The sequence below is a fragment of the Halalkalibaculum roseum genome (assembly GCF_011059145.1).
GTDB lineage: Bacteria > Bacteroidota > Rhodothermia > Balneolales > Balneolaceae > Halalkalibaculum > Halalkalibaculum roseum.
The window spans coordinates 57,672-115,342 of sequence record NZ_JAALLT010000002.1 but is presented as its reverse complement, the minus strand read 5'-3'; the positions used below and the strand labels follow the sequence as shown (position 1 = coordinate 115,342).

General features: G+C 44.2%; 50 protein-coding genes (2 of these 50 cut by a window edge). 35 read left to right on the top strand and 15 right to left on the bottom strand.

The window, feature by feature from the left end; all coding sequences use genetic code 11:
• On the bottom strand, positions 1-324 hold the beginning of the coding sequence (locus G3570_RS04650) for a helix-hairpin-helix domain-containing protein (protein ID WP_165139791.1). The gene continues 1,731 nt to the left of window position 1, outside the view; only the first 324 of its 2,055 coding nucleotides appear in the window; its start codon is at positions 322-324; its stop codon lies beyond the left edge, outside the window.
• The gene (locus G3570_RS04645) at positions 318-1,043 is read right to left on the bottom strand and encodes a hypothetical protein (protein WP_165139789.1); all 726 of its coding nucleotides are present in this window, start codon (positions 1,041-1,043) and stop codon (positions 318-320) included. Before G3570_RS04645 ends, G3570_RS04650 begins: the two co-directional genes overlap by 7 nt.
• Before the next feature lie 258 nt (positions 1,044-1,301).
• On the opposite strand from G3570_RS04645, the gene porD reads away from it, so the two are divergent.
• From porD to G3570_RS04600, 9 genes are all read left to right on the top strand, one after another.
• Positions 1,302-2,165: a type IX secretion system protein PorD gene (porD, locus tag G3570_RS04640; protein WP_165139787.1), complete on the top strand. Its 864-nt coding sequence runs from the start codon at positions 1,302-1,304 to the stop codon at positions 2,163-2,165.
• A gap of 189 nt (positions 2,166-2,354) precedes the next feature.
• The gene (locus tag G3570_RS04635) at positions 2,355-3,125 is read left to right on the top strand and encodes an electron transfer flavoprotein subunit beta/FixA family protein (RefSeq protein WP_165139785.1); all 771 of its coding nucleotides are present in this window, start codon (positions 2,355-2,357) and stop codon (positions 3,123-3,125) included.
• Positions 3,126-3,240: 115 nt separating this feature from the next.
• Positions 3,241-4,215, top strand: a complete 975-nt coding sequence (locus G3570_RS04630; protein WP_165139783.1) for an electron transfer flavoprotein subunit alpha/FixB family protein — start codon at positions 3,241-3,243, stop codon at positions 4,213-4,215.
• A gap of 86 nt (positions 4,216-4,301) precedes the next feature.
• The gene (locus tag G3570_RS04625) at positions 4,302-5,627 is read left to right on the top strand and encodes an FAD-dependent oxidoreductase (RefSeq protein WP_165139781.1); all 1,326 of its coding nucleotides are present in this window, start codon (positions 4,302-4,304) and stop codon (positions 5,625-5,627) included.
• On the top strand, positions 5,624-5,926 hold the full coding sequence (locus G3570_RS04620) for a ferredoxin family protein (protein ID WP_249066712.1): 303 nt from the start codon (positions 5,624-5,626) through the stop codon (positions 5,924-5,926). Before G3570_RS04625 ends, G3570_RS04620 begins: the two co-directional genes overlap by 4 nt.
• 143 nt (positions 5,927-6,069) lie before the next feature.
• Positions 6,070-7,254 carry an acyl-CoA dehydrogenase family protein gene (locus G3570_RS04615; protein ID WP_165139779.1) on the top strand — a complete coding sequence of 395 codons (1,185 nt, stop codon included), beginning with the start codon at positions 6,070-6,072 and terminating at the stop codon, positions 7,252-7,254.
• Between the two features lie 67 nt (positions 7,255-7,321).
• Positions 7,322-8,530 (top strand): acyl-CoA dehydrogenase, encoded by a 1,209-nt coding sequence (locus tag G3570_RS04610; RefSeq protein WP_165139776.1) that lies wholly within the window; start codon positions 7,322-7,324, stop codon positions 8,528-8,530.
• Positions 8,531-8,666: 136 nt separating this feature from the next.
• Positions 8,667-9,176 carry a SixA phosphatase family protein gene (locus tag G3570_RS04605; RefSeq protein ID WP_165139773.1) on the top strand — a complete coding sequence of 170 codons (510 nt, stop codon included), beginning with the start codon at positions 8,667-8,669 and terminating at the stop codon, positions 9,174-9,176.
• A gap of 243 nt (positions 9,177-9,419) precedes the next feature.
• Positions 9,420-12,350 carry a TonB-dependent receptor gene (locus tag G3570_RS04600; protein ID WP_165139770.1) on the top strand — a complete coding sequence of 977 codons (2,931 nt, stop codon included), beginning with the start codon at positions 9,420-9,422 and terminating at the stop codon, positions 12,348-12,350.
• A 40-nt stretch (positions 12,351-12,390) separates the two neighbouring features.
• Here the strand turns inward: G3570_RS04600 and G3570_RS16355 are convergent, their stop codons facing one another.
• Both G3570_RS16355 and G3570_RS04590 read right to left on the bottom strand, forming a co-directional pair.
• The gene (locus G3570_RS16355) at positions 12,391-14,457 is read right to left on the bottom strand and encodes a peptidylprolyl isomerase (protein WP_249066710.1); all 2,067 of its coding nucleotides are present in this window, start codon (positions 14,455-14,457) and stop codon (positions 12,391-12,393) included.
• Between the two features lie 69 nt (positions 14,458-14,526).
• On the bottom strand, positions 14,527-14,733 hold the full coding sequence (locus G3570_RS04590; RefSeq protein WP_165139767.1) for a hypothetical protein: 207 nt from the start codon (positions 14,731-14,733) through the stop codon (positions 14,527-14,529).
• 157 nt (positions 14,734-14,890) lie between these two features.
• Here G3570_RS04590 and rplU point away from each other — a divergent pair, with 157 nt between their 5' ends.
• From rplU to G3570_RS04570, 4 genes are all read left to right on the top strand, one after another.
• Positions 14,891-15,448 carry a 50S ribosomal protein L21 gene (rplU, locus tag G3570_RS04585; RefSeq protein ID WP_165139763.1) on the top strand — a complete coding sequence of 186 codons (558 nt, stop codon included), beginning with the start codon at positions 14,891-14,893 and terminating at the stop codon, positions 15,446-15,448.
• A gap of 17 nt (positions 15,449-15,465) precedes the next feature.
• On the top strand, positions 15,466-15,720 hold the full coding sequence (gene rpmA / locus G3570_RS04580; protein WP_165139760.1) for a 50S ribosomal protein L27: 255 nt from the start codon (positions 15,466-15,468) through the stop codon (positions 15,718-15,720).
• A gap of 198 nt (positions 15,721-15,918) precedes the next feature.
• Positions 15,919-16,581, top strand: a complete 663-nt coding sequence (locus tag G3570_RS04575; RefSeq protein ID WP_165139757.1) for a fumarylacetoacetate hydrolase family protein — start codon at positions 15,919-15,921, stop codon at positions 16,579-16,581.
• A gap of 1 nt (position 16,582) precedes the next feature.
• Positions 16,583-18,550 (top strand): M23 family metallopeptidase, encoded by a 1,968-nt coding sequence (locus G3570_RS04570; RefSeq protein ID WP_165139754.1) that lies wholly within the window; start codon positions 16,583-16,585, stop codon positions 18,548-18,550.
• A gap of 64 nt (positions 18,551-18,614) precedes the next feature.
• On the opposite strand, the gene G3570_RS04565 is transcribed toward G3570_RS04570, so the two are convergent.
• Entirely contained in the window at positions 18,615-18,992 is a 378-nt protein-coding gene (locus G3570_RS04565; RefSeq protein WP_165139751.1) for a RidA family protein, read from the bottom strand.
• On the bottom strand, positions 18,967-19,800 hold the full coding sequence (locus tag G3570_RS04560; RefSeq protein WP_165139748.1) for an alpha/beta fold hydrolase: 834 nt from the start codon (positions 19,798-19,800) through the stop codon (positions 18,967-18,969). The genes G3570_RS04565 and G3570_RS04560 overlap by 26 nt, the downstream gene beginning before the upstream one ends.
• A gap of 145 nt (positions 19,801-19,945) precedes the next feature.
• Between G3570_RS04560 and G3570_RS04555 the strand changes: the two genes are divergently transcribed.
• The 13 genes from G3570_RS04555 to G3570_RS04495 all read left to right on the top strand — a co-directional run bounded on the left by G3570_RS04555 (position 19,946) and on the right by G3570_RS04495 (position 38,355).
• Entirely contained in the window at positions 19,946-21,262 is a 1,317-nt protein-coding gene (locus G3570_RS04555) for a tetratricopeptide repeat protein (RefSeq protein ID WP_165139745.1), read from the top strand.
• A 47-nt stretch (positions 21,263-21,309) separates the two neighbouring features.
• Positions 21,310-22,551 carry a tetratricopeptide repeat protein gene (locus G3570_RS04550; protein ID WP_165139742.1) on the top strand — a complete coding sequence of 414 codons (1,242 nt, stop codon included), beginning with the start codon at positions 21,310-21,312 and terminating at the stop codon, positions 22,549-22,551.
• A 7-nt stretch (positions 22,552-22,558) separates the two neighbouring features.
• Entirely contained in the window at positions 22,559-23,695 is a 1,137-nt protein-coding gene (locus tag G3570_RS04545) for a cystathionine gamma-synthase (RefSeq protein ID WP_165139739.1), read from the top strand.
• 32 nt (positions 23,696-23,727) lie between these two features.
• Entirely contained in the window at positions 23,728-24,909 is a 1,182-nt protein-coding gene (locus tag G3570_RS04540) for an acetyl-CoA C-acyltransferase (protein WP_165139736.1), read from the top strand.
• Positions 24,910-25,363: 454 nt separating this feature from the next.
• Positions 25,364-26,470 carry a type IX secretion system outer membrane channel protein PorV gene (gene porV, locus G3570_RS04535; protein WP_165139733.1) on the top strand — a complete coding sequence of 369 codons (1,107 nt, stop codon included), beginning with the start codon at positions 25,364-25,366 and terminating at the stop codon, positions 26,468-26,470.
• Positions 26,471-26,487: 17 nt separating this feature from the next.
• A complete protein-coding gene (locus G3570_RS04530) occupies positions 26,488-29,682 on the top strand; it encodes a T9SS-dependent M6-like inactivated metalloprotease (RefSeq protein ID WP_165139730.1) in 3,195 nt (1,064 codons plus the stop codon).
• Positions 29,679-33,065: a hypothetical protein gene (locus tag G3570_RS04525; RefSeq protein WP_249066709.1), complete on the top strand. Its 3,387-nt coding sequence runs from the start codon at positions 29,679-29,681 to the stop codon at positions 33,063-33,065. Before G3570_RS04530 ends, G3570_RS04525 begins: the two co-directional genes overlap by 4 nt.
• Before the next feature lie 106 nt (positions 33,066-33,171).
• Positions 33,172-33,999 carry a hypothetical protein gene (locus G3570_RS04520; RefSeq protein ID WP_165139728.1) on the top strand — a complete coding sequence of 276 codons (828 nt, stop codon included), beginning with the start codon at positions 33,172-33,174 and terminating at the stop codon, positions 33,997-33,999.
• A gap of 31 nt (positions 34,000-34,030) precedes the next feature.
• On the top strand, positions 34,031-34,858 hold the full coding sequence (locus G3570_RS04515; protein WP_165139726.1) for a PASTA domain-containing protein: 828 nt from the start codon (positions 34,031-34,033) through the stop codon (positions 34,856-34,858).
• A gap of 8 nt (positions 34,859-34,866) precedes the next feature.
• A complete protein-coding gene (rpe, locus tag G3570_RS04510) occupies positions 34,867-35,553 on the top strand; it encodes a ribulose-phosphate 3-epimerase (protein WP_165139724.1) in 687 nt (228 codons plus the stop codon).
• Positions 35,554-35,889: 336 nt separating this feature from the next.
• Complete coding sequence (locus G3570_RS04505; RefSeq protein WP_249066707.1) at positions 35,890-36,675, top strand: PhoH family protein; 786 nt, start codon at positions 35,890-35,892, stop codon at positions 36,673-36,675.
• Positions 36,676-36,767: 92 nt separating this feature from the next.
• Positions 36,768-37,577: an MBL fold metallo-hydrolase gene (locus tag G3570_RS04500; protein WP_165139722.1), complete on the top strand. Its 810-nt coding sequence runs from the start codon at positions 36,768-36,770 to the stop codon at positions 37,575-37,577.
• Positions 37,564-38,355 (top strand): purine-nucleoside phosphorylase, encoded by a 792-nt coding sequence (locus G3570_RS04495; RefSeq protein WP_165139720.1) that lies wholly within the window; start codon positions 37,564-37,566, stop codon positions 38,353-38,355. Before G3570_RS04500 ends, G3570_RS04495 begins: the two co-directional genes overlap by 14 nt.
• 130 nt (positions 38,356-38,485) lie before the next feature.
• Here G3570_RS04495 and G3570_RS04490 read toward each other — a convergent pair whose 3' ends face one another.
• The 3 genes from G3570_RS04490 to G3570_RS04480 form a co-directional block, all read right to left on the bottom strand.
• Positions 38,486-39,967, bottom strand: a complete 1,482-nt coding sequence (locus G3570_RS04490; RefSeq protein WP_165139718.1) for a cryptochrome/DNA photolyase family protein — start codon at positions 39,965-39,967, stop codon at positions 38,486-38,488.
• A 228-nt stretch (positions 39,968-40,195) separates the two neighbouring features.
• Positions 40,196-41,179: an aldo/keto reductase gene (locus G3570_RS04485; RefSeq protein ID WP_165139716.1), complete on the bottom strand. Its 984-nt coding sequence runs from the start codon at positions 41,177-41,179 to the stop codon at positions 40,196-40,198.
• Positions 41,180-41,202: 23 nt separating this feature from the next.
• On the bottom strand, positions 41,203-42,783 hold the full coding sequence (locus tag G3570_RS04480; RefSeq protein WP_165139714.1) for a cryptochrome/photolyase family protein: 1,581 nt from the start codon (positions 42,781-42,783) through the stop codon (positions 41,203-41,205).
• 80 nt (positions 42,784-42,863) lie between these two features.
• Between G3570_RS04480 and G3570_RS04475 the strand changes: the two genes are divergently transcribed.
• From G3570_RS04475 to G3570_RS04445, 7 genes are all read left to right on the top strand, one after another.
• Complete coding sequence (locus G3570_RS04475; RefSeq protein WP_165139712.1) at positions 42,864-43,349, top strand: TIGR00725 family protein; 486 nt, start codon at positions 42,864-42,866, stop codon at positions 43,347-43,349.
• Positions 43,350-43,770: 421 nt separating this feature from the next.
• Positions 43,771-44,151: a BlaI/MecI/CopY family transcriptional regulator gene (locus G3570_RS04470; protein ID WP_165139710.1), complete on the top strand. Its 381-nt coding sequence runs from the start codon at positions 43,771-43,773 to the stop codon at positions 44,149-44,151.
• A 1-nt stretch (position 44,152) separates the two neighbouring features.
• A complete protein-coding gene (locus G3570_RS04465; RefSeq protein ID WP_165139707.1) occupies positions 44,153-45,802 on the top strand; it encodes a M56 family metallopeptidase in 1,650 nt (549 codons plus the stop codon).
• Between the two features lie 108 nt (positions 45,803-45,910).
• Complete coding sequence (locus G3570_RS04460; protein WP_165139704.1) at positions 45,911-46,588, top strand: CDP-alcohol phosphatidyltransferase family protein; 678 nt, start codon at positions 45,911-45,913, stop codon at positions 46,586-46,588.
• A 55-nt stretch (positions 46,589-46,643) separates the two neighbouring features.
• Positions 46,644-46,826, top strand: coding sequence for a PspC domain-containing protein (locus G3570_RS04455; protein WP_165139701.1), 183 nt, complete (start codon positions 46,644-46,646; stop codon positions 46,824-46,826).
• Between the two features lie 133 nt (positions 46,827-46,959).
• Positions 46,960-47,805: a Gfo/Idh/MocA family oxidoreductase gene (locus G3570_RS04450; protein ID WP_165139698.1), complete on the top strand. Its 846-nt coding sequence runs from the start codon at positions 46,960-46,962 to the stop codon at positions 47,803-47,805.
• A 263-nt stretch (positions 47,806-48,068) separates the two neighbouring features.
• Positions 48,069-48,224, top strand: a complete 156-nt coding sequence (locus G3570_RS04445) for a hypothetical protein (protein ID WP_165139695.1) — start codon at positions 48,069-48,071, stop codon at positions 48,222-48,224.
• 37 nt (positions 48,225-48,261) lie between these two features.
• Here the strand turns inward: G3570_RS04445 and G3570_RS04440 are convergent, their stop codons facing one another.
• From G3570_RS04440 to G3570_RS04425, 4 genes are all read right to left on the bottom strand, one after another.
• On the bottom strand, positions 48,262-49,125 hold the full coding sequence (locus tag G3570_RS04440) for an SDR family oxidoreductase (RefSeq protein ID WP_165139692.1): 864 nt from the start codon (positions 49,123-49,125) through the stop codon (positions 48,262-48,264).
• A 70-nt stretch (positions 49,126-49,195) separates the two neighbouring features.
• Complete coding sequence (locus G3570_RS04435) at positions 49,196-50,377, bottom strand: thiolase family protein (protein ID WP_165139689.1); 1,182 nt, start codon at positions 50,375-50,377, stop codon at positions 49,196-49,198.
• Between the two features lie 119 nt (positions 50,378-50,496).
• On the bottom strand, positions 50,497-52,869 hold the full coding sequence (locus tag G3570_RS04430; RefSeq protein WP_165139686.1) for a 3-hydroxyacyl-CoA dehydrogenase/enoyl-CoA hydratase family protein: 2,373 nt from the start codon (positions 52,867-52,869) through the stop codon (positions 50,497-50,499).
• A gap of 148 nt (positions 52,870-53,017) precedes the next feature.
• Positions 53,018-54,802, bottom strand: a complete 1,785-nt coding sequence (locus tag G3570_RS04425; protein WP_165139684.1) for an AMP-dependent synthetase/ligase — start codon at positions 54,800-54,802, stop codon at positions 53,018-53,020.
• A gap of 127 nt (positions 54,803-54,929) precedes the next feature.
• Here G3570_RS04425 and G3570_RS04420 point away from each other — a divergent pair, with 127 nt between their 5' ends.
• A complete protein-coding gene (locus G3570_RS04420) occupies positions 54,930-55,361 on the top strand; it encodes a PaaI family thioesterase (RefSeq protein ID WP_165139681.1) in 432 nt (143 codons plus the stop codon).
• Between the two features lie 108 nt (positions 55,362-55,469).
• Positions 55,470-55,820 carry a four helix bundle protein gene (locus G3570_RS04415; RefSeq protein WP_165139678.1) on the top strand — a complete coding sequence of 117 codons (351 nt, stop codon included), beginning with the start codon at positions 55,470-55,472 and terminating at the stop codon, positions 55,818-55,820.
• Between the two features lie 36 nt (positions 55,821-55,856).
• Here G3570_RS04415 and G3570_RS04410 read toward each other — a convergent pair whose 3' ends face one another.
• Both G3570_RS04410 and G3570_RS04405 read right to left on the bottom strand, forming a co-directional pair.
• Complete coding sequence (locus G3570_RS04410) at positions 55,857-56,576, bottom strand: hypothetical protein (RefSeq protein WP_165139675.1); 720 nt, start codon at positions 56,574-56,576, stop codon at positions 55,857-55,859.
• A gap of 287 nt (positions 56,577-56,863) precedes the next feature.
• On the bottom strand, positions 56,864-57,671 hold the 3' portion of the coding sequence (locus G3570_RS04405) for a class I adenylate-forming enzyme family protein (protein ID WP_165139671.1). 860 nt of this gene lie beyond the right edge of the window; only the last 808 of its 1,668 coding nucleotides appear in the window; its start codon lies off the right edge, out of view; it ends in the stop codon at positions 56,864-56,866.

Below are 57,671 nucleotides of genomic sequence, written 5' to 3'. Positions count from 1 at the left end.
AACTGCCAGTAATTCTTCCATGCTTTGAAAACCATCATGCTTTTCCCTATAACTGATAATAGCATCTGCAATTTTGAGATTGACTCCCGGTATGAGTAGTAAATCATCTTTGTTTGCGTTGTTCACGTTAACAGGGTTAAGCTGTAGATCCTGCAGCAATTGAATGAGCTGTTCCGCATTCGTTTCTGTCTCAGGCATGTCGATCTCTTCCAAAACACTTTCGATCTCTACTTGTATATCAGAATGGGTACTATCTTGCTGAAAGGCGAACGACTGGCCGAATATCAACCAGAACAATATTCCTATCACTAACTGCTTTACCACGACAATCGGAAATCCATGGCAGGACTCATTCCAAGAATAGGATTTTCATGTTGCTGCACGCCAATATTCACAGCCCAGGACTTGCTCGAGATTCCAAACCCACCGGCCAGTGTAACCGGTTCCGTTGTTACTCCCGCCCTGCCCCTGAAACTGCCCAGAATTTTTGCATCAATTCCCGCACGGTAGGATATCGGGAATCGGATATCTTTTACAGCCTCTATACTAAAGAGCAATAGGTCTGCTATCTGGTATGACAACCCTATACTTAAGTCACGAGCTAGTTCTTCACTGAGGCCCTTATATTTACCATAAGTTGGCTGATTGATATTCACCGCTTTAGCAGCCACCCAAAGACCGTTTAGGATCATGGCGGCTATACCAACATCCAGTCCAATAGCACCGGCCGATCCATACCCTCCTCCTATAGCTAAGTGATTATAATTCGCAACTAGTCCGAAATGAAAGCCCTGGTATTCATTCTTATAACCAATTCGCAGTCTGCTTTCATTATAGAATTCATCCCCAAATCGGTGGGCTCCAAAAGCCAGCGATCCAATTGCGGAAGGCAGAACTACGGCTACCGCAAGATCCGTCAATTCATCCAATCCGTAATAACGAACTCCAAAAAAGGATATTCCGGTATATGAAGTGGATATCATTGCCGGATTTGCAAATAATGACCAGTCACTTTCCGTTATTGCAGTTGTCGCACGGCCCATGCTCAACTCCCTTGCACCCAGTGTAGCTTGTGAGTAAGCAGTAAAAGGTACAGTCGCTAATACTATAAAGGCAATTATTAAGACTGGTAGTTTCAGACGGCTGGTCATTATTTTTATATCAAAACAAATAAATTATTTATTATTTAAGAGAAGCCTGTTTAGGTATGACCGACTCAGGATGCAATCCTTACAATCTATTTGATGAATAATCTATCAACACATAAAGTACTGTTAATTTTTACGTTAGCACCCCTAATAATGGCATGGCCCGATGTTACCGCTGAGGCCCAAGAACTAAATGTTACGGTACAGGTTGACCGGAGCCGCATCAACAGTGCCTCGCTGACCTATATGAATGACTTCGCAGATAATATTGAGGCATACATGAATGAGTTTAACTGGGTAGAACCGAACTTCGGTGAGGATGAAAAAATCGATGCTACTATTCAGATCACCCTGCTGGGTGTGGATGATAACTTCAACTTTGAAGCTTCCATTGTTATCAGATCCGAGCGACCCATATACAATTCGCTGCAACAATCTCCCCTTTTCTTTTACAATGATGAAAACTGGGTTTTCCAATACACCCCAAACCGTGCACTCGTTCACGATATGCTTCAGTTCGACCCCATCACCACCCTTCTTGATTACTATGCTTATATAATTTTGGGGTACGATTTTGACAGCTTTTCCGAAATGGGCGGGACTCCTTATTACAGTGAAGCACAGAATCTGGTTTCACTTGCCCAGGCTATTTCATCAACAGGATGGTCACGAACCAGCAGCGTTCGAAGAAACCGGGCGCAATTGGTTTCCGATTTGCTCAATCCCAACTACCAGGTATTCAGGGAGGCCAGCTATGTTTATCACCGCCTCGGTTTAGACCGTTTTCTGGATAGTCCCAAAGAAGCCCGCCAGGAAGTTTTACGCGCATTGGAAATGATTCGGGATGTCACCCGGAATACGACCAACAACCTGCTGTTTAATACCTTCTTTAATGCGAAATACCGCGAAATAGTACGAATATTCGAAGATGCCCCCACAGATGTTCGCCTGAAAGCATACAATATCCTCTCCAGAATAGATCAAAGCCACCTCTCAGAATACAATAAATTGCAATAGGTATAGAACCCGGATAACACAGATATTACAGATTATTTGTTGTAATGTATCAGTAAATAAAAATCCGCCTATTCCGCATCATCCTTGTTCCATTTTTCAGTGCAGGAATTCTATCTTTTTATCTCAGGTTTTGTATATTCACATCCCTGAAAAGAGCAGGAAAATCCAATCTAACAGATTATTCAAAACATGAAATTTTACGTTTGTATCAAACAAGTACCGGATGTAAATGCTCCAATACAAATCAAAGAAGGAGAGCTGATCCAGGACACCAGTCGAATGATCCTAAATGCCTATGACGCATCAGCCGTAGAAGAGGCGCTTGTGCTGGCAGAACAACACGGAGGAGAAGTCGAGGTCGTTTCGGTAGGACCTTCTAAAGTATCTGAAACCATCCGTAAAGCGCTGGCCATGGGCGCCGATAAAGCCGTGCATATTCAAACCTCATCCGATGATGAGTATGATTCAGCAACCTATGCTGATATTCTGGCTGCGTATTTCAAAGATAAAGAATATGATGTCATCTCTTGCGGCAAGCAATCACAGGATACCGATGCCGGACTTGCCGGTAGCATGCTTGCTGAAAAACTGGATTTGCCTTATGCAACCAATGCGGTAGGATTAGATATTGAAGACCAAAAACTGGTAGTAAAACGACAGGGAGACGCCGGACAGGAAATCATTGGTTTGCCTACTCCCTGCCTTGTCACTTGCTCTAATGATATGAATGACCCTCGGATTCCCAGCCTCAAGGGCATCATGCAGTCGAAGAAAAAGCCTCTTGAAACGGTTGAGTTATCTGAGCTCGGTATTGATGAAAGTAACTTATCATCTAAAACCCACGTGACCGGATACCAGGAAAAACCCGAACGGGAAGCCGGAAAGAAATACGAAGGCGAACCGGAAGAGATAGCGAAGCAGGTAGCTAAACTGCTTGATGAAGAAGAGAATGTTATTTGATAGCAATGAGTAAGAAGTAACGAGTAAGAAGTGAAGCATAATGACTGTAACTTACTTATTACTCATCACTCGTTGTGCCTTAATTGTTGAATAAAGAATAAAATATCAATAGATAATGAGCACCCTACTTACACATATTGCCATTAGTGACGGAAAAATTAAACGATCTTCTCTGGAAGTGTTATCTCGATGTCAGGAACTTGCCAATCAAAACGGACATACCTCAGAAGCTGTAATTATAGACAGTAATGCTTCTGATTATATGGATGAAGTCCAAAAATATGGCGCTTCTAAAATATATTTGGTGGAAGACCCCATATTCAAAAATCATATCAATAGCCCTCTTCTTAAGGCACTTGCAAAGGTAATGGAAGCTTCTAATCCACACGTCTTTGCTTTTGCTTCTACGGAGGGTACCAAAGATATTTTGGGAGCACTCGCTGCTAACCAGGATGCCGCTGTTTTATCGGATGTATCCGAATTTGATCTGATTGACGGCGGAATCTCTGCCAAGCGTCCCGTTATGGCTGCTAAGATTCTTTCATCCAATGAGGCGAAAGCTGAGAAAATTCTGGTTTCGGTACGTTCCGGCTCCTATGACCTGCAGGAAAATCCGACTGATGCAGAAGTTGAAACCATCGACTTCTCTTTCGATGAAAGTGATCTTAAACTCACACTCCGTGAAATAATCGGGTCATCCGGCGATAAAATTGATCTCTCTGAAGCGGACACCATTGTTGCTTCCGGACGGGGAGCCAAAGATGAAGAAGGTCAGAAACTGGTCAATGAACTGGCTGATTTACTCAATGCAGGCGTTGGGGCTTCCCGTGCTCTTACGGAAGCAGGAATTGTTGATCCCAGTTTGCAAATTGGACAAACCGGTAAGGTGGTATCTCCACAGCTTTATTTCGCGATCGGGATATCCGGTGCCATTCAGCATGTAGCGGGTATGGCAAACTCTAAAGTTATTGTAGCTATCAATAAGGACCCCGATGCCCCCATTTTTGAAATAGCAGACTATGGTTTGGTTGGCGACCTTTATAAAATACTGCCACCGTTTATTGAAGAGCTGAAAAAGATTAAATCTTAAATATCGTCTGAGCGGACGCTTGGACATATAATAACACGAGCGAGACACTCGAGTTATTTTTCCATTAAATTTAAATACTATCTGCAGTGGACGAAAAATTTGACTGTATCATCGTTGGTGCCGGGGTTGCCGGATTGGCAGCTGCCATGACTCTTGCCCGAAATAACATGAAATTCCTGCTCATTGAGAAGGGTGAGTTTGCCGGCTCCAAAAATGTCTCTGGTGGTGTTCTTTGGGGAAGCGATCTGGCCAAATTGGTTCCAGAATACTGGGAAGAAAAAGACGGGGGCTGGGAACGTTTCATCAATCACCGCAGACTTACTTTTCTGGATGATCAATCATCATTTTCTATTGATTTTAAATCCTCGCATTTCAATGAAACACCATACACCGGTGTCGTAGTCCTGCGCTCCAAGTTTGATCGCTGGCTGGCCGACAAAGTAGAAAATGCCATTGCTGAGAGTGATTACGCAATGGATTCCTTCATCGCTACCAATATCAAAGTAGATGAAGTGTTAATGGAGGATGGCAAGGCAGTCGGTATTCGTACCGGTGAAGAAGAGTTTCATGCCAACAGCGTGATAATAGCCGAGGGTGTTAACAACCTGCTCACGCGTCAGGTAGGCTTGCAGGACGATTATGTTCCTGCTGACCATGTGCTTACAGGTATTAAAGAAGTCATCCGCTACGATCAGGAACAGCTGGAAGATCGTTTTCAGCTGAATGGATTGAGTGGCATGTCCAATGAATACATTGGCTATGCTACTGACGGAGTAGAAGGCGGAGGATTCTTATACACCAACAGGGATACCATTTCCATTGGACTGGTTCTCGGCCTGAAGGATTTACGAGAGAAGCGCAAAAGTCCGCATGATATACTTAACCATTTTAAAGATCATCCTGCCGTTCGGGATACGATTCGCGGAGGCGAAGTCGTTGAATATTCGGCACACGTTGTCTCATCGGGCGACAAGCGAATCATGCCTAAAGAGCTTTATAAAGATGGCGTGCTGATTTGCGGGGAAGCTGCAAACCTGTTGATGAATGCCGGGAAAGCGATACAAGGAATGGATTATGCCATGCGATCAGGTATTCTTGCAGCTGAGACTATTGTAGATGCAAAAGAAAAAGATGACTTTACTTCCAATACGCTTAAGAACTACCGTAAAGCACTGGATGAGAGTTATGTAATGAAGGATATGAACGGTTTCCAGGATGCCGTGCATATGCTGCACAGCCCTGAGATGTTTAAGGACGTTCCAAACCTGGTATGTGATTTCGGACGAAAGTTCTTTTCCATCAAAAATGAGCCGACCAAAAAGTCACGCAAGATGTTGGCGGAATCCGTAAAAGAGCATTCTTCTTACTGGGATTTGATTAAATTAGGACTTAAAGGAGCAAAATCACTATGAAGTTACTGAAATTAACCGAACGTCTGGGACTGGTAAGCTATCGCAACCAGGCAAAGTCCGAAATCAAACCCCACATTGTGGTGGATACGGACATTTGCAATTCAACCTGTCCCCACAAATGTACTACATATGTTTGTCCCGCGAATTGCTATACTATGGACGAAGAAGGTACAGTCCATTTCCAGGTTGAGGATTGTATTGAATGCGGCACGTGCATGTATGCTTGCGATCAGGGTGCGGTAGACTGGAATTATCCGGATCCCGAAATCGGACGCGGTGTTACATGGAATTTTGGATAGCAGCCGGCTATAATAAAAACTACAATTGACTAAAATACCCTGTTTGAATACGGGAGCTATTACTACTTTTAACAACGTATTCAGAACTATATCCACCCTGTTACGTTATGAGGAAAAACAGTATTAACTAAACAAGAGTTATTATGAGCACTGATGTCCTGAATCCACCCCAAAGTTTAAGTTTTGAACTTTCCGAAGACCAGCAAATGATACGCGACAGCGTGAAGGATTTTGCGGAGCGGTACATAGCACCCGATGTCAAAGAACGTGATGCCAGTAAACAGTTCCCTCATGAGTTGGTACAGAAGCTGGCTGAGCAAGGATTGCTCGGTATGGTGCATGAAGAAAAGTACAATGGCGGCGGAGTAGGACATGTCAGCTTTTGTCTGATGCTGGAAGAGATTGCACGATGGGATGCCTCACTGGCACTGACCGTTGCCTCACATACTTCACTGGCTTCCGGACATATTGCGCTTGCCGGCAATGATGAACAGAAAAAGAAATACCTATCTCAATTAACCACCGGTGAAAAACTAGGTGCCTGGTGCTTGACGGAACCCGGTTCGGGCAGTGACGCATCAGGAATGAAAACTACGGCAGTAAAAAAAGGAGACAAATGGATTCTCAACGGCTCAAAAATATTTATTACCCAGGGATCCGTTGGCGGCATCTACGTCGTACTGGCCAAAACCGATCCTACTAAGGGAACCAAAGGTATAAGCACCTTTATTGTTGAACGCGAGTGGGATGGAGTGCAGCCCGGCGGAAAGATGGAGAAGCTGGGGATGAATTCTTCCGATACTACCGAAGTATATTTTGAAGATGTGGAAATACCTGCTGAAAATCTCTTAGGTAAAGAGGGGTATGGTTTTATTGATACTATGAAAGTTCTAGATGGCGGACGCATCGGCATCGGGGCCCTATCAGTGGGTATAGCACGCGGAGCTTTAGAAGAATCACTGAAATATTCCCGGGAGCGCAAGCAGTTTGGTTCCCCCATCGGTGATTTTCAGTCCATCGAAAACAAGCTGGCCAACATGGCCACTGAGATCGATGCCGCTCGCTTCCTGGTTCATCGCGCCGCATGGCTTAAAGACCAGGGCAAGCCTTTCACAAAGGAAGTTTCCATGGCCAAACTCTTTTCTTCCGAGTTGGCAGTACGTGCGGCTGATGAGGCCATACAAATCCATGGAGGTTACGGCTATATTAAGGAGTACCATGTTGAGCGATTCCTTCGGGATGCCAAGCTGATGACCATCGGGGAAGGTACCTCCGAAGTCCAGCGAATGATCATCGCCAGGGAGCTAAAGAAAGAATTCGGGGCTTAATTCTTTACCACTTAATCACTCAGTGTACTAATTGGTAATAAAATTTTTAATCTACTAAAATCGAGATATGGGGAAACAAAGTTTCAACAAAGATGACGCATTTCTTTTTGAATCAGAGCTCAAGGAAGATGATCGCATGATCATGGAGACGGCTCGGGAATACGCCCAAAGCAAGCTCGAGCCCCGTGCTCTAAAAGGCAACCAGGAAGAGTATTTCGATCAGGATATCGCTACCGAAATGGGAGACCTCGGACTATTGGGCTCCTATCTCCCACCCGAATACGGTGGTGTTAATGCCAGTCAGACAGCCTATGGACTCATTGCCCGGGAAGTAGAACGCGTAGATTCGGGCTATCGCTCCTTTATGTCAGTTCAGTCATCCTTGGTAATGTATCCCATCTTCACCTTCGGCACTGATGAGCAAAAAGAACGATTTCTTCCCAAGCTGGCAACCGGAGAACTGGTCGGGTGTTTTGGACTCACCGAACCGGATCACGGTTCCGATCCCGGCTCGATGTCTACCACTGCTATAAAAACTGATGGCGGCTGGATTCTAAACGGTGCCAAGATGTGGATTACCAATTCTCCCATTGCTGATGTAGCCGTAGTCTGGGCAAAGGCCAAAGAGAATAAGGAGGATGAGGGCGTCATTCGCGGATTTTTGGTGGAAAAAGATATGGAAGGCTTTTCTGCTCCCGAAACCAAGTATAAAATGTCGCTGCGTGCATCTGAAACCGGCGAGCTGGTCTTCGAGGATGTCTTTGTACCTGACGAGAATACCTTCCCGGATATCAAAGGACTCAAAGGTCCCTTCATGTGTCTGAACAGTGCCCGCTATGGTATTGTGTGGGGAGCCGTCGGGGCCGCCGAGTTTTGCTACCAGAAAGCCAGACAGTACGTGATGGAAAGAAAACAGTTCGGACATCCAATCGGTGCGAACCAGATTCCGCAGACCAAGCTGGCTGATATGCTTACTGATATCACCCAGATGCAATTACTTGCCTGGAGACTCGGAGAACTCAAGGATAGTGGTAGACTTCACCCCTCAATGGTATCGCTGGCCAAACGCAACAACTGTGGGAAAGCGCTCGAAATTGCCCGCGTTTCCAGGGATATGCACGGGGCAAACGGAATAACCGGCGATTATCGCGTGATTCATCATGTTATGAACCTGGAGTCGGTCAATACCTATGAAGGAACCTACGACATCCATGGTCTCATCCTTGGAAGGGAACTAACAGGCATCCAAGCCTTCACTCCCAAAGGAAACGGGTAAGGGAACGCGGAAGACACGAATACACCTGATTTTCGCGGAATATATTATTCTTGCAAATATTATTCGTGTCTATTTGTATAATCAGTAGCATCCGCGTTCCAATGTGCAATTAATAGCATTTAAACTACTGGGCCTCATGAAAAGGTATTTCCTATTTAACCTATTCCTGCTTCTCTTTTTTTCAACCTCATTTATTACCAATGCCCATGCTCAGGAACTGACCACATTTATACTGGTACGTCATGCCGAGAAAGTGGATACCGATGATAGCGACCCTGCACTGAGTGAAGAAGGAATATCAAGGGCCCTCAGACTGGATGCCCATCTCAGACATACTGAACTTTCAGCCATTTACTCCACTCCCTTTCTTAGAACTCGCAGTACCGTTCAGCCTGTGGCCGACACTCATGGTCTACCGATATTGGATTATGATCCCTTCTCCGGAGATCTCATTGAAGAATTGGAGACAAGTCAACGAGGAGGAACCATTCTTATAGTCGGGCACTCCAATACCATACCCGATTTGGTAAACAGGCTGTTAGACAGTAGTGATATGGAACAACTCGAGGAGTCGGAATACGATAAACTATTCATTATAACCGTATCTGAAATCGGTGACGGGACCTTCTTGGAACTCACCTACTAAGCTTTGAATTAATTTATCTTTAACACATTTGGAGTGATACCAGAGGTTAAAATATTTTGCTGATTCTGGTAATTTTTATTGCAAAAAACTTGCATATCCCGAAAAAGCAATCTTAATTAGTAGTAATTACCGCCTTTACGGGGTCTTCAACTTTTTATACAGAGGTTAACTCTGCATATTTCGTCAAAAAGTCGGTTAAAACATCCAATAACCTATATTTATTTCTAAAAAATCGGGATATCTATGAATATCAAATTACCGCATTTACCACTCTTTTTCGGTCTTATTCTAACAATCCTTTTTATATCACCAACTGATGGTTTCTCCTACATAAATGATTCGGCAGAGATGCAAACGCGTGTCGCCGGTACGGTTGTAGATACTGACAATGAACCCCTCCCCGGTGTTAATGTTACCGTAAGAGGAAAAATTGTCGGTACTTCTACTGATAGCGACGGTAATTTCCAGCTAACCATCAACCAGGATCCACCCCTGACGCTCGTATTCTCCATAGTTGGTTTCCAAACGCAAGAAGTGGAAATCACTTCCGCCAATAGAACCGATCTTAGAATCACCATGGAAGAGCAGACCATCATGGGTCAGGATATTGTTGTATCGGCCTCACGAGTTGAGGAAAGTATATTAGAAGCGCCGGTTACCATTGAGAAGCTGGATGTTTTAAATATCCGAAATACTGCTACCGATGATTATTACAAGGCACTTTCCAATTTGAAAGGCGTCGACATGACCACCAGCAGTATTAATTTTCAGATTGTAAATTCCCGGGGATTTAACTCTACAGGTAATACAAGAATGGTGCAGCTGATTGACGGTATGGATACCCAGGCTCCTGCTCTTAACTTCCCTATAGGTAACCTAAACGGACCGAATGTGCTGGATGTAGAAAGCATGGAGTTTATTCCCGGTGCCGCCTCTGCCCTCTACGGACCCAACGCTTTTAATGGTATTCTGCTCATTAACAGCAAGGACCCTTTCCAATACCAGGGACTTAGTGCCATGGTTAAAACAGGAATCAATCACTTAGATGGGAATACTAACGTCGGCGAACCTGCTGATCCCCAATCGATGTACGATGCCGCATTTCGTTATGCCCGGGCCTTCAATAACAAATTCGCCTTCAAGCTGAACTTTGCCTACTCGCAAGCAGATGACTGGAGAGGTACCCAGATAAACACTGACAAAAATGATAACCTGCAAGGAAACCTGTCGGTTAATCCTGCTTTTGACGGAGTGCATACCTACGGTGATGACGGCTCTTTTAACATCCGTTTACTTGCCATTAACCCTGCTATACGGCAACAACTGGCAGCAGCGCTAACTGCACAAACCGGCATTCCTCAGTCGCAAACAGAACAATACGTTGGCTCACTGCCTTCACAACCTGTCAACCGTACCGGGTATGCCGAAAACTTCCTGGTTGATTATGGTGCTGAAAATCTGAAGGTAAATACCGCCCTCCATTATAGAATTACCGACCAAGTGGAAGCCAGTTATACTTTGAACTACGGTTATGGTACTTCTGTATATACGGGCGCGCAGCGTTACAGCCTCAAGAATTTCAATGTCACCCAACACAAACTCGAATTGAATGGTGATAACTTTACCATCAAGGGCTACGGAACCTTTGAAGATTCCGGCGACTCATATATTGCTGATTTCGTTGGATTCTCTGTAAATGAGCAGGCCACTCCAAATAGCACTTGGTTCGGTACCTATGGAACCGTGTTTGCCGGTGGATTGCTACAGGCTGCAGCTCAGGCACAAGGCGGTGATCCAACCTACAATGCGGCAACCGTACAGGCTATCCTCAGCAACCCAAGCCTTGTTTCTCAATTCCATATGGCTGCAAGGAGTACCGCTGATGCCAATCGGTTTGCACCGGGCTCTTCTCAATTTAATACAGCGGTTGAAAATGCTCAGAGTGACGTGATACCCAACGGGGCACTTTTTGATGACAGTTCCAAGTTTTATCACGCCGAAGGCCAGTATGATTTCAAGAATGAAATTGATTTCATGAGCTTGCAAATCGGAGCCAGTTTCCGCCAGTACCAGCTTCGCTCAAACGGTACCATTTTTGACGATGCTGACGGTGGCGTTGACATCAATGAATGGGGCGCCTACCTGCAGGCATCACGAGCACTTGCTGAAGACCGGATTAAACTGACAGGGTCTCTCCGCTATGACAAGAATGAAAACTTTGATGGGCAGTTCAGTCCGCGTATTTCGTCAGTATTCACGGTAGCTCCCAATCACAATATCCGGGCTTCTTTCCAAACCGGTTTCAGAAACCCCACCACCCAGGGACAATATATAGATCTCAATGTGATCACAGCCAGGCTACTGGGCGGTTTGCCGCAGTTTGCCGAAAAATATAGCATCACCGAGAATGCTTATACTTTCGGTTCCGTTCAAAACTTTACTAATGACCTGCTTGAAACCGGAACTCCCGATATAAGCCTTCTTGAGCCCTTTACTAGTTTTGATCGCGTCAAGCCCGAACAGATCCAGGCTTATGAAATCGGTTATAAAGCCATCATTGCTGAGAGACTCTTCTTCGATGCTGCCTATTACTATAATATTTACAATGATTTCATAACCCAGATTCGGGTACGAAAAGCATCAGGACCCTTTACCGGGGACCCTGTAAATGATCAGGCGGTAATCGGTTCTCTGCTGTCAGGTGACTTTACCAATACCTATCAGATTTACACGAACAATGATAACCAGGTAGAAGCCCAGGGAGCAGTAGTAGGCCTGAATTACACCACGCCAAGCGGTTACCGGCTCGGTTTTAATTACAACTGGAATAAGCTGATCACTGATGATCTGGGAACTTTCCAGTATGATTTCAATACTCCCGAACACAAAATCAACGTGACCTTTGGGAACAGAAAGCTGGTTGATAACTTCGGTTTCAATATTTCCTACCGCTGGCAGGATGAATTCAGATGGGAATCATCTTTTGTTAATACCGATGTTGCTGCTGTCTCCACTATTGACGCACAGATCAACTACGCCATCCCCCAGTACAATGCTTCTATTAAATTGGGTGGATCAAATCTGACCAATGAACAATATGTACTGAATGGCGGTGGTCCTGAGCTCGGAGCTATCTACTATGTCTCTCTGACTTTTGACCAACTATTTAGATAAGCTTGTCAATGGAACACGGATTTGATCCGTGTTCCATTCTTTATTCCCAATAGACTTGCTGAACAGTATCACCGGGAATGATCCGGTCTACCACATCCATTCCTTCAATCACATGTCCAAATAACGTGTATCCCCCATTCAGATGTGGTTTCCACTGGTGCATAATAAAATACTGACTGCCTTCGGTATCGGTACCGGCACTAGCAATACCAACCGCTCCCCTTCTGTACTCCAACTCACTGGCCTCTGTTGGTAAAATATAATCCGGTCCGCCGAATCCGTCCTGACTTTCAATATCTCCGCCCTGAATCACAAAGTTTGGCACGACCCTGTGAAAAGGAATACCATCATAGGCTCCAGCCATTGTCAAGCTATCTATGGCAGAAACCGTAGCCGGCGCTACCAGCGTATTCATTCGCACTCTAATAATCCCCTTTTCGGTATGTAACGTCCACACAGGATCCTTGCCTATTTCCCAAAGTCTCTGCCAGTCGGGTGTTCTGAATTGTTCTCCTGAAGTTTCAGGAACCGGAACTTCCCAGCCGGAACTTCGCAGGGATCGATTTAATGGGGCATAGTCGAGAGCCGCCAGAGAATCTATAACCTGTTTAGCCTGCTCTTCAAATCGCTCCTTATAGAATCCTCCGAAGGCTTGGTAGACCTCAATATCTTCCGGCAGGCTGAAAGAATTTAGAGCTTGGTTAATCTGTGAAAAATGACTTTCGTCAAACAAACTCTCATCGGCAAGTAAGGCTCCGCAGGCATAAGCCACTCCGCGGTGCTTCAATTCAAGTGCCTGGAATACGATGTTTCTAACATCAGCTACAATATCCTTGTCTTTTTGATCCATTTGCAGCCGGCTCCAGAATGTGCTCAATGCATTAATAGCATATAAGGTCTTAAGTGAGTTATCACCTTTGACTATTTCAGCAACCCGACTTATAAATACTTCAGGTGTATCCGAAAGCATACGAATACTCAATGCCTGCGTCAGTAAATAGGGATTCTCATTGGATATGTGTTCCAGGCGTTTATCGTATTCGGCAATCAAACCGGTATCGAGCGGGGCGGTTGTTTTCAACGCTTGCAGCCATACATACGGCTGAGATAAAGTATCAGCTACAATTTCTGAAGTAATGAAACGAAACAGGTTGTCTCCTTCTGCTAGCTTCCCATCGAGGCTCTTCAAAGCCTCCGCGGCTACATGGTGATTCTCATGCATCAATAAGATGCGAATAGCTAATATATTACGGTCTGTTAGCTCCAGATCCCCGATTGCTTGGGATAATTCAATCGCCAGCTGAATGTTGAGGTCCAGCTCATTCTCTGAATTCTGGTATAGGGTGATTTCATAAAAAACATCTCCTCCCAGCAATCTGACTATATACTGGTCCACTTCGTCGCTGTTACCCAAACCGTACTCTTTCCAATTGCTGTAAAGTGAGTCCCGATTCTGAACCGAAAGGTTCTGGGCATTCCCACGATAGTATCCGTAAAGATAAGGCCGTATGAGCTCCGAATCGTCAGAAAGAAATGCCCGCTGAATAATTTTGGTATGCTCATTATTCTCAACTCGGTAGTCAACCATCAGCCTCCCTACAGCGAGTGCATAGTCCGGTTCGTAATCTGTTTCCGCAGCTTCTTCTAACTGGTCGATTAAAAAATTTAGCGTGGTTTCATCACCCTGCCTGCCGAGGACCAAGCTGATTCCGGCTCTTTTCTCCGGTTGCTCCAACCAGTAGACCTCCAATGCTCTCAACTGCTCTGTGCTTAGCTCATGCATGCTTAAGGTAAACCAGGGGAGTTCGGATTTGCTATCAAGGGCCAATCGGATATAGTTATCCAATGAATCTATAGGAGTACTTGCGAGAGCTCGCCAGGCCTGCTGACGTACTTCTTGGGAGGAATGGTCAAGAAAACCTGCTATTCCTTCCGCGTCTCGGTTGTTGATGTGTTCGTATAAGCTTGGATAGGTATTAACGACCAATGAGTCGGTAATCGGCTCGCCGCTGTAAGCATCCGGCTTTTCTTCATCTATAAACTGGGAATACAAAAACATGATTACCAGCAGCCCCATTACAAAATATACGATGATCCCTTGCTTCATAAATAAATGTCCGGTTTCATTAAGGTCTGACTGCTCGGGAGCCTAAGGTTAAGGACTCAAATCAAGTGATTAAAGAGAGGGATTATGTTCCTGTGATTCTTCTACCAACTCGCTGTCTTTCTCCTCAGAAATCGTATTCAGCTTACCGTTGGCATTTTTTCGGGCTTCATGCAGCTGAGAATCTTTGATCCATGCCCTACCTCCATCATGCTGAAACCGCTTGGTATTCTTAAACATAAAAGCCTGCTTGTGTAAATCCGGAAGTTCTTTCTTCATCGTCTTTGTACTATTTCGTTATTGTTTTAACAGTTCAAAAAATACAATATTAATGGGCAGCATTCCTAACATTTTTCACTTGGCATTCAATGAAGCAACCCTTATATTTGGAGTCTCTCGCAAAAAGAATATTTACTAACTATAATTTAAGATTTAGATGTACGCAGTAGTAAAAATTGGCGGACACCAATATCGCGTTTCAGAAGGCGATGTCCTCTTTGTTGACAAACAAAATGAAGAACCCGGTAACAAGCTTACCTTTGATCATGTTTTACTTATCAACGACGGAAACGGTGGCGTTACCGTTGGCAAGCCTACTGTTGAAGGAGCGTCTGTGGAAGCAGAATTGCTCGACAATGTCAAGGCTGATAAGGTTATCGTCTTTAAAAAGAAGCGTCGTAAAGGCTATCAAGTCAAAAATGGCCACCGGCAGCCGATGTCACAGATTGAAATCGGAAGTATTTCAGCCAGCGGCAGCACCAAGAAGTCTAAGAAGAAAGCAGAAGCCAAGACTTCCGAGGCTCCTAAGAAGAAAGATGAAAAAGAAACGAAAAAGGCTTCAGCCCCGGATAAGGTTTCTACCGATATGAATGCGAAAGAAGCTATTGAGTACATCAATAATACTCCACTAGCGGAGTTGAAAGGTTTTGTACCCGAGGATGAAGATCGCGTGACAGTACAGCGCGCATGGGACAGTAAGCAAGAAGAAGAATAAAAAAGATTTAATTTGTTATGGCACATAAGAAAGGACAAGGTTCTACAAAAAACGGTCGCGATTCGATTTCCAAGCGACTTGGCGTAAAAAAATACGGCGGAGAAGTAGTTCGTGCAGGCAACATTATCGTTCGCCAGCGGGGAACTAAATTCCATCCCGGCGAAAATGTGGGACGTGGAAAAGATGACACGCTGTTTGCTAAAGCCGACGGCCAGGTTATGTTTAACGTCCGTTCAGGCGGTCGTAAGTTCGTTAGCGTCGAACCCCAATAGTTATATAAAATTTTATAATGTTAGCCTTAATTCCTTAAAAGGGATTAAGGCTTTTTTATTTTGGGTATGGAACACGGATGACACAGATTATGCTGATTTCCGCAGATTAAAGAGTACATTTAAGCCTAATTGTAGGGCTTGACTCTTTTATGCTTGTCATTAAACAAAGACTAATTTAATTGACCATTTAGGAACAACATGAGTAAGAAACCAATACCCGGCCTGGACCCTGAGCTATCGGTTAACTCCATTTTTTGTATCGGGCGAAATTATGCCAAACACGCCAAGGAGTTGAAGAATGTTGTTCCTGATCAACCCATGGTGTTTCTTAAACCGGTTAGCGCCTTAATTTTTGAAGGGGATTCCATCGTTATTCCCGAGCAGAGTAAGGAAGTACATCACGAAGTTGAGCTGGTAGTTGCTATCGGCAAGACTGGCAAAAACATCCCTGAATCAAAGGCTATTAATTATATCAGGGGATATGGGATCGGTATTGATGTAACTGCCAGGGACATTCAGCAGAAAGCAAAAGAAAAATCACATCCCTGGAGTGTCGCAAAAGGGTTCGATACCTTCGCTCCCCTAAGTCATTTTGTCAAAACTTCAGCAATTGACGACCCGCAGCAGCTGGATCTGCAAATAGAAGTAAACGGAGAAATTCGACAGCAAGGAAATACCCGAGATATGATTTTTCCGGTCAAAACTTTAATTTCTTATCTGTCAACCATATTTACTTTGAGTCCCGGTGATCTGATATTTACCGGTACACCTGAAGGAGTTTCTCCAATAAAATCAGGAGACAAAATTAAAGCTACTTTGGGAGATCATCTTGCTGAACTAAATGTCTCGGTATCTGAATAGTATGTCCGTATCATCAACATATCGATCATTCCTATTTATACTTTGCGTAATATTTCCGGTGACCCTCTTTGGCCAAGACAGTCAACCTTTTTCTCCTGACGGTGCAACCTATATTTGGCCAACCAATGCCGGAGAATATTTGACCTCCACCTTCGGAGAGACCCGTTCGGCTCACTTTCACTCCGCTCTTGATCTGAAAACCTGGGGAAAAAAGGGGTATGAGATTTACGCTACAAGGGACGCCGTCCTACATCGTATTGCTATCGGACCGACCGGTTATGGTAAAGTACTTTATCTAAAACATGACGACGGTTCCTATTCGGTATACGCACACTTGCTGAGATTTGAGGAGAAAATTCAACAAATTGCTGATTCAATTCGATTCCGTGATCACCGTTTTGAGATCGATGAAAATGTTGAGGATATGAACTACCGTATCAAGCAGGGAGATGTGATAGCTTTGAGCGGTGCTTCGGGAATCGGCCCACCCCACCTTCATTTTGAACTGAGAACGCCTGACCACCGGCCATTCAACCCGCTGCTCACAAATTTAAAAGTAGAAGACACTATTCCTCCGGAATTTTCAAACTTGTCGGTGGAACCGCTATCGATGGAGTCCGAAATTGAAGGATCGAATCGCATTTTTACTAAAAGAGTGCGCAAAAACGGCGGTAACATGTACTCTTTTGGAACGGTCGATGTCAGCGGTCCCATAGGTCTTGGTGTTGATGTGTTCGATCAGGCCGATGATGTTTACAATGCCTATGCCGTTTATGAATTGAAAATGTTTGTAGATGACGAGCTTGTGTTTCATTCTAAAGTGGACAGCTTTTCTTATGCCGAGACCAATCAGATGTTTGTTGACAGGGTCTACCCTATTCTTAATGATAAAAGGGCCGGTTATCAGCGCCTCTATATTGCCGATGGAAATACCTTGCCGTTTTACAAAACATCCGGTAATAAAGGTAAGCTTGATTTAGCGGAGGGAACACACAGCATTAGAATTATTGCCGATGATTATTTTGGCAATAGCAGTGAAGCGACCCTTAGGTTGCGTGTTAATCCTGTTGGAGAGCAGTCGCGAGATTTTTCCACGACAGCCGTTTCCAGTAAATTTGATTCTACTGAATTGAATGCCGAAAATTGGACGTGGTTCGAAAACTGGGTAAATATTCCCGATAATGATATTCAGGGACTTACTTTTGCCGAATTAAGTATAGATGAAGATCCCGGCAATTATACGCTATATGGAAACAGACACGGAATGCGGCTGAAACTGAATCCTGCCAGGGATATCTTTTTTCGAACTTCAGCCGTTGATCACTTTATTGCACGACAAGTAACTCCACATCATTTCTCGATCGTACCATCCACAACCGACAAAAGCTTTGCTGCTTTCCAGCCGGAGACCTTCTACGATACACTGTCAGTTGGTTTGCGAGTCAAGAAGTTTCGTTCCGACTCTACCCTTGTTCAGGTTTATCCCTTTAACCATCCAATCAAACAAGGTTATAAACTGGCTCTCGAAATTGATTCGGTTCAGATGACTAATACAAAGCTTGGTTTATACAAGTATGAGCGGCGAAGGGAAAAACTCAGTTATATTAACACTAAGATTCAGCAAAACTACATGGTAGCTCAGCCTGAAGAGCTGGGTAGTTTCTATATTCTTGAGGACAATGAGTCTCCCGAATTGATGAATCCCAGAATCATTAAGCGGGTTGACGGACAATGGCTAATTTATCTTACCATTCGAGACAATTTATCGGGACTCGATTACAATCGTAGTACTTTTTCGGTGAATGGCACCAAAGGAATAGCAGAATATGAACCGGAAGACAATCGCCTGGTGTATTATCATCCCGAATTTGAGCCTTCAGACGAAAACAACCTGAAGGTTACCGTGTATGATATGGAGGGTAATAAAACGGAAAAGAGTTATAGCCTTCCTTTCGAAACAGAAAAATAAAAAGGAGGCCCTAATCTTTTGACCTCCTCTGCGCAATTGAATGTTGCTATATAAGTAACTTCTCCTAAGTGTGCGCTATACAACTTATTTCAACCTTACAGCTTTTAGGTAAAGTTTTAACTGCAACGGTTTCGCGGGCGGGCGGATTATCTCCAAAATAAGACCCGTAAATTTCATTTACGGTACTGAAATCGGACATATCCGCTAAAAAGATGCTGCATTTGATAACGTTGTCAAATGAAGAACCCGCTTCCTCAAGAACCGCTTTAAGGTTCTTCATAACCTGTTTGGCCTGACTCTCAACATCATCTCCGGCGAACTCCATGGTTTCCGGCACGAGTCCTATTTGACCGGAACAATAGACCACTCCGGCATGGGTCACAGCCTGGCTATAAGGTCCAATGGCTTCGGGTGCATCACTTGTGTGAATAATTTCCTTCATAATTTTGCTTGTTCTTTTTATTCGCTTTTGTGTATTCCAGTTGTTGTAAAAAAGGCTTTAAATGCTCTACAAATTCATCCGGACGCTCCATCATGGGGGCATGACCGCATTTCTCAATCCATTTCAATCGGACATCCGGTAACTTTTTGAAAAATTGTTCGGCAACCCGTGGCGGTGTAACCTGATCGTTCTTCCCCCAGATAAGTAAAACCGGCAGATTAATATCTTTAAGCATCGATTCCATATTGTACTTATGAGTAGAACGGGCAATCTTCAACAGCTTGGGAAGTTTCTGTGGAGACTGGGTTACTTCCATAATTTCATCAACCAACTCTTCGGTGACAATGTCCTCATAGAATGTTAAAGCGGCCCTTTTACGAATATAATTCCTGTCATTCCTTTTCGGGTTGGTTGAACCGAAATCATTTTCAAAAAGCCCGGAACTGCCTGCTAATACAAGACCGGTAACATCATCGGTAAACACCCTGCTGTATTCCAGGGCCACGTGCCCGCCCATCGAATTTCCCAGTAAAACGGGCCGTTCAATCTCACAATCCCGGCAAAACTTATGCAGCCAATCTGACAGCATAGGAATGGATAGCTCTTCTTTATCCAAACTGTAAAGTGGAATTAACGGTACAAATATTGTTTGATCATCCAGTCTTTTTACTAAGGGATCAAAATTGCTGTGACCTCCGAACATGCCGTGTAATAACACCAGTGGCGGACGTGAACTTCTTTGATTTGAAATTTTTAGGAACTTATATCCGTTATTGGTGTAGGCTGGATACTTACTGCTTCCAAACATCTAATACCTGTCTTGTTTGTTTCATTTTCAATATGAATCAATATAATAATTTCTAAGCGTCATTATTGCAGAAAGGCCTATATATAGTTACTTTCAAGGCAGTTTATTGAACCCTAAATCTTGAATTCTACAGGAATCTAAAACCATGTTCAGGAAATTTACCACATATTTTGTTATAACATTATTTGTCGGGATGATAGCCGGTTGCGGCAGTTCAAATCCCTTTGTAGATGATGCACAATCCAATATTAAAGATCAGAACTTCCAGGCCGCTCTTGAGGCTGCAGAACAGTCTATCCAAAATCAGCCTAATGATCCCCTCGGCTACTACTATAAAGGAGTAGCGCTGGGAGAAATCGCTGATACCAAGGAAGCCACAGCTCGCCAGGAATACTATGAAAGAATGAACGATGCATTTGCGCAGGCCGAAGAAATGGCGGCGCAAGCTGAAGATGTTCCTTCCGAAATTGAACGTATCCCTGCCGTGAAAAATGCCGTCTGGCAAACTGAGCATAACAAGGCAATTGAGTATGCCAGTGATGACAGCGTCAAAAATACGGTTGACAATCCTCTGGAAATCTCTATTGCACACCTCAACAATGCGACCACCATCCAACCGGACAGTGTACTTTCCTGGGATGTTAAAGCGCAAGTTTACTACATGAACGATAATGTAGAAGGTGCCGTAAATTCCATGGAAAAAGTGATGGAACTAAAGAATAGTCTTGAAGCTGAAGACTACGCACGCATGGCCGGTTACTACAGTCTTGCTGAGAAGCCTCAGGAAGCCATTGCCACACTTGAAAATGGACTGGAGCAATATCCTGAAAACAAGGATCTGGCAACCAGACTTGCAGACGGGTATACAAATGCAGGGCAAACCGACAAAGCGATCTCAACCATCGAAGCCCTTATCGAGCAGGAACCGGAAAACCCGCAATTCCACCTGGTTCTGGGTACACAAATATATAAAACCGTACTCACGATGAGTGATACGCTGAAAGCAAACTCAGATCAGATCTTTGATTTGCGCCAGCAAATGAATCAAGCTTCAGGGAACGAAGCTTCTCAAATTAAACAGCAGATAAGCGAGCTTGATTCTGAGAATACAAGGCTTCAGCAAGAAATTAACAGCCTTACTGAAAGAGCAACTAAAGAGCTGAACACAGTTCTGGAATATCGTCCAAATGACGCTACAGCTTATAATACACTAGGTATCATCTACCAGAATAAAGCTTCAGCTTTATTTGACAAGCGTAACAGGACGGATGATAACCAGATGGCTGCCAAGATCGATGCGCAAGCTAAAGATGCACTTAAACAAGCAATGGAATACTATGAAAGTGCTGCTGAAATCGATCCCGACAACCAAGAATACTGGAAAAATCTTTTCAGCATCTATACTGCGCTTGGAATGGATCAAAAAGCGGAAGAAGCGATGCAAAAAGCCGGGATGAACTAAATAGCGTATTCCATTTGATCCTGAAACTCTAGAAAGCAAACTTATTTATGATCATTACATTCACCCGAATGGTACTCCCCTTATTGGGGATTACCTTCGGGTTCTTTATTGGCTGTTCTACACTGTCCCCATCTACACAGAAACCCGTAAACCCCGATGATTTAAGCAAGCAGGAACTGAGGGTTGAAATCAACTCAATTGATCAACAAATCAGTTCAGGCTCAGCTGATGCCGACCTTTATTATCAAAAAGGATATCTGCTGAGCCAATATGCACTAAAGCTGGAGAAGCCATCCGATCGTACCGCGACCTATGAAGATCTTCAAAACTCACTGCAACAAGCTGAGAGATTATTCAATGAAGCCAACCTGCCCTCCGGCAAACAGAAAGTAGACGAACTGCTGAAAGTTACCTGGAGCAGTGAGCATAATATGGGCGTGCAAATAATGCAGAGTGACAGCACGCTGGAAGAAGCAGATTTAGAGGAGGCTGCCGTGCATTTCAAAAATGCCACCCGGGTACTACCCGATACAGCGATCTCCTATAAAATGGAGGCAAGAGCTTATTATAAGAATGGTAAAAACAGGGAAGCACTTCAGGCACTTGAAGAAGCCAAACAAGAAATTGACTCCCTGCCTGCTGAGATGCTTGAACAGCTCGCTTATCTCTATCTTGAGACCGGTCAGCCCTCAAAAGCCGTGCAAATCTACGAAGAAGCAGAGACAGCTTTTACATCCGGTAACTTAAACGTGATTCATGGACTGGCTAATGCCTACATTTCCTCCAATGACCATGTGAAAGCAGTATCATTACTGAATGAACTTGTCGAAAATGAACCCGACAATATTATATATGCCCAAACACTTGCTACAGAATATTACCGCTTGGGCAGCAGCAAGCTTTCTGAATTAACCCGGCGTTCTAATAGCAATTTGTCGAACCGGGAACTTCTTGAAGATGCCGATTCTCTTTTCACCAGAGCCCGCAGACAGCTGGAAAGTTCCATATCCGGAGAAACGGGCAACCAGGAATTACAGGAGGCGCTGGTAAGCTTTTACCAGAACGCAGCTTCCAAGTATCAGTCGGTGTTGCCTGAAGTTACCGAGAGTGAAAAAACTGAAATAAGGGAAATAATTCGCGATTACCTGAGTTCGTCCATACCGGTATATGAAGAACTGGTAGAAGAGTACCCTGACGCTTCCAGAAATTATTGGAAGAATCTTTATGAAGCTTACTCTTATCTGGGTATGAGTGAAAAGGCGGAGGAAGCGAAATCCAAATTCAACTGAATTACCTATGAAGTTTAATACGAAGGCTATTCATTCCGGGCAGCATCCTGAAGAGACATCAGGCGCTGTTATGCCCCCGATCTTTCAAACCTCTACATATGTTCAGGAAGCACCGAATGTGAATAAGGGCTATGATTACGCCCGGGTTGGCAATCCGACCAGAACGGCACTAGAAAAACTCATCGCCGGTCTGGAAGACGCCGATGAATGTGCCTGTTTTGCCAGCGGTTGTGCTGCCATGGACGCTTTCATCAAAATGTATAGACCCGGCGATCACATTATTGCTTCCGATGATCTTTACGGCGGTACCTATCGTATGTTCACCAAGGTTTTTGAACCTTTCGGCATCGACTTCACCTTCGTAGATATGACAGATATCAGCAAGGTAGAGGAAGCAACCACAGATCAAACCAAACTCATCTGGATCGAAACCCCCACAAATCCCTTACTGAGAGTCGTAGATATTGAAGCCCTCACAGGATATGCAAAGAGCAAGGGAATAACCACGCTGGTTGATAATACTTTTGCTTCCCCCTACTTGCAGATGCCATTGCATCTGGGTGCCGATGCTGTTTTACACTCTACGACGAAATATCTGGGCGGGCACTCTGATGTAATAGGCGGTGCTATAGCAACCTCAAATGATGAGATTATGGAGCAGTTACGCTTCCAGGTAAAAACAACAGGTGCTGTCCCGGGACCGATGGATTGCTACCTCACTTTAAGAGGCATCAAAACACTGCATGTAAGAGTTCAGCGTGCGGTTGAAAATGCCAAAGCCATTGCGGAATATCTTGAGTCACATCCCCAGGTAGGTGAAGTAATTTATCCCGGACTTAAATCACACCGGCAACATGAAGTAGCCAAGAAGCAAATGAAAGATTTCGGGGCTATGGTTTCCTTCACACTGAAAGATGATAACGTAGAGTCAGCGAAGGAATTCATGAGCAGCACCTCGGTGTTTGCGCTGGCGGAAAGTCTCGGCGGAGTGGAATCCCTTATCAACCACCCGGCGTCCATGACTCATGGTTCTATACCCAAAGAAGTACGGGAAAAAGTGGGCCTTAAAGATTCACTGATTCGTCTTTCCGTAGGTATTGAAGATTCAGAAGATCTTATCGAAGATCTTGAGCAGGCTTTTTAATTTTAGAATTTTAAACCAACGCATATAGCATTATGAAAAACGCAGTTATTGTTGAAGCCAAACGTACGCCAATCGGTTCCTTTGGCGGAAGCCTTTCGTCATTCACCGCACCCGAATTGGGATCAATGGCTATTATCGAAGTCATAAAATCTGCAGGCCTCAAACCGGACGACGTCAATGAGGTGGTTTTAGGTAACGTGCTGACAGCAGGCGTTGGTCAGGCTCCTGCAAGACAGGCGGCACTTAAAGCCGGCCTATCCGAACTTACTCCGAGTACCACCGTCAACAAGGTTTGTGCTTCCGGGATGAAATCGATTATGATTGCCGCCAACCAGATCCAGCTGGAAGAGGCGGATATTATTATAGCAGGAGGTATGGAAAGTATGAGCAATACCCCCTATTACCTGCCCAAGCATCGATTCGGCTCCAAGCTTGGCCATGCCAAAGTGGAAGACGGGATCATCAAAGATGGTTTGTGGGACGTGTATAATGACTTTCATATGGGTAATGCAGCTGAAATTTGTGCCAAGGAATGTAATATCAGCAGAGAGCAACAGGATGAGTTTGCCATCACCTCTTATAAAAGAGCCATTTCTGCTCATGAAAACGGGTATTTCGATGACGAAATTATTACCGTCAAAGTAAGCGACCGTAAAGGCAATGTTACGGAAGTCGAAATGGACGAAGAACTTAAAAAAGTAAATTATGACAAGATCCCCGGTCTAAAACCTGTATTTGATCGGGACGGTACGGTGACCGCAGCCAATGCCAGCAGTATCAACGACGGAGCTGCCGCGGTTCTGATGATGAGTGAAGAGAAGGCGAATGAGTTGGGGCTAAAACCCCTTGCAAGAATCGTCAGTCAGGCTAGCGCAGCGAAAGCACCCGAATGGTTCACCACGGCGCCATCAGATGCTATGCCAATAGCCATGAAACGTGCCGGCTTAGATAAAGATGAAATAGATCTTTTCGAAATAAACGAAGCCTTTTCGGTGGTATCTTTAGCCAATAACCAAATCATGGAGCTGGATCCGGAAAAAGTTAATATTCATGGTGGTGCTGTAAGCATTGGTCACCCAATTGGCTGCTCAGGAACCCGTATTGTTGTTACCCTGCTGCACGCTCTAAAACGTACAGGTGGTACGTACGGTTGTGCCGGCATCTGCAACGGAGGTGGAGGGGCTTCTGCCATGGTTGTTGAAATGATGAAATAGATATACATCATGGAGTAACCATTCATAGAATATAAGTGGCATTAGCTAATGCTGAACTAAAGGGTATACTTGAAAGCAATCGTTTTAGGTATACCTTTAATCCCAGCTTGAGCCGGTAGTTATAGCCATAGCATCATCAAGATTGTAATTGAACCCAGTTATCTCGATTTAAGTATCAAATTGAGGCATCCCTAAAATTTGTAACAAATAGGTGCCTTTGTGAGTCTTTATTTTAAGTCCTTCCGGCTTTGAAATACATTATTTTACCGGTTCATGAGACAAGTAGGCTCATGACTACGCATAATATCTACAGACAAGATCATAAAAGGATAAAATGGTACTGAATCGGACAGTTCTTAATAAGAAAGGAACTTTCATTAATTTTGACTGTACAAGTTGTATTAGTAACATTTTATTATTTATTTGAAAAAAAGTATCGAAATCTATCCCTATCATGAAAAAGTACCTCGCATTAATAATATTCACAGCATTCAGCCTTACCTTTGCAGGAAATACCGCTGCCCAGGTAGGAATAACATCTGTACCTTTTCTACAGATTGAGCCTGATTCTCGTGCCGCGGGCATGGGTAATACCGGAGTTGCCATTGCGGATAATGCATCCGCCGTTTTCTGGAATCCGGCCGGACTTGCCTTCCAACGCGGTACTCAAATCAGTATCACCCATTCGGAATGGCTGCCAAAATTTAATGCAGATCTGTTTTACGACTACCTGGTAGGAAAGCACCATGTTAAGAACATCGGTACTTTTGGAGCTCATATCACTTATTTGAACCTGGGAGAGCAGATTCGTACCAATGAGACCGGTATAGAGCAGGGACGTTTCAACAGTTATGAATTTGCCGGCGGACTTTCCTACGGATTGCAACTCAACGAAAATTGGTCACTGGGTACCGGCGTACGATTTATTTACAGCAGTCTTGCTGACGGACAAGTGGGTCAGCAGAAAATCAATCCGGGATCAAGTATCGGTGTGGATATTGCTACTATGTTCAAATCCAATCGTTTTCTTTTCCTCGGTCAGGAAGCCAACATCAACGCAGGACTAAATCTTTCCAATATAGGACCCGGCGTGCATTACACAGATAACGCCCAAAAAGATCCGCTTCCAACCGTATTGCGTTTCGGATGGTCATTCACCACCGAGCTTGATAAAGAAGGCATCAATACTCTGACTATCGCCAATGATGTTTCGAAAGTTATGGCGCGTTCTGACTCAACCGGTTCTGACGGACCACTTGAGGCATTGATTACCTCCTGGAGCTCTTATGAAAGAGAGATCGGAGATGGCAGAACTGCCACTCTTAATCCCATCCAGCAGTTTATGGTAGCCAGCGGCATCGAGTACTGGTACAACAACATGTTTGCAATACGCGGTGGCTATTATTTTGAAGATCCCAATAATGGTGATCGTCAGTTCTTTACAGTTGGTGCCGGAATCAGATACGACTTTATTGGAGTTGATTTCAGTTATATTGCAACGCTGACAAACGACCACCCACTGGCTAACACCACTCGATTCGGACTGTTGCTGAACTTCTAAAGAACGGTCACCTTGCTTTGAGTGGTTCAAAAATCAATTCATCTTTTTTAAAGAGCATGCTGATTTCAAGCATGCTCTTATTGTTTTATAGTCATGCATCGATTGCCCAGGAAATATCCGTTTCCAGAAGCCACTCTATACAATCAGCCAATACCGACCTGGAATCCATCGGTGCTCCTGACAGCCTAACAATTATTGCCATTCGGGTGGCCTTTCAGCCTGATGAAAATCGTCTTACCAGTGGAGACGGTACCTTCCGGGAAGGCAGTCTACCCTATCTGGATAATGAGAACATAACTATTGACCCGCTTCCACACGATCAAAGCTATTTTGAATCCCATCTGGAGTTCGCTAAAAATTATTTCACTAAAGTTTCAGCCAACCGGATTGAGATTGATTACCGTGTGCTTCCCGAGATATACAGCCTGGACCGTCAGATGGAGTACTACTCTCCAACCGGTGAAAATTTCAGCAACGAAAAGCTGGCCCAATTAGCAGAGGATTCATGGGCCAAAGTTGAGGCAAACGGGGGTTTTGATACCGAAGGCCTGAATCCTGACAAGACAGCATTTATTATATTTCATGCCGGTGTAGGACGCGACATACAGTTAACCGGAACCACTCTGGATATCACGCCGCAGGATATTCCTTCGCTCACCTTGAACCGTAATAGTCTTTCTGATCTGTTGGGAGACCCATCCTTTTCCGGTTTTCCGATTAATAATGGATCTTTTCAGGTAACCAATACACTGATTTTACCCCGCACACTCTCCCGAAGAGGTGAGGATATCACCGGTCAGGAATTTGTACTTCAACTTTCCATCAACGGGCTCCTATGTGCCTCCTTAGGAAGTTATTTCGGCTTGCCTGACCTATTCAATACCCAAACAGGTAGTTCGGGAATCGGACGTTTTGGTCTGATGGATGGTGAGAGCTTCTTTTCCTACCGTGGACTGTTCCCTCCCTACCCTTCCGCCTGGGAACGTATTCAGTTAGGATGGGATGATGCGTTTACGATCACATCAACACAGCCCTCAGGGAAAGTTCAACTGTCGGCGGCATCAGAAAATGTGATGAATAGTATTGCCAGGTATAACCTCTCTTCTGAGGAATATTTTCTGCTTGAAAACCGACACCGGGATCCTGAAAATGATGGAGCGACTATTTCTATTCGGCAACCTGACGGGACTTTGGTTCAACAAACTTTTTCGAATACAAATCAAACCATTACTGACCAGGAGGCCGGATTTGAAGATCTCTTTACCCCGGGTGTACTTGTAGATATAGATAATCTAGAATGGAGCCTGCCGGGCGGACTGGATATCGGAGCCGATGAAGAGGCCGGTACCGCTGATGACCGGTTCTTAAATGGTGGAATTTTAATCTGGCATATCGATGAAGCTGTAATTAGAAGTGAGCTTGATAGGCAAAGGGTTAATGCAGACCCTGAACGAAGAGGGGTTGATCTTGAGGAAGCAGACGGAGCTCAGGACATCGGTGAAGCGGCCGGCAGCAATTTTTCAAACCAGGGACGTGGTTGGGCCTTTGATTTCTGGTGGCGCGGAAATAACGCTTCGGTCATTACCCTGCAGGGAGATACTCTCAGACTCTATGAAAACAGGTTTTCAATTGACACCAGGCCATCGAATGAAAGCAATTCCGGTGCACGGAGTTACTTTGAGTTCTATGACTTCTCAGAAAATCTGCCAACCGCTTCCTTCAGATTTCGACCCGTAGCCAATGAAGTAATTCAGCCTGTCTCGCTTACTGAAGAAACGGTACCTAATCAGTCGGTTTATATTGACAGCAATGATTCCTACCGGACCCATTATCCATCGGAATTAGCCATTTATACGGCCCAGACGGATACCTTTCTGATCATACCGGCAGCCGGGACAGTCTATGGGCTACATTTGAATTCAGGCCAAGCAGGTTATTTTGATTTTCAGGTAACAAATCCACAGCAACCCTTTATCACGGATCAACTCGTACTGGCCAACAGCCCGTACGAACAAGCCGAATCAGTCACTGAAATATCTTCATGGAACTGGGACGGAAACAGTTGGCAAAACCTTTGGCAAGCTTCTGCAGATCCGCTCCGTGGTTTTCTGAGCTCGCAAAACGGCGACACACTACTTGTTGATTTTACCAGTGATCGCTTTATGGTAAATGACGGTACCGCTGTGGCAAATTTTTCAGTACCAAATCAAAGTTCGGTTCGCCTGGCCGGCTTACAATCCATACTTACACCGGGAACGCTCACCGTAAATGGAGAATCATTTACGGTACCTAATGCCGGTGATAACGGGCGGTTGTATACGGGGGCTATTCAAACAGAGCCCGGTATTTCTACATTTTACCTGCTGAGCGATCAAACATTAAGTATTCTCAGAAATTCAGGAGAATATTCCCTTGATGAAATCGCTGAAGCTACATTCTTAGAGTGGCCGGCGCTGGTTGATTTTAATGACGACCAACGCATGGAGATCATCTTTACCGATGGGTCCGGAAGCCTACTGTATGGGAAAAATGCCTCCGGTGCCATGCTCAATAATTTCCCCATACAAGCTCCCCAAGGAAGTCGCTTTATCGGTACTCCACTCGTTGCAGACTTGGAGGGAGATGGATCACAGGATCTGCTGGTAACCGTACAGGATAGTGTCTCTATGAATATCTATTCTTATAACCAACTGGGTAAGGTTAAAGAAAACTTTCCGCTCTTTGTTGGAAGCATTCAAAACCCGGCCTATCAGCCCATTCATCCGGTCATTAACGATCAAACTCTATATGCTGTCAGTCACCTTGGAGAGTTAAAAGCATGGCATTTCCCACAAATGCAGAACGTACTCTGGGATTCCCGATACGGCAATGAACCCTTTAATAAAGTTACGGGACGTATCAGCGGAACGGAATCTCCTGATACCCCTTCTGATATTCTGGTTGAAGAAGAGACTTATAACTGGCCGAATCCTGCATCACAAAATACCAACATTCGCTACCTGCTGCGAGAATCAGGCAGGGTTGAAATTAAAATCATTTCACAGGGAGGTCGCGTTATTTACGATGAATCATTTGAAGCAGCTGGAGGTATACCCGAAGAACAACGAATAGACACATCAAATTGGGGAAATGGGGTCTACTTTGCACTGGTTACCGCAAATATTGACGGTCAGCAGTCACGTAAGATGATCAAAATCGCTGTAGTACGTTGAGCCGAATTAAGAATTTACATATCGCCTTTATAACTATGGCCATAGCAGGCTTTTTGGGGCTCATGCAAACTCCTGTTCAAGCTCAGCTCTCTCCTTCATTGTATGATTATCCCCATAATCACCTACCCTGGTATACTATTGAGAGCGAACACTATCTTATTCATTTTCAGAAGGGAAACAGTCGGTCCGCTAAGGTAGCCTCCCGGATTGCCGAAGAGGTATATCCGGGAATTACGGAACTCTATATGCTGGAACCTGATACCAAAATAAGCATCACATTAAACGACCGTCAGGATTACTCCAATGGGGCTGCCTATTTTTTTGACAACCAGATACAGATTTGGGTACCGGCCCTGAACACCCCGTTAAGGGGAACCAACAACTGGTTGAGAGATGTGATAAGTCATGAACTGACTCACATCATACAGCTCCAGGCTTCTATGAAAAAAAGCCGTCGCTTGCCCGCCGTGTACTTTCAATGGCTATCCTATGAAGATGTGCGCCGTCCGGATGTGTTGTACGGCTATCCCAGGGGCATTATCACCCATCCCTTCGCATCCATCAGTATCCCTGCCTGGCTGGCTGAAGGTTCTGCGCAGTATCAGCGCTCCGGCTGGTATTATGATACCTGGGATACCCATCGTGATATGGTATTACGTTCAGCAATATTGAATGACAACTATCTCTCATTGGAGGAAATGGGCATCTTCTCATCCAAGAACAGCCTGCAAAGAGAGCAGGTTTATAACCAAGGGTTCTCTTTTACCATATATCTTGTGCAGCAATATGGTGAAGAGATACTTCCCAAAATTTCGGATGCTTTCAGCAGGTCAGGCGTTTATTCGGCCGATGAAGCACTGAAAGTAGCTACCGGGAAATCAGGTAACGAGATCTTTGATGAGTGGGTCAATAATCGTAAAAGCTTTTATACCAACGCTACTGAGGACATCTCCCCTTCTGAAACTAAGACCATAGAGGGAGACGGATTCATGAATTTTTTTCCCCGCTTTTCACCTTCCAATAATCGCATTGCATACCTATCAAACAAGGGTCGAGACGAATCCCGAACCTCACTCTATATTACAGATACAGAAAATAAAAGTCGGTCTCCCGGGCTAAGTATTTCCTTGGGAGAATTAAAAACATCCAAGCCTCTCAGCTGTGGCTTCGGGAATGACCCTCTTATCGAGAAGATTCACTCCTCTTTTTCTTTCTCACCCGACGGAGAAAAAATCGCTTTTATAAGACGAGAGCTGAATGCCTACGGTGAGCAATATGATGATCTGTTTACCTATAATTTTGAAACGGGTAAACAGCAGCGCGTCACCAAAAGTGCACGACTTTCTTCACCGGTCTGGCATCCCACAGATAACAAGGTGGTAGCAATTGTACAGAGTCAGGGAACCCAGAATATCGTTTTGGTAGATACGACCAATGGTGAGGTCACACAACTCACCGATTACGACCGGGGCCAACAACTTTTTACCCCTGCATGGAATCAGGATGGCAGCATGATTTATTTTGCTTTCTCTGACGCAAAAGGCAGAGAGATCAGGCGTCTGCATATAAAATCAAAAGAGATTGAAACAGTAATCGCAGATCCTTATGCCGACGTGAGAGACCCTTTTATAGATTCGGAGGGCGAGTTCTTGTACTACGCTTCCGACCGCACGGGTATATTCAATATTTACCGAATGCCATTGCAAGGTGGTGAACCTCAACAACTGACCAATGTAATCGGAGGGGCATTCATGCCCAATGTGAGCAGTGACAACCAAGTGGTGTTTGCCGAATATACCGGGCAGGGATACCGCATCTCTTCTATCAACTTAAATGAAGCTACTGATAGGACTTTAAAAGGGGGCTACAATCCCGTTTATAACGAAAATGGATTTCTGGCCTATTCCGGAATGGAAAATTCAGGAAAGTCCTTTGACGACTCGGACCTAGTGGGCTTTAATGAAAGCTTCTACCGGCGAGCAGATACAAGTAGCGTATCCTTCAATATTGCCTCCAGTACTGAAACTGGAACCCGACAATTTTATGAATACCGGGAAACCTTCACCAGCCTCAGTTTTTATCCGGTAATCCGTTTCGATAATTACACCAAACTAAATGGTAGCAACGGCAGCCTGATTCGAAGCGGACAGTTCGGTGATCTTGGAGAGAACCTCTTACGCGATCTCAAATTGGGCACATATATCAGCTCCAGGGAAGTTATTGACAAGCTTTCCATATTCGGGGGTGCCCTCTTTGGATTCGGCTCCAGGTCGGCAGATGGTATCGGGGACTTTTTTAGTCCTTCCAGGCTTTCTGATTTGGATCGCGATCTCTTTCTGATAACCGAGTACCAAGGACTTCCTTTTATTAAAAAGAGATGGTCTCCCACTATCTCTCTCGAACTCTATAACCTGAGGCGCAATGTAGATAATGGTCTCTCTATTGAAGAGTTTCCCTGTACCTCGTGTTTGCCGGATACCCTCAATGCCGACATTGCCTATAATATCTGGGAGGCCGACCTGTTTCTTCGAAGTAAAATCGATGAAAGCAATCTTGTGGAACTGGGCGTAGGATATACATCCTACAAAGTACAGACCGATGGATTTTTTTCAAGGGAACTTAAGCAATTCATTCCCTCTTCCTCTACAGAATATTTCAAAGGTACTTTTATAAGTGCAAGTCACGTACTTGAAATGTTCAGACCTTATAAACATAGCGATATCGCCCCTATCGGGTTTCGCTCCTTTTTAAAATATACTTACGAAAGAGGCAAACTCCTGGATGATTACGAGATCAGGGATGGAAGCCTGACACCTATCTACAACACCGAGAACAATCATTCAGTAGAATTGAGCACCCGTCTTGGATTTTCATTTTCAGACCAAACAACCGGTCAGATCAATAGCCGCTTTTTCAGTTACCTCAACAAACCGGATGATTCATTTTACCTCGATTATATCGGCGGTTTCACCGGCATGCGAAGTTATCCTTTCTTTGCTCTTGGTGGCTCTACAACCGCTTTTGGACAGTTTTCCTATATATTCCCGTTACTGACTGACATCAAGCAACAGGCTGGCAGATATACCTTGGATAAAATATTCATACGTGTATTTGCTGAGGGCGGATCGACCTGGGACAGTCCCCTGCATAGTGATCAATCTCTGAAAACCGGTATTGGGAGCGAGATTCGCTTCGCTTTCAACAGCTATTACCTGTTCCCGCTAAAGCTATTTATCAGTACCGCTTATGGTTTTAATAAATTTGATGTTACTTTACCTGATGAGTTCATCACAGAAACCCCCACAGGCAAGGTAAGCTACGGTAGAGAACTCCTACTTCACTTTGGCTTAACTTTTGATTTTAATGTCCTCAATAATGAATAGTCTGCGCTTCTACATACTGCTTTTTGCTATCCTATTGCCTGTTATGGCTATAGCGCAGCCAGTCAAATCTACTGTTTTCTCTGAAAATAATAGAAAGCCGTTGACCATGGCTGATTTTAAATATGAGAGTAGTAGCGCGTTGCAGCAATCCGGTTCCATGCTGAACCCGGTACGCAGCAAGCCCGGTTTGGCTTTATTGAGTTCGGCCATAGTACCCGGCACGGGACAGGCTGCAAACAATAAGTGGCTGCGTGCCGGTGCCTACCTCGCTGCAGAAGCTGTTTTCTTCACGGTTCATCTAACCCGTTTAAACGATGCCAAGCAACAGGAGCGTCAATACGAGCAGTTTGCCAATAACAACTGGAGCGTAGTCACTTATGCCAAATGGCTGGTTAATTACTACGAGCAGAACAACCTCAGTAACAGTGCCATAGATGAACTGCGCAATCAGGTCACGGGTTTAAGCGCATCCTACAATACCGATATAGACTGGAACGTTGTTGATATCGAATTACTGAGGATGGTTGAACGAAACACTCCTTTTATCTATCCGGACCGGTCGGGAAATAATTTTTCCCACGTAATGCCCGATTACGGATCACAGCAGTACTATGAACTGATCAGCAAGTATTATCAATACGGGCCGGGCTGGAGAGATTTTGGAAGTAATCAAAATGGCGGGAGCCTGGATAATCCCTATAAATTGAATTGGGACGGTACGGATATGCCATTCAACTTTTTCAGAGGATCCTCACTTGCAGAACGTTTCAACGATAATTACCGGCTCGCCGGGAACATGCTCTCATTAATTGTACTAAACCATATAGTATCTGCTTTTGATGCGTTTTTAACCGTTAAAATTAAAAATAACCGTATTAACGCAGAAGCAAATCCCCTAAAACTTCAGAGCTTTTCGGTAAAATATCACTTTTAAGAAAAGCTAAAAGTGCCGTATTTTTAGATATATGATTGAAAAAATTAGAGACTTACTTACCAGCAAAAAATTCTATGCTTCTGTCAGCACGCTGATTGCCGCAGGAGCCCTCTTAATTCTATTACTGGATTATGTATTGATGCCGGCTTACACCAATTACGACGAGGGCGTCACTGTACCGGATGTTACCAAGTTATCTCTTAACGAAGCCGACAGCCTCCTGACCACCTATGGACTCCGTTTTGAAGTGTCCGAACGCCGTTCTAACTCGGCTTATCCCGCCGACTATGTGATTGATCAAACACCTTCGGCCTCTGAGATTGTCAAACCCAACAGGAAAATTTACCTGACGGTCAATACGGTTTCCACACCAAAAGTTGAGGTTCCTAAAGTGGTCAATCTCTCCCTTAGAAATGCAAAAATTCAACTGCAGAACTATGGCTTGGAAGTAGGTACGGTCAGTTATGAATCTTCTAGATTCAAGAATAGTGTACTTCGCCAGTCAATTCCGGCCGGCAAAACGGTTAATAAGGGTACCGTTGTCAATTTAGCCGTTAGCGACGGTCTCGGTGAGAAAATGGTAGCAGTACCCAATATCATTGGGGCAAGGCTGGCAGAAGCGCAGCAGATGCTTAGGACAGCCGGTCTACGTGTCGGAGAGATACGTTTCCAACCAAACAGACAATATCCGCCAAATACGATTCTTGACTTTACGCCCAAGCAGGAAAAGGTAATCGAAGGGGAAACTCTTAAACTGATTGTATCCGAGCGGTTTGATGTCAGAGAAGAGAGTGAGTCAGGTGCCGTACTGGATACTTCTTTTGTTGCCGACCCCGATAGCTCGCAAATTCAAAACTGATTCTTATTATGGACTTCGAACTTCCCATTTTAGCTCCCTCCATCCTAGCCTCCGACTATACAAAACTCGGTGAAGAGATCACTACCTGCACTGATGCCGGGGTTAAATGGATTCATTGCGATGTCATGGACGGACATTTTGTTCCCAATATCAGTTATGGTCCGGCTATCGTGGAAGCCGCAGGAAGAGCAAGTGATGCCTTTTTGGATGTCCACCTAATGATCGAAAATCCCGATCAGTATATCGAAGCTTTTGCCGATGCCGGCGCCGATCAGCTTACCGTCCACCAGGAAGCCTGTCCACATTTACACCGTACCATTCAAAGCATCAAACAGCAAGATATGATGGCCGGCATAGCGGTTAATCCTGCAACATCTCTGACTACTATTGAACCCATTCTGGAATATGTTGATTTGGTACTCATAATGAGCGTAAATCCCGGTTTTGGGGGACAGTCGTTCATTGAGAATACCTACCAAAGACTAAAGGATATGAGCATCATTCGTGAAAACAAACAGCTCGGATTCCTTATTGAAGTTGACGGGGGAGTAGGAATCGATAATATTGAAAAGGTAACCCGTTCCGGTGCCGATGTACTGGTGGCCGGTAGCAGCGTTTTTAAGGCAAAAAATATTACCAAAAGTATTGAAGATCTGACCAAGAGAGCACGCATGGGCAAGGGAACGCTGGTTTAAAACCGAAGTGTTTCGATTTGTAGGTTTCTATTAGTTTTACAATACCAACCAGTTATTAAACTTTTTCTGAGACTTTCCTTATTTTATAGGTTTATTAACTTGAACTAAACATTTTGAGGATCGCTTATCACTGAGCAACAAAACCTTGAAATTGAATCCATACAGTTAGAGAAGGTAGAGCCGGTCATCGTACTTGGATTCGGCGATGAACATTTATCCACCCTTGAAGAAGCCTACCCGGAAACCGTAATTACTGCGAGAGGCAACAACATTAAGCTCAAAGGACCTGAAAAAGATCTGAAAGAGCTTCGGGAGATTTTTGGCGAGCTTGAAAATATGGCCAAGCGAAACGGTGACCTGACAGAGCGTGATGTTGAAACCGTTTTGGCACTGACCAAAGGAGACCGGGAGCCTGAAGAGACTAATCCCCTGCGAGATAAAAGCATCACCGGTGATTTCATACTCAATACCCACGACGGTAAAGCCGTAAAAGCCAAAACCCCCGGTCAGAAAGAAATTCTGGAAGCATCGGCTAAAAATGACATTGTCTTTTCTATTGGGCCTGCAGGTACCGGAAAAACCTATACCTCTGTAGCCCTGGCCGTTAAGGCACTGAAAGAACGAAAAGTCAATAAAATAGTCCTGGCTCGACCCGCTGTGGAGGCCGGTGAAACACTTGGTTTTCTTCCCGGAGATCTTCGTGAAAAAATCGACCCATATCTGCGGCCACTGTATGATGCCCTGGAAGAAATGATAGAATACGATCGTCTGGAGCTTCATATTGCCAAAGGGACCATCGAAATTGCCCCACTTGCCTACATGCGCGGGCGAACCCTGAACAATTCGTTTGTCATACTGGATGAGGCCCAGAATGCCACAAACATGCAAATGAAGATGTTTCTAACCCGAATTGGGTTTAACAGTCGGGCGATCATCACCGGGGATATTACACAAACCGACCTGTCCCGAAAAGAAGAGTCGGGACTCATTTCTATTCAGAATATTCTCAAGGATATTGAAGGTATCTCTTTTGTTTACCTCGATGAAAAAGACGTTGTCAGGCATAAGCTGGTCAGAGATATCATAGACGCCTACGAGCGCTTCGAGAACGATAATACATAGAACCCGGTAAACGCAGGTTTGACGGATTCAAATTAATTTTTCTCTGATCAAAGAATATCAGATTGATCTTAGTTTTTTAGATAGAATATTTCATGAAAGAAAATGACATCATTTGCCACCCGCTATATGAAGGCACTTTTTCGGTGGGACTCGACAAAAAGTTCAATCGTATTGACAGAGATGATCCTCCTGCTAAGGGAGCCTTAAAAATTTCTCTCAATCCCTTTCTGATCACCGGTCAAAATCGAAACTATCTCTTTGATGTAGGAATAGGTGACTTCGGAGAAGACACAAATACCGATACCATCAAGGAAAACCTTGCTAAATTCGGATTAACAGAGTACGATATCACCGATATTTTTGCCAGTCACCTGCATTACGATCATATTGGTGGCCTGGCGGGCAAAGGATCCGGCTACTGGGAATTGACCTTCCCAGAGGCAAAATTATGGGTTTCGGGCAACGGCTGGCAGAAAGTGTTGAATCAGGATGAATATTATGATGAAGAGAAATCTGAATTCATTCATTTCCTAGATGCCAAAGCTGATATTGAATTTCTTGAAGATACCGACCATCCGTATGATGACGTCAGCATAAACAAAATCGGGGGGCATACCGAGTTTTCGCAGGTACTGTTGTATGACGACGGTGAGCACAAATATTTGATGGCGGGAGACGTGCTGGCTACACGCGGTGAGGTTAACCGCAATTTCGCAGCAAAATATGATTTTGATGCAAAAGAGAGTATGAAAATGAGAAAAGAGCTAACCCGTAAAGCCTATGAGGAAGATTTTACTATTCTTGGTTATCACGATAGCCACCATCCCCTCTTCCAGCTCACAGATCATGACAAGGAAAAAGGATACAGCATAAAAAATATTGATAGCAATGTCCCTGCCTGAATTTATTGACGAGTCTGTAGCATACCTGAAAGAACAAGATATACCGGAGAACCCGGAAGCTGCCGTCATTCTGGGCTCAGGATTGGGGAGTTTTGGGAAGAGCATAAGTGATCCGCTGTTTATAAACTACGAAGATATACCGCATTTCCCTTCAACATCTGTAAAAGGCCACGACGGACGTTTGATCTCGGGAACTGTAAATGGAAAAAACATCATTGCCTTTTCAGGACGTTTCCATCACTATGAAGGCTATGACTTCGAGGAGACTGCCATTCCCGTCTATATTGCTAAAGCATTAGGAGTAAATAAACTGATAATTTCTAATGCAGCGGGGGCCATCAATACCGATTTTGAAGTGGGGGATCTTATGGTGATTGACTCAGTGATGAGGCATAATAAGAGTATTTCTCCTATGGGATACCCGCAGCACCGCTACAACCACTACCCATTAGCTGACAAAGCTCGAAAGCTGGCAGCCGGACTTGGTCTTGCGGTACAGAGAGGAACCTACATCTATGTGACCGGCCCCAACTATGAAAGCAAGGCAGAAATAAGAGCATTTCGCAAAATGGGGGCTGATGCTGTGGGCATGTCGACCGCTCCCGAACTATTCGAAGCAGCCCGCCTGAGGTTAAAATCGGTGGCTATTTCCCTGATCAGTAATATGGCATCAGGTGTCACCCGTGACAAGCTTGATCATGAAGAGGTGAAGATTGCAGCAGAGTCCCGTAAGGAAGATTTTGCCAAATTGGTCAGTAAATTGATATTGGAACTTTAGCCGCGGATCTACTCAGTATTATTAAATAATTTTCCTCACAAAATACGATTCGCCATAGTCATTAGAGTGTTTAGAGCGGTTAAACAAACCGCCCTACGTATCCTTAAATCCGTGCAAATCTGCGGCAAAATCACACGTCTAAAGTCTGCTGGTTTCCGTATTTCTTCAGATATTGTTTTAGCTTCACTTTCTTTCGGGTACTATCACTAGTCATGTATCGGGTTTTTCCGAATATAGGCCGTTCCTGCCAGGCCCGGTCGAAGCGTCCGAAGCACCAGAATATGCCCGAATAACTATTCGGATCCCTTCCGTCTATGGCATAAAGATTATTCAGCTCTATGAGATAGTCGAGTGCGGTTCGGGGATCAGGGGTCCACTGCATTACTTTCTTTCCCCATAGCATACGGAGGTAGTTGTGAATGATTCCTTCTTCCCTTAACTGGGTCTGGGCGGCATTCCAGATTTCATCATGCGTTTTCGACTGTTCCAGTTCTTCAAAACTATAGACGTAATCACGTGGATCCGAGGCATGTTTTTTGAGCGTCTCCAATGCCCAATCCGGCAGTGATTCAAATTCAGCATAATCCGGACGGTGATGCGCAAAATGAAATCCGACTTCCCGCCAGGTAATGACTTCATCCAGAAACCCGTCGATATTGGGGTCCCCATTAAAAAAGCCCCCGGTTGAACCGTTGTTATAGCTGATACTGTCTAAGTCCCAACCCTTGGGTTGATGATCCAGGACGGCGTTGACAATTTCGTATTCCGATATTTTTCCAAAGTGTAACCAGGGACTCAGACCACTGGTTTTGTTCTCATCCGGATCGTTTCGCTTCTCATCGTAATCCAAGAGACCGTAATTGATAAACTGTCCGAGCTTACCCAGCGCGGATTGCCTTGTACCCTGAATCTCAAGGACTGAAATATCATGGCGTATCGGCAAATTACTGATAAAGGATTTCTTGTTTTTGAGCGGTTTTTCAGCAGACGGATACTTTTTTAGAAAATCCTCAGTCAATTGAATCGAGTTATTATTCTCTAGATCACGTAAAGGATCTTTTTTGGGCGGGTGTGTATAACATTCCAGAAAGTTCTTCTGCATGATTTTTCGAAAAAAGTAGGCGCTGTATGGATCTTTTTCCGTTAATCCGAGCGGGATAATGCCATTTGAATCAACAGTAATATAGGGAATATCCACCTTCTGACTTACCCTCTCATTGTGCTCCCGCATGATAAATACGGGGTACTCATCCGTGATCAGACAGCTGGCATTCTCAACCAGCTGATAGAGTAACCCCTTCCCTGCTCCCTTAGCATCTTCCAGATACGAGTGGTAGTTCAGCTGCTTTTTACGGGCAATTTCCAGGTTCTCTTGCATACCTTGCATCATAAAGTGATGGACACGGTCGGAAGCCCAGGGGTATTCACAATTCAATCCTTCATAGATCAGAAGCGGTTTGTTTAATTTATTAGCCCAGCCAACCGCGTACTCCAGCGCATAGTTATATTGAAATCGCCGGTTTATTTGCATCCAATAGAGTACATACTCCCCTTCGGTGTTAGGTTCTTTCTTATTGCGTTTAAATACACGATTGCTGTTGACGTTTTGCATGTAAGTTTAGTATTCAGAAGTCAGGAGTCAGAAGACAGAATTGCCTTTCGTTATGCATATAATATTTGCTGACCTCTTCTAAATTAAGGTTAATTGATCTAAAAAATTGGTGTCATTCCGAGCTTACCGAGGGATCTCAACCGCTAAAATTCAGGCACTAATGTCGACATGGATGAGATTCCTCCACTACGGTCGGAATGACAAGTAAATAGGATCTTAATCGGAATCTTACTCCGGTGGCGCCATGAAAGCCGGGGCAATCGGATCTTCAACGATTTCTTCAACAATAGATTCGATTTCTTCAATCTGCTTGTCTGTGAGTTTCCATCCGGCTACTTCATCGAAGGTAACCTGTTCCGGTCGACGTGCTCCCCATATAGCCGAATCAACGCCTTTATCCAGAATCCAGCGAACTGCAAGATTAAGTACGGTCTGGTCAAGTTCCTCAGAAGCATATTCTTTCAGTTTGTCAACGGCCCGCAGGTGTTTTTTAAAGGTCTCTCCCTGGAACTTGGGATCGGTATTTTTGCGAAGATCTCCTTTTTTGAATTCCCAATCCTCGTCCATTTTTCCGCTCAATAATCCCCGACACAGTGCGCCGTAGGTGAGCAGTGATATATTATTTTTATTGCAATATGGAAGGACATCTTTTTCGATTCCGCGTTCAAAAAGATTATAGGGCGGCTGGGCAATATGGATAGGTGCATATTTTTGAAACTCTTCCATCTGCTCTACCGAAAAATTGGAAGCACCTATTGCTTTTATTTTCCCTCTGTCCAGCAGCTGCAGCATGGTGGATGCTGTCTCTTTAAAATCGTTCTTCAGATCCGGCCAGTGAATTTGATATATATCAATATAGTCGGTCTGCAGCCTTCTCAGTGAATCTTCGAACTCTTTCAAAATGCGTTCCCGCGAGGTGTTCCTCTCCACATTTTCATTCTCATCCCACTCGAGGCCGAGTTTTGTGGCAATCTGAATCTCATCGCGGTTGCCATATTCTTTGACAGCTTTTCCGACTAGCTCTTCGCTTTTTCCAAATCCATAAATAGGAGCCGTATCAATAGTAGTAACTCCCATGTTCAGGGCTTTTAAAATGGTATCAATCGATTCCTGTTCGTTGGTACCGCCCCATTGCCATCCGCCGATGGCCCAGGTACCCAGTGTAACACGCGAAATATTAAAGTCAAGATCGCTTACTTGTGTAAATTCCATCCGTCTCTGTTTTATGACTGTTACTATGAGTTCTTATAACGTTTTAGCTGCTCAAGAAAGTTCTCTGTTGAGTTCCTTATGGCTTCCTTGTTCTCTTCCGATTTCTTTTCATACATATTTACCATGAAGCTGTTTCGCCCGCTCTCTTCGAAGGCATCACGCTGTTCGTCTACAAAATTCCAGTACAAGTAATTAAAGGGACAGGCGTCCTCACCCGTTTTTTTGCTGATGCTGTATTCGCAACTTTTACAGTAGTCGCTCATTTTATTGATATAATTACCGCTGGAAACATACGGTTTTGATGCCAGCACACCTCCATCTGCAAAAGTGCTCATGCCCAGCACATTAGGCAAAACTACCCACTCGTGTGCATCCACATAGGCAAATCTAAACCACTCATTGAGCTCTCGAGGATCTGTTTTAGTCAGATTGCTAAAGTTGCTCAATACCATCAGTCGCTGGATGTGATGGGAATATCCCTGTTCAATAACCGGTTTGAGGCTTTGTTTCATGCAGTGCATTCGCGTTTCGCCGGACCAATACATCTTTGGCAGTGATTCATTGAAATTCATGAAGTTGGTATCCCTCACCTCCGGCATCATGGCTTCGTAGTAGATATGCACAAATTCACGCCAGCCCAATATTTGCCTTACCAGTCCCTCCACAGAATTTATGGGTATCTCATCGTTCTCCCGGTACGCCTCAATAGCCCTTTCACAAATCTCCCAGGGCAATAATAACCCGTTATTCATATAGGGTGACAGCCCCGAGTGAAAAAGCAGCGGTTCGTCACTGGCCATTGCATCTTCGTAGGGACCAAAGTCATCAAGACGATTGTCAATAAACTCATCCAATAGCTCCATAGCCTGTTTACGGCTGGTAGCATAGTAGAAATGATCTGTCTTCCCGAAATGGTCAGGAAATTTTTCATCAACCATCTCCATTACTTCAAGCGTAATATCATCAGGTTGAAAACGGGTAGGTTCGGGGATATCATAGCCGGACGGGAGCGATTCCCGGTTGTTTTCATCGTAATTCCATTCCCCGCCTTCGGGCTCATCACCATTCATCAAATATCCGGTTTTCTTCCTCATATCCCGGTAAAAGTACTCCATCCGATAACCGGGCTCTATTTTCTGCTTCCAATCATCGGGATCCGCAAAAAAGAAGGTGTTGGATATTTTCGTAACACGGTTCTCGTATTTTTTTCTTAATTCCTGCAGTCTTTCCCTGCTATCCCATTCCGAAGGATTCATAAAGCTGAGTGCCAACTCCTTATTCCCGTCTAGGATATCTTTCAGAACTTTATCGTAGTGTTGGTCAGTCGATTGGTAATGCACGGGAAATCCATTACTCGAACACTCCACCGCAAAGTGACGCAGGGAGCTCAGCAGGTAAGTCAGCCTCTTTTTGTGATATGGAAGAGTCCGGTGAACAGGATAGGATTCAATTAATATAAGCAGCGGTTTTTCATCATGGATCCATTCCGGCCAAACATTCAGATTGATCTGGTCCGGCAATATTAAAACTGCTTTGTCATAATCCGCCGGATCAGCTTCCTCAATGACACCATCAATTTCTTTCAAATAATCTCTTTTCTCCATATTCTTCTACCGCAATTTGTATTTTACCTGTGCAATAGCTTTAGCATCATCAGAGTTCCAACCGATTAGAAAGAGATTCTATGGCAAAAACAATTATTGGTGTAATGGGTCCGGGTAATGAACCTGAAGAGAAGGACCTCCAGATTGCTTATGAGCTTGGCAAATTAATTGGACAAAGAAGCTGGGTACTGTTAACGGGTGGGCGGAATGTGGGTGTGATGGACGCAGCATCCCTGGGTGCATCGGAAAAAGACGGGTTGGTCGTGGGCGTTCTGCCCGATAAGGATCGCAGCAGGATGTCCCTGCACGTGGATATCCCAATTGTAACAGGAATGGGAAGTGCCCGGAACAATATCAATGTGCTCTCTTCCGATGTGATCATTGCCTGTGGAACAGGTGCCGGTACCCTATCAGAGATTATGCTCGCTTTAAAAGCAGGAAAAGATGTGATTCTATTGAACCAGTCCAAAAATGCCCTTGACTTCTTGCAAAGCCTGGAATCTGATTTAGTGCATGAAGCCTCTTCCGCATACGAGGCTATAACTATGGCGGAACGATTACTATAGGCTGAAACTCACTTTGGAACAATTGAGTATGTGATTGCTGATTTTCCTTTGCAGAGTTACAACGAAGTATGCAAAAATTGAGAACCCTTTAGGGATCCGGGAAGAAGTTACCTTTGGTACAGGCTTTAGTTTAATACACGCTAATTAGCTTTAAGGTGTGGGCACCATGAGGTGGACTACACCGGACTCCCCCCTTAGGAGCGAAACCTACGAAGGCAGTTATCTAATAAAGCAACTTTCTGCTCATTTGTTCTATTTTTATCCAAAGAAGCATCCCTACGCTCTTCTAACCTCCAAACAAAACCACTTAGTATTCGTATATCAAACTGCCTGTCCCCTGTTAGTTCCAATTCAAATTTGACATTCAAACATTAATACTATTATATTAGTATTAACTAATTAGTTAAACTGAGAAAATAACATGAAAAAATCACTGACTCCGCTGGGCGAAACCGAAATGGAAGTGCTTCACCATGTATGGGAAATGGGTGAAGCTACCGTGAAAGATGTGAAGAAACGCATCATGAATGATCGACAGGTTGCCTACACCACCGTAATGACGGTTATGAAAAATCTAGCTGATAAAGGATACCTGAAATACCGAAAAGATGGTGTCACTTATGTCTATAGTCCGGCACAGGAACCTGAATCCGTCCGCTTCAACCTGGTGAAAGAGCTGGTCAAAAAAGTATTTAAGGGATCCCCTACCGAACTCGTTCAGACCCTGGTGGAAGGTGAAGAGCTCTCTGATACCGACCGTTCAGAAATTTTGAAGCTGATCAATAACATGAAGGAGGAATGACATGGATATAATCAATACACTACAAAATCTTGGTTCAACAGGTTTTGATTTACTGCTTCTTCCGATCGTTCTATGGACCGCAATGAGTCTTCTGGCTTTGGCAATGATGAGATATTCGGAGAACCTAAATGCGATCTTCCGGTATCACGGACACATTGCTTTGATTCTGGCTCTTCCTATCGGACTTTTGGCTGCGCTGATGAATCATTGGCTACACACTTTTGGAGAAACAGCCGGATCCTTTGCTACTAAGTTCATCGTCATTCAGAACCCAATTGTGATACCGGCTGCTGCTAAAATGCAGGAAACATCCTTCTATATGGATCCTGCATTCTGGGGTGGCGCTGCTATACTCGCTCTTGGGACAGTCGCACTTATTCTACTGTTAAAACTGGCAGCTGATTTTATCTCTCTCAGTATTTTTGCCAAAAGTACCCCCAAAAGACCCATCGAGTCTATTCTAGAATTATCAACCAGCAATACACGCATCTGTAAAAAACTGTCATTACCGGTGTACCTATCCTTTTCCGATTCAGTGGACGTACCCTTTACATATGGGTGGAAAAAGCCGGTGATTGTAATACCGGATCACCTTAAAGATCAGTCATCCGAGAAGCTGAATCTGGCTATACGGCATGAACTGATGCACATCAGACACCATGATTATGCCTTGAATGCTGTATTAATGACTATAAAAGCTCTCTTCTGGTTCCATCCCATCATTCATAAACTTTATGCCGGGTTTAAGGAATACCGGGAAATATCCTGTGACAGTGAGGTACTTTCGGACGATACAATTTCAAGAAAATCCTATGCCCAACTGTTGTTTGAGTTGGCAGGAAAACAAACGTTCAGCAAAACTCCGGCTGTAAGCATGGCTGTACCAACATCAACTCTCAAAAAGCGAATTCAAATTATGAGTAACCAAAATCATAAACATACGATGTTTAAAACAAGCTTCTATATCACGCTATTTTCTGCACTCTTCATGACAGGAATCATGGCATGTACCGACATACAAGACAGCGGTATCCGAAACAGTGATATCGAAAATGCCCAAGCTAAGATTTCAGCATCTCAGGACGGAATGAGTCCATTGTATGTATTGGACGGTGAAATCATTGAAGATGAAGTAACCAGAAATAAGCTGTCCGCCGTAAAAACGAAGTACATTGAATCGCTGAATGTGTTGAAAGGCGAAAAAGCCATCGAAGAATATGGACCCAAAGCCCAAAACGGGGTCATTGAATTTAAATTACTCGACAGAGAAACAGCCTTCAACGACCTGAAAGCACCACCGGCTCCGGGAACCAAAACCGAGAGTTCTTCAGCAAAAGATGATCACTTCGTGGTTGTCGAACAAATGCCCGAGCTCAAAGGTGGAATGCAAAGTTTGATGAGCAACATAACGTATCCCGAAGAGGCCCGTAAAGCGGGAATTGAAGGCCGTGTTATCGTACAATTCATCGTAAATAAAGAGGGTCAGGTTGAAAACCCCCAGATCATCAAAGGCATCGGCGGCGGTGCTGATGAGGAAGCACTGAGAGTGGTTAAAGAAGCGGAATTCACGCCCGGTTATCAAAAGGGACAACCTGTACGCGTGCAATACTCCCTGCCCGTAGTCTTTAAGCTCCAGAAAGACGACGCCTAACAGCTGATTCTTTTTCAATATTTTAAAAGCGGAACTTCGAAGGTTCCGCTTTTTTTATTTTATTGAAACAATAAATAACGGGATAACGAATAATCCAGAAAACACAGCGTGAAAATTCCGGCTTATGGAGTTCATTTATTTACAGCTTTAGGTGCCGCTCTAGGCTTGTGGGCTATCCTTTTAACCTTTGATGGTTTCTATAAGGAAGCCATATGGGTGCTTGGTGCCGCAGTTTTTGTTGACGCCGTAGACGGTTCACTGGCACGTTATTTCGATGTAAAGGATTATGCCCCGAAAATCGACGGGGCACTGATGGACAATATCATCGACTTTATTACCTGGACTATTGCACCTTTTGTCTGGATCTATGCTACCATGCAGATACCCATTTGGGTACTAATTATTTGTGCTATTTCCAGTGCTTTCGGTTTTTCAAATATTCAAGCCAAAACTTCCGACAATTATTTTCTTGGTTTTCCTTCGTATTGGAATATTGTCGTTTTCTACATTTTCATGCTCAATCTGCCGGTTGAATTTGCATCGGCTATTATGTTGATCTTCGCTGTCACTACTTTTTTACCTATCAAGTTTATATATCCAAGCCGGACTTCGTTTCTAAAGAAGTTTACCCTCGTATTGGGATCGATCTTTGCGCTGCAGTTGATTGCCTTGATGATATTGTTCCAGGAATCCCCGCTGTACCTGATTTATAGCTCCTTCATTTTCCCAATTTATTACTTCAGTCTGTCCTTTTACCTTAATTTCAAATCAGTTGAAACAACTTGACTGAGTTCACGTAAGGTATAGATGATAAACGAAAATCCCGTAAATAAACCTGATTATGAGTGCAAGATTAAAGAAATCCAGAACTGACAGAATGATTTCCGGAGTGTGCGGCGGTATTGCCGAATATCTCGGGTGGGATCCGACTATTGTCAGAATCATATTTGTCATCTTGACTTTCCTCGGCTGGGGCAGCCCGGTATTGCTATACTTTATTTTGGCACTCGTAATGCCGGAATAATACAAGAGATCCTTTTTACCTGAGACGAGTCATGAATCATGGCTCGTCTTTTTTATTTAGTTTTCCTTCCTTTGTTGATATTAATGGGTAGATTCGCAATTATTGCAATCCACTATTACCCAATATCTTAACTATGAAAATAGGAATCGTCGGACCTGCTGATAGGGCTGTAGCCTGGGAAGAGCACCTTCGTCCACATCGCAGCGTAAAAGAAGTTGTCATTACAGCACATATCAAGGATATCGGTGACGTGGATGCCTGCCTGATTCTTGAAGACAGCGATGACAAGGTAAACATCCTGCTGAAGGCCATTCGCATGGGATATCATTCGTTTATGGTTTCTAGTCTTCCCACCTCACAGTCCGATATTGAGAAGATATATCATACAGCAGAAGAAGCTAATGTATTGCTTCAGTTTGCCCATTGGCCAACCTTTGCCCCCGCTTCTCAATGGATGAGTCAGAAAGTTTCCAAGCCTACCTTCCTTAACATAGTCAGGGAGATAAGCTACACGCAATTCCTGGAAAACAATCACTCACTTGATTATTACTGGATAGATGAACTGGCATACAGTCTGAAATGGATCAATGGAAATGTACATCATATTGATGTAAATACCGTTAATCTTCAGGCAGGAAAAGACCGTGCTATTCATCTATTGCTTCGTTTCGACAGCGGTGCTACTGCCAATATATTTGTTAATTCCTGCTCTTCGACGAACCGGCACCAGCGATTTGCTGCCGATCAGACTTTTTTGCTCGACTGCGATGTCCATTCCCAATCGGTGCGCCTTGGTAAGAATAATGACCAACAGCATCTATTTTTCGAAAAGCAGTCGTTTGATGCTACTCGTGCCGCTGAAATCGCGTCAACCCAGTTCCTGAAGTCCATTCAACTGAATAAAGCCACCCAGTTTAACGGGTATGATTTGTTGAAACTGGCTAACGAGGTTTCAAGAATTAAAGATCGCCTGCTCTAGCCACTCGATAGGTAAAAACACCTACCCTCCGCACAGATTTGTTAACATTAAGTTAACATTGGAGTATATTTAACAAAGCTATGAGTACCTTTAACAAATCATAAGTAATTGATATTAAATGGTTTATGCCTTGTTAACAATTCCTTAACATTAGAAGAAACAAATGCCTAAATTCTTAGTTATTAAAGATGGATGCAATATATTAATAAACAATAGTTTACACATTAACCTCTTTTGATCTGCCACATTCAGGAGGTGTCTTTATGAAGGACAAGTTATATGAGCAATATTACAAGAGGGGATTTGACCACTTCATATTCAAAAAAGTGCTCAACCTGAAAAGCCCTAAAAAAGAAGCAAAGCTCTTCTACATATCTGTCATCTCTTTGATCTTGTTATTGGCCCTGCTCTTCAGCTAAAACGTCTAAAGCTTTTAGAATTTCAAAAGTAAAGTTACTACTTCTTCTCCCCACCGGGCTTCATCGCATTAAAAAATTGTTTGAGCTTTTCTCTTGGAGCCAACTGGTCAATAAAGTTAAACTGCCCGGCAGTAAGGCGTTCCCCGCCATCGATGGTAATACAATCACCTGTGAGGTAAGGCGACATATCTGACATCAAAAAAGCTGCAAGATTTGCCAATTCCTCCGGCTCTCCATATCTGCCGGCGGGAATCTTGGATAGAAATTTCTCTTCAAAACTTTCATCAGGTACCAGTCTGGTCCATGCACCTTCTGTTGGAAATGGTCCGGGAGCAATGGCATTCAGCCGAATACCATAGGTAGCCCACTCATAAGCTAGAGAGCGGGTCATAGTCAATACTCCCGATTTGGCACATGCCGATGGAAGCACAAACGCAGATCCCGTATTCTCAGCATAGGTGGTTACAATGCTAAGGATATTGCCTTTGCGGTCATTATCAATCAAATAATTACCGAAACAGTGAGTACAGTTAAAGGAGCCGTGAAGCACAATGTCAATAATGGCTTTAAAACCGCCGGGTGTCAGATCCTCCGAAGCCGCCAAAAAATTCCCTGCCGCATTATTGACCAAGCCGTCCATACCACCGAAATCTTCGGTAATCTCACCGATCATTTCTTTTACTCGTTCATAGTCCCTTACATCGCAAACATAGGTTTCTACTTGTCCCTCTCCTTTTTCTTCAATCTCTTTAGCGGCATTCATCAGTTTTGATTCGGTTCGTCCGCAAATAGCAATTCCTGCTCCAAGGGAAGCAAATTTTTTGGCCATTTCCAGCCCCAATCCACTGCCGCCGCCGGTTACCAGTATCGTTTTATCCTGTAAGGTGTCTTCTTTGAACATATGTAAATTGCCTTTGGTGAGATTAAAGGTTTAGAAAACTTCTAAAGTGTCTTAAATCTCAATGAAATAATCAGTTTAAATTCTCAAATATACCGGCAGCGCCCATACCGCCTCCCACACACATGGTTACCATGCCGTAGGCTGAACCGCGCCGTTTCATCTCATACAGTATCTGTGTAGTGAGTTTGGCACCTGTGCATCCCAGCGGATGTCCCATGGCAATGGCACCTCCATTGACGTTTACAATCTCTTCATCCAAATCAAGCTCATGGATAACGGCCAGCGATTGAGCTGCGAATGCTTCGTTTAATTCTATCAGGTCAATGTCTTCCTGAGAAATACCGGTTTGCTTTAAGACTTTGGGAATAGCTTCTACCGGTCCGATACCCATAATCTCAGGTGGTACACCGGCAACTGAGAAGCCTACATATCTGGCCATCGGCTCCAGTCCGAGTTCATCAGCTTTCTCTTTACTCATAACGAGCACCGCCGCTGCAGCATCATTCATTTGTGAGGAATTGCCTGCGGTAACGCTTCCGCCCTGCTTAAATACCGGTCTCAATTTAGCCAGTACTTCCTTGGAAGTATCCTTTCTGGGACCCTCATCCTGCTCAAAAGTAAAGCTCTCCTCCTCTATTTCACCGGAGGAGGTCACCCTTTTCTCCTTAACTTCAATAGGTGTGATTTGGCCTTCAAACAGGTCATTTTCCCAGGCATCAATTGCCCGCATATGGCTTCGATAAGCGAATGCATCCTGGTCTTCCCTGCTGATATCATACTTGTCGGCTACATTTTCAGCTGTTAGACCCATATTGATATAAATTTCCGGGTAGTTATCTACCAGCTTTGGGTTAGGATGCACTACATAACCGCCCATAGGTACTTGTGACATCGATTCCACACCTCCGGCTATGATGACATCGGCACTTCCCGAGAGTATGCGTTCGGAAGCCTGAGCAATGGTTTGCAGCCCTGACGAACAGAATCGATTTACCGTTGCTGCAGGCACTGAAGGAGGCAATCCGCCCAGCAAGGCGCACTGTCGGGCAATATTCAATCCCTGGGAAGCCTCGGGAAAGGCACAGCCCATAATTACATCATCAACCATTTCCGGTTGCAGAGAAGGAGCTCTTTGTAGCAGGTCTTTGATAACTTCTCCGCCCAGCGTATCGGGATGAGTAAAGCGAAGAGATCCTTTATTAGCTTTTCCGGTCGGTGTTCGCGCCGCAGCAACAATTACAGCTTCAGTCATAATAGTAGAGAGTAATTAGTAATGAGTAAAAATGAAACACAGATGACACGGATCAGAGATAATGATTTCATAAATCAATAAAATCCGCTAAATCTGCGTCATCCGTGTTCTATTTAGTTCTAATTTCTTAGCGGTTTACCTTTTTTGAGCATATGCTCAATTCTAGCCTGAGTACGTTCATCTTCCAACAATTCCATAAATACTTCTCTTTCCAGCTTGAGCAGGTACTCTTCAGGGACATCCTGTGGTTCACTCAGTTCACCCCCGCTCATCACCCAGGCCACTTTACCGGCAACCACTTTGTCATAATCGGTAATAAATTCAGCCTCATGCATGATATAGAGCATCAGTTTTAAAGAGCTCAATCCTTTATTACCCATAACTTTAATGTCAGGCCTGGCCGGGGGCTGATATCCTACAACGGCCAAGGTTCTTGCCTCTTCTTTGGCCGCTGCAATCAACAGATCTCTGTTCATCACAATTACATCAGAATCCCTGAGATACCCTAAATTTCTTGCCTTCTGAGCACTTTCAGAAACCTTCGCCATTCCAATGGTTTTGAAAATCTCTTTAATGTTGGGAATAGGATCCACCTGCTCGTCCTCTACAAGACTGTCCATAGTTCTTTTGAGCATCTCTTTGGTTCCGCCACCCGCAGGTATCAAGCCCACGCCGACTTCAACAAGTCCGGCATAGAGTTCATGATGAGCCACTACTTTGTCGGCATGAAGCATAAACTCGACTCCTCCTCCTAAGGCCCGGCCAAATGGTGCAACGACCACCGGAAAAGGCTGGTAGCGCAGCCCGACTGCCGTATCCTGGAAATTCTTGGCTGCCTGCTTTACCTGGTCTTTTTGTCCCTGCTGCCAGGCTCCCATTGCCTCCATGAGATTGGCGCCGTATGAGAAATTATCACCGTCATGACTTATTACTAGTGCATCAAAATCCTGCTTTACTTTTTCACAGGCTTCCTGAAGGGTCTGCACAAGCTCAAAGCCCAGGGTATACTGTTTGGTTCTGAACTCAAATAGAGCCACTCCGTCACCCAGATCATAAAGACCGGCGCTGTCATTGCCCATAACTTCTTTGCCTTCTGCTTTTAGTGAGGATACCGTAACGGCACCATGGGCAGGAGGACTTAGGGATTCTACTTCGCCGGTAGCCAGGTTAAAGACTGTACCTTTATCTTTATCATAGAACTGTTTTCTACCCGAATCCAGCATCTCCAGAACTGGTTTGGGTACGTCTCTGCCTTCTTCCTGCATGCGTTTCACAGATTCCTGCACACCAATAGCATCCCAACGCTCAAAGGGTCCCAACTCCCAATTGAATCCCCACTTCATCGCGCGATCAATGGATTCCAAAGAGTCAGTTATCTCCGGTATGCGATTAGCCGAATATAGCAGAAGGTCACAATGAATGTCCCATAGAAAACGGCCTGCTTTGTCATCCTGATGGACCATATATTTCAAGCGTCCTCCCGAAGTGCGATGTTCCTTTTTAGCTTTTTTTGCACTTTCGAATTCCGGTTCTATTTGCGACTCATAGTCAAAGCTTGCCGGATCGATAACTTTATATTCTTTACCTGATTCGGTCTGTACTTTCTTGTAGAAGCCTTCACCCGCCTTATTACCATGCTTCCCTTGCTTTACCATCTTCTGAAAAGCCTCCGGAAGTTTGAATACTTCCCGGCGTTCATCGCCAGGAATGGCAGGATAGAGGTTTGAGGCTACGTGACTGATGACATCCAATCCGGACATATCGGCCGTGCGAAATGTTGCCGCCTTGGAATATCCGGTCAGTGTTCCGGTCAGAAAATCGATCTCTTCCGCCCTGAAACTTCCATCAAAGAAATAAGGCATAATACTCGCCATGGAGAAGATACCGATGCGATTGGCAATGAAGTTTGGAGTGTCTTTACACTTTACGACTCCCTTGCCCAATGTTTTTTCACAAAAACGGGACATGAAGTCTACTACTTCAGCTGAGGTCTTATCGGTAGGTATAACCTCTAACAGCTTCATATATCTTGGAGGATTAAAGAAGTGGGTCCCTAAAAAATGTCTCTGAAACTCTTCGCTGCAATCTTCCCCGATATCTCCGATGGGCAAGCCGGAAGTATTGGAACTGATGATGGTACCCTTATTCATAGACTCCTGAATACGGGACATCATATTTTTCTTGATGTCCATTTTTTCAATGATGGCTTCACAAACCCAGTCGGCATTCGCTACGGCATCCTCCAGATCATCTTCAAAGTTACCCGGTTTAATGCGATGGGCATATTCCGGCAGTCCCAGAGGATCGGGATTCATCTTGGTCAGTTTCTTGATGTTCTCCTCGACGGTTTTGTTTGGCTTGTCACCGTCGTTCTTAAGATCCAAAAGTGTCACCTCAAGACCTGCATTGACACAGTGAGCAGCAATCTGGCTCCCCATCGTTCCTGATCCCAATACAGCAACCTTGCGAATAGAATATGGATTCTTTGACATAAAACTCTTTTTTGGGCCACAGATAACACAGACTTTGGTTATTTGTCTAGGTCAACCAAATACCAAAATTTATCAAATGATGCATTTACCACTTATAAAAAATCTGTGTAAATCAGTGGCTATTATAAATTCAGCTTATTGCGTTTTACTATTCCTCTTCATACATAGAATCAATCTGTTCCTGGTAGCGTTCTTTTACGACCGAACGCTTGACTTTCAAGGTAGGTGTCAGCTCCCCTGAATCAATTGAAAATGGTTTATCCAGCAGAACAAATTTCTTTACCGTTTCCCAGGGTGAGAGCTCCCTGTTGACCTTATCCACTTCCTTCTGTATACGCACTCTTACCTTATCATCCTCATTGATATTATCAGGTACAGAAAAGCCTTTATCTTTTAGACGTTTTTCGATATTTCCGAAATCAGGTACGATAAGGGCTGAGCAGAATTTCCGTTTGTACCCTACCACCATAGCCTGATCGATGTAACCACTGTTTGTCAGCTTATTTTCTATAACCTGAGGGGCCACATACTTACCCGTTGAAAGCTTAAAGACCGATTTCTTACGATCGGTAATGAAGAGATAGCCATCCTCCAGTTTGCCGATGTCGCCGGTTTTAAACCAGCCGTCATCGGTCATCACCTCTTTGGTTTTTTCCTCATTATTGTAGTAGCCCTGCATAACGTGCGGTCCTTTGGTAAGGATCTCACCATCTTCACCAATCTTGACTTCCACATTCGATAACGGTGTCCCGGAGCTCCCTATCCTCATGTGATCAGAATCCGTCACGGAGATAACCGGTGATGTTTCGGTAAGACCATATCCTTGTCCGCAATAGAGTCCCAGTGCATTGAAGAATTTGAAAATTTCAGGTGAAAGTGCCGCACCCCCGCTGATAAAACCAAGTAGTCTCCCACCAAATAGTTCTCGAATCTTTGAGTAGACCAGTTTGTCAGCAATTTTGTGGGGAACTGCAGCAAGACCCGATGGCGGATTTTCAGGGTCATAATCCAGGGCACGATTAATGGCCCAATAGTAGAGCTGCTTCTTGACGCCGCTCATTTCCTGTCCTTTGACCTTAATACCGGTATGAATTTTTTCCAGCAGTCGCGGTACCGTCGCAATAAAAAAGGGCTTCACATAACTGAAGTCATCCCTGATTTCGTCGATACCCTCGATATAATAGATCGGGTAACCCAGGGAGAGGTACATATAGGAAATCAGCCTCTCGAAGACATGTGATAAAGGAAGGTAAGAGAGCATTTGTTCGCCCTCTTTAACGTCATCATCAAAAGGTACTCTCTCCAAGGATGCCAGCAAATTCGAGCCAATGTTGTTATGAGTTAGCATTACCCCTTTTGGATCTCCGGTGGTGCCGGATGTGTAAATCAGGGTAGCGAGATCATCAGGACTTATCTCACTTTTAAGTTCTTCAAAAAGATTTGGCGATTCCTCATGCTTCTTTCGACCCATTTCAAGGATCGATTCAAAAGTCTTCAGCTTTTTGTGCTTGGAACCGAATAGGGTGATGACAGCCTCAACATTCTCAATGCTTTTCATCAGTGGCTTGGAATCCGCAAACAGTTCATCATTGGATACTATATGAACCTTAGAACCTGAATTTTCAAGTATATATTTGATCTGTTCACCGGGTTGCGTGGTATAAATGGGGACATTAGCCGCACCCAGTGATAAAATTGCCTGATCGCAGATTACCCATTCTGCTGAGTTCTCTGAATGAATACTTACCCTGTCACCCCTGCGAACTCCCAGTTCGTACAAACCCAGCGCAAAATTCCTAACCTTTTCCTTGAACTCATCTATTCCTGTCTTATACCACTCCCCATTCCGTTTGGTAAAAATAAAATTATCTCCCTCATAGCGCTCAAGACCTTTGTCAATCTCAGCAATTATCGTTGTTGGATCGTAAACCATAGCTCACTTAAGTTATGTTGATAATTGATACAGGTAAGTTAAAGGAATGTTAAACTTTTAAAAGTCTATTCAAAATATTAATTACTTTCTGCCATTCATTTAGCCATAAATAGCCAAATAGACCACTATGTACGTACAAGAAAAAATCAGGGATAAAGTGGATCGCTTCATGGATGTCTCCCAAAAGAACATGGGCGATGCTCTTGGTATAAAGTTTCTATCATTTAAAGAAGATGAGGTCAAGGGATCCATGCCCGTCAATGAAAATACCGTTCAGCCTTTCGGAATCCTGCATGGCGGGGCTTCAGTGGCTCTTGCCGAGACCCTGGCTTCTATCGGTGCATGGCTTCATGCCGGGGAATCTGAGACGGCAGTAGGTGTTGAAATCAATGCAAATCATATACGGGCTATAAAAAAAGGAGAAAAGGTGATCGGTACCGCGGTGCCTGTTAAAACCGGCAGAAAAGTCCATGTCTGGGAGGTCAAGATACACACCGAAGAGGGCAAACTGGTCTGCGTCTCGCGGTGTACGTTGATGATTATTAGTCGTGAGTCATGAGTCTTGAGTCTTGAGTCTTGAGACTTGAGTCTTAAGAATGTATTTATCACCTGATTGTAAGGATTTGCTTTCTGGACGGTCTTACAATTAGGCATTGATAATCGAAAAATGAATAGATTCAAAAACTTACATATTTGGAAACGTTCTATTGCTTTGGCGACTGAAATTTATGGGATAACATCTAAGTTTCCACCCGATGAGAAATTTGGGTTGTGTGCCCAAATAAGAAGATGTGTTGTATCAATTAGCTCAAATATTGCAGAAGGTGCAGGTAGAAATACCAAGAAAGACTTCAATCGATTCCTTAGCATTGCTTACGGATCGTTATATGAGCTCGAAACACAGCTGACTATTGCTGCTAATTTAGATTACTTGAATAATTCTGAGAAAGAAATTCTTAGCGACGAAATAACCGAACTTCAAAAAATGGTGTACTCGTTTTCAAAGACTTTACACTAAGAGTTTTACCTACAACTCAAGACTCACGACTCAAGACTATTCATACAACTGCTTAATGAGCTTACGCTTTACGACAGGCAGTACCGTTTCGTTGAATGGGAAATCCAGGTCGGTTTGGAAGGCGTAGGTCGCCGGGTTCGGGAGTTTTTTGAATTCGTTGATCAGATCGAGTTTGATGGAATTCGGGGATCTCATGGCCCGTCCCTGTCCCAGGGCTTTTAAAAATTGCGTTTTAAGTGAACGATACTGATCCTTGGCACTCTGGAAGATGGAGACCTCATATTCAAAAAGGAGCAGCTTTGCCTCTTCATTATCCGGCACAAAAAAGTAACCCTCATCAATATAATTGGGAATGATGCCAACCTCCTCAAGGAAAATCTTTTCATTCACAAATTCGTAAATTGTTTTACCTTCCTCGATTTTGGCTTTGATATGTGGCAGTGCCCATTCTATCAGTTCCTCCACCTTTTGAAGGTCGGATCCGTCCACAAAAACAATCTCATGTTCGATCTCCTGGTTGACAAAATCGACTTTTTTGATGCGTTTTGGGAATTCACTGCGAAGGTCGTTGAGTCGCTTTCGGATATCTTCAAGCGTATGATAGAGCTCTGCCAGGTTGCTTAGGTGCGGGTAAATTTTATTATGCTGGAAGTCTTCAGAAATGCGTTTGAGAGCGGATAGCACCTTATACTGCCGTTTTTCGTAGTCTGATTGTACCTGGGTGAAAAGATCAAGTGTAAGTAGAGGACTGTTCATAAGAACCACCTTAGATGATTTGGATGCCGTTCTGAGACCTTTTTGCTGTAAATGTTTTTATAACTTTATAGAATAACGAAGAATGGTGCAAGTTTTATTGTGAAAACCGGATGCTGGATGCTGGATGCTGGATGCTGGAACAAGCTGATCTTTTATCTTACCCCTTCCAAGGTTGTTTTGGTTGATTTTTGAGGAATCTCCCCTCTCATGTCAAAAAAATTCTGATTTTTGAATTCTGAATTCTGGATTCCACCCCTGCCTTCTGCCTTCTCACTTTTCACTTTTCACTACTCACTCCCCTCCTTCCGAAACTGCGTCTCCTTCCATTCCTCAAAATGATGGGCAACATTCCTTCTCTGGTACTTTCCTGTGGATGTCACCGGTATTTCATCTCCGAAGACTACTACTTTCGGGGCCTTGGAAAAGGGCAAATGGTCCCTGCAGAATTCCAGGATGGCTTCTTCATCTTTTTTAGCGCCTTCCTTTAGCTGTACATAGGCTCCTACCTCCTCCCCATACCAATCGTTTTCAAAACCCACAGCGATGCCAGCCTTAACTCCGGGAGCCTTATTGATTACTTCATCAATTTCCAGAGGGGCCAGGTTAACCCCTCCGCGTATGATCAGTTCCTTGATGCGTCCGGTAATAAAGAAGTAGGGGCGATCTTCATCGTCCTTAACGTAGAACCCCTCATCCCCGCTTCTGAACCATCCGTACTTAAAGGCCTTTTCATTAGCTTCCTTGTTGTTGTAATAGCCAAGCATCACATTCACACCCCGAATGACGATCTCGCCCCGCTCGTTTTCCCCCACCGGATTCCCTTCGGTATCATGAATCTCCATCTCATTTGCCGGGATGGGCACTCCTATACTCGGATAACCAAAGTCACTGCGCCACTTCTTATGTTCTCTATCCTGAATATCCAACGGCAAAAAACAGGAGTAGCAGGTAGTTTCCGAGAGACCATACCCGTGAATAATTCGAATACCAAAGCGTTCTTCAAAGGTCTCTGCTACCTTAACCGTTAACGGACCGGCACCGCAGATTACGTGTCGCAGACTAGCGCATGTTTTATAGTCTTGCTCAGCATAGTGG

What these genes read in the sequence shown, in the direction of transcription:
- G3570_RS04645 (WP_165139789.1), bottom strand. Translation starts at nt 1,043, where the DNA reads ATGGGCCGTGCGACAACTGCAATAACGGAAAGTGACTGGTCATTATTT.
- porD (WP_165139787.1), top strand. Translation starts at nt 1,302, where the DNA reads ATGGCATGGCCCGATGTTACCGCTGAGGCCCAAGAACTAAATGTTACG.
- G3570_RS04635 (WP_165139785.1), top strand. Translation starts at nt 2,355, where the DNA reads ATGAAATTTTACGTTTGTATCAAACAAGTACCGGATGTAAATGCTCCA.
- G3570_RS04630 (WP_165139783.1), top strand. Translation starts at nt 3,241, where the DNA reads ATGAGCACCCTACTTACACATATTGCCATTAGTGACGGAAAAATTAAA.
- G3570_RS04620 (WP_249066712.1), top strand. Translation starts at nt 5,624, where the DNA reads ATGAAGTTACTGAAATTAACCGAACGTCTGGGACTGGTAAGCTATCGC.
- G3570_RS04615 (WP_165139779.1), top strand. Translation starts at nt 6,070, where the DNA reads ATGAGCACTGATGTCCTGAATCCACCCCAAAGTTTAAGTTTTGAACTT.
- G3570_RS04610 (WP_165139776.1), top strand. Translation starts at nt 7,322, where the DNA reads ATGGGGAAACAAAGTTTCAACAAAGATGACGCATTTCTTTTTGAATCA.
- G3570_RS04605 (WP_165139773.1), top strand. Translation starts at nt 8,667, where the DNA reads ATGAAAAGGTATTTCCTATTTAACCTATTCCTGCTTCTCTTTTTTTCA.
- G3570_RS04600 (WP_165139770.1), top strand. Translation starts at nt 9,420, where the DNA reads ATGAATATCAAATTACCGCATTTACCACTCTTTTTCGGTCTTATTCTA.
- G3570_RS16355 (WP_249066710.1), bottom strand. Translation starts at nt 14,457, where the DNA reads ATGAAGCAAGGGATCATCGTATATTTTGTAATGGGGCTGCTGGTAATC.
- G3570_RS04590 (WP_165139767.1), bottom strand. Translation starts at nt 14,733, where the DNA reads ATGAAGAAAGAACTTCCGGATTTACACAAGCAGGCTTTTATGTTTAAG.
- rplU (WP_165139763.1), top strand. Translation starts at nt 14,891, where the DNA reads ATGTACGCAGTAGTAAAAATTGGCGGACACCAATATCGCGTTTCAGAA.
- rpmA (WP_165139760.1), top strand. Translation starts at nt 15,466, where the DNA reads ATGGCACATAAGAAAGGACAAGGTTCTACAAAAAACGGTCGCGATTCG.
- G3570_RS04575 (WP_165139757.1), top strand. Translation starts at nt 15,919, where the DNA reads ATGAGTAAGAAACCAATACCCGGCCTGGACCCTGAGCTATCGGTTAAC.
- G3570_RS04570 (WP_165139754.1), top strand. Translation starts at nt 16,583, where the DNA reads ATGTCCGTATCATCAACATATCGATCATTCCTATTTATACTTTGCGTA.
- G3570_RS04565 (WP_165139751.1), bottom strand. Translation starts at nt 18,992, where the DNA reads ATGAAGGAAATTATTCACACAAGTGATGCACCCGAAGCCATTGGACCT.
- G3570_RS04560 (WP_165139748.1), bottom strand. Translation starts at nt 19,800, where the DNA reads ATGTTTGGAAGCAGTAAGTATCCAGCCTACACCAATAACGGATATAAG.
- G3570_RS04555 (WP_165139745.1), top strand. Translation starts at nt 19,946, where the DNA reads ATGTTCAGGAAATTTACCACATATTTTGTTATAACATTATTTGTCGGG.
- G3570_RS04550 (WP_165139742.1), top strand. Translation starts at nt 21,310, where the DNA reads ATGATCATTACATTCACCCGAATGGTACTCCCCTTATTGGGGATTACC.
- G3570_RS04545 (WP_165139739.1), top strand. Translation starts at nt 22,559, where the DNA reads ATGAAGTTTAATACGAAGGCTATTCATTCCGGGCAGCATCCTGAAGAG.
- G3570_RS04540 (WP_165139736.1), top strand. Translation starts at nt 23,728, where the DNA reads ATGAAAAACGCAGTTATTGTTGAAGCCAAACGTACGCCAATCGGTTCC.
- porV (WP_165139733.1), top strand. Translation starts at nt 25,364, where the DNA reads ATGAAAAAGTACCTCGCATTAATAATATTCACAGCATTCAGCCTTACC.
- G3570_RS04520 (WP_165139728.1), top strand. Translation starts at nt 33,172, where the DNA reads ATGGCTGATTTTAAATATGAGAGTAGTAGCGCGTTGCAGCAATCCGGT.
- G3570_RS04515 (WP_165139726.1), top strand. Translation starts at nt 34,031, where the DNA reads ATGATTGAAAAAATTAGAGACTTACTTACCAGCAAAAAATTCTATGCT.
- rpe (WP_165139724.1), top strand. Translation starts at nt 34,867, where the DNA reads ATGGACTTCGAACTTCCCATTTTAGCTCCCTCCATCCTAGCCTCCGAC.
- G3570_RS04505 (WP_249066707.1), top strand. Translation starts at nt 35,890, where the DNA reads ATGGCCAAGCGAAACGGTGACCTGACAGAGCGTGATGTTGAAACCGTT.
- G3570_RS04500 (WP_165139722.1), top strand. Translation starts at nt 36,768, where the DNA reads ATGAAAGAAAATGACATCATTTGCCACCCGCTATATGAAGGCACTTTT.
- G3570_RS04495 (WP_165139720.1), top strand. Translation starts at nt 37,564, where the DNA reads ATGTCCCTGCCTGAATTTATTGACGAGTCTGTAGCATACCTGAAAGAA.
- G3570_RS04490 (WP_165139718.1), bottom strand. Translation starts at nt 39,967, where the DNA reads ATGCAAAACGTCAACAGCAATCGTGTATTTAAACGCAATAAGAAAGAA.
- G3570_RS04485 (WP_165139716.1), bottom strand. Translation starts at nt 41,179, where the DNA reads ATGGAATTTACACAAGTAAGCGATCTTGACTTTAATATTTCGCGTGTT.
- G3570_RS04480 (WP_165139714.1), bottom strand. Translation starts at nt 42,783, where the DNA reads ATGGAGAAAAGAGATTATTTGAAAGAAATTGATGGTGTCATTGAGGAA.
- G3570_RS04475 (WP_165139712.1), top strand. Translation starts at nt 42,864, where the DNA reads ATGGCAAAAACAATTATTGGTGTAATGGGTCCGGGTAATGAACCTGAA.
- G3570_RS04470 (WP_165139710.1), top strand. Translation starts at nt 43,771, where the DNA reads ATGAAAAAATCACTGACTCCGCTGGGCGAAACCGAAATGGAAGTGCTT.
- G3570_RS04465 (WP_165139707.1), top strand. Translation starts at nt 44,153, where the DNA reads ATGGATATAATCAATACACTACAAAATCTTGGTTCAACAGGTTTTGAT.
- G3570_RS04455 (WP_165139701.1), top strand. Translation starts at nt 46,644, where the DNA reads ATGAGTGCAAGATTAAAGAAATCCAGAACTGACAGAATGATTTCCGGA.
- G3570_RS04450 (WP_165139698.1), top strand. Translation starts at nt 46,960, where the DNA reads ATGAAAATAGGAATCGTCGGACCTGCTGATAGGGCTGTAGCCTGGGAA.
- G3570_RS04445 (WP_165139695.1), top strand. Translation starts at nt 48,069, where the DNA reads ATGAAGGACAAGTTATATGAGCAATATTACAAGAGGGGATTTGACCAC.
- G3570_RS04440 (WP_165139692.1), bottom strand. Translation starts at nt 49,125, where the DNA reads ATGTTCAAAGAAGACACCTTACAGGATAAAACGATACTGGTAACCGGC.
- G3570_RS04435 (WP_165139689.1), bottom strand. Translation starts at nt 50,377, where the DNA reads ATGACTGAAGCTGTAATTGTTGCTGCGGCGCGAACACCGACCGGAAAA.
- G3570_RS04430 (WP_165139686.1), bottom strand. Translation starts at nt 52,869, where the DNA reads ATGTCAAAGAATCCATATTCTATTCGCAAGGTTGCTGTATTGGGATCA.
- G3570_RS04425 (WP_165139684.1), bottom strand. Translation starts at nt 54,802, where the DNA reads ATGGTTTACGATCCAACAACGATAATTGCTGAGATTGACAAAGGTCTT.
- G3570_RS04420 (WP_165139681.1), top strand. Translation starts at nt 54,930, where the DNA reads ATGTACGTACAAGAAAAAATCAGGGATAAAGTGGATCGCTTCATGGAT.
- G3570_RS04415 (WP_165139678.1), top strand. Translation starts at nt 55,470, where the DNA reads ATGAATAGATTCAAAAACTTACATATTTGGAAACGTTCTATTGCTTTG.
- G3570_RS04410 (WP_165139675.1), bottom strand. Translation starts at nt 56,576, where the DNA reads ATGAACAGTCCTCTACTTACACTTGATCTTTTCACCCAGGTACAATCA.